Raw genomic sequence first — 53,943 nt, 5'->3', positions numbered from 1 at the left:
TAGAAAAAATAGAGTGAAGAATTATAACATAGTATATTTCTGTCGATAAAAATTTATAGCAAGAGGGGATGCAATGCCTTGGGAATCAGCGTTGAACTGGGGCTAAAACAAATAGCCGCCACCCCGAGCTGTCACACGAAGGAACGGCTGGCGCACTGGGGCTGCGGCTGAGAGGAGGATGAGAGCAGCGGGCCAAAGTAAGGGCTGCAAGCGAATGGTAGAGGAGGCGATGACCCGGCACGGTTCGCCCAATGATAGATCAATACACAAGCGGAAGGAGAGCCTTTGCAAGCGTCCTTCCGGCATGGGTAGTAAATCCATATTTTACGAACTATGGAGGAATTACTTATGCGAGCATACCACAAAGCTGTAGCGGCCTATCTTGGCAAACGGATGAAAGAGAAACGAGATAATTTGGGGTATACCCAAGAGAAGATGGCGGAGATATTAGAGGTAACTGCCCGTATGTATGGGAACTATGAGCGCGGTAAGTCTGCGTGTTACGTCGATGTTTTTTTCGTATTTGCGGCGATGCTTTCCACAGAGGAATGGCTTGCGCTCCACGACAGGATTCGTGAAGGCTTCAAGTGCCAGGAAGAAGAGGGGGCAGGGGCACTGGAAGGAAGAGACCGCCAAGACCCAGCAAAATTGTAACCTATATTTAATATAATTATAATATAGGGTTTCTTGTTTGTCAAGAAAAGATGCTGGACATGACAGTGTGGAAAAAGTGAGTACCTATGTTAGTGGTGGTGACCTGGGCGGGGACTGTCCTGGGACGGTTGACTGTCCGCTCTGCGCTAAACTTTTTGACGGGTACTCTTTTGTGGGCCGTGGCTTGTGTTTTATGTGGTGAATGAACAGAGCCACGGGGCGCTGTGTTGTCAACCTTTCCCTCACGAGCTAGTTGGCATTGGGCAAAAAACTGGCGGCGAGGATATCGTGCCCTCGCCGCCAGTTTGCCCGCTGGGGTGGTTTTATTCTACCGGGTCCAGCGTCACCGCAGCCCGGATTTTGATAAAATTTGCAAAGGTATCTGGATCCCCGAAGGTGAAGCTATCCCTGCGGAGCATGTGGGCCATATTCCCACTGGTGAACAGGAAGAAATGCCCTGCATCCAGGTTGCCGTTTTTCACGCTGATATACCGGAACTCGTTCTTGCCGGAGACCTCGTCCTCCTCCTCAAAGTGGTCGTTGTAGAAGCGATAGGTCAAGACCAGGCCCTTGTTTGGGTAGCGCTGCCAGGACCGCCGCTCCATCCCCCGCCGGTCTGCCCGGCGCAGCAGGAGTACGCCCATAAGGAGACAAAATACCATCAGGCAGAGACTAGCCAGAGAGAGAATCCCAGATAGGGGCATGGCGACCCCGGCGGCGATGAGGAGCACGCCGAAGACAGGGTAGCCAATCCGCCGGGCCATGCGCAGGCCCTTTTCCGGATGCTGGCGGTACTCCAACACCCGGACCAGGGCTGCGACATCGGTCTGGTCATAGACCATTTTGATCTGATATTTCACGGCAAGTCCCTCCCGATCATACCGCTTCCTGTTCCCCGGCTGGGCTGGTTTCCTGGGCCTTGGCGGCCTCGGCCTCCGCCCGGAGCTCCCGCCTGCGCTCCTTTTTCAGTTGGTTCAGGTAGTCTGGAGGGACTACGTTGGAACCGTTGGGGTTGCGGAGAAATTCGATGACCTTTTGGGCGATGTCCTCTGTGGAGGGGTGTACCACCACTAGGTTGTTTTCATAGGCATACCAGTAGCTGCGCTTGACCTCTGGCATATCCTTGGTGAACAGCTGTAGGCAGGCGTGGCGGACGGTAGTGGCAGGGGTATAAACCACTTTGATGATGTCATTGAAGGGGATCACTCTGGATTTCTCCTTCAATTTGGTCCGCCCCAGGGCGTGAAGGACACAGTAGTCCAGATATATGTCTAAGCGGGTGGAGCCTCCGGGGAGCCAGAACAGCAGGCCCTTGCGTACCTCCCGGCGGTAGGCCTCCTTTTTTTCCGCTTTCTTTTCTCGTTTAGATTTTCGACCGAACATGGTGTTTCTCCCTTCTATCGCGTTGTTGGACGCTGGGTTACAGCCGTCCCTTGCACCTGGGGCAGTTGGTGGCGCTGGGGGACAGGCCGATCATAACCTTGCCGCAGTGGGGACAACGGCCCAAAAGCAGGGAAAACAGAGCACCCATGGCCACCATGATCCCACCCAGCAGCACCTTGGTCAACAGGATGAGAATGCAGCCGCAGACCATGATGGTCCGCCCGGTTTTTCTTGCTTGCTTGTTATCCATGGAGAGCCCTCCTTTTCCCCTTTGGAGAAGGGGGAATTCTTGTATCCGAAGGACCCCCGGCCCCTGTGGCCGGGGGTCCTTTCAATGAATGAGTGATCAGGAAATCGTTGGGGATTGTCTTGGGTTTATTCTGCTTCTGCGTCAGTTTCCACCTTGGGGGCAGGTTCCTGGCCGTAGGGGTTGTTGGGGTCGGCGGAGTCGCAGCCGGCCAGAAGGGCAAGGCTCAAAGCCATTGCCAGGCAGAGTGCGATGATCTTTTTCATGGTGGCAAATCTCCTTTATCTGTTGGCTTTTGCCAGCTTCTTGGCGTCGGCAGCAGCGTCCTTGGCGGCAACTTCTTCAAATTCAGCGCGGGTGTTGTGGATGTAGATTTCCAGGCCTTCCTCCACATTGGCCCGGCGCTCGTCCCGCTTCATGTTGAGGATTTCCATGACGATGCACAGGACGATACCCACGAACAGGCCATAGGACGGGTTGGCGCACACGCCGATGGCGCCGGCGGTGATGCCGGCCACGCCGCGCTCTACGTTGGTGCGGCACATGTTGATGCCCACGTAGAAGGAGCCAAAGGCCTGGATCATCAGGGTCTGGGCCATGGCTAGGGGCAGGATGGGCCGGATCAGGGCCATTAAGGGTACGATGAGCTGGCAGATCCACTTGGTGGTGTTAAAGGTGCAGGAGCCGCCGAAGATGGAGTACATGTTCTCCTTGCCAGTCTTGTAGCGCTCAGCCACAGACACAGTCATGGCAGACCACAGGGGGCCGGACATGGTGCAGGTGGGGCTGAAGAAAGCCTCAATCAGGTTACGGAAGCCGCAGCACATGTTGGTACGGTCTGGGTTCACATCAATGTACTCGTCCTCACGATAGCGCTTGGTGTCCTCCATGAAGGCGGTGCCGCCCACGATATCACCGAAGGCGATAACATAGCACATGATAGCCATGGGGAAGTCCTTGGCCAGGATTTCCAGGGGCGGGAGCCCGATGCCCACGATGGAGAAGTTCTGCCAGACCCACATCAAGCCGGGGATGGGGTTGAACCAGAAAGCGTGTACGTCGGAGAAGTCCGGCAGCTCACATTCGCCGATGGCCATGGCGATGATACCGGCCACGATGATGGCGGGGACGAAACCGGCCTTGGTCAGCAATTTGATGGCCCTATTTTTGCTGCTGAACTTCACCTTGCCGAAGCCGTTGGAGAAGAGCAGGAACAGGCCTAGGGCAATGCCGATGGACCAAGAGATGGGATACATGAAAAAGCCCTTACCGCCGTCAGCCAGGGAACGGAAGCCGTAGCTCCCGGCGCAGGCGGCGAAGCCGGAGCCTATCAAAATACCGGCCTTCAAGCTCTGGGGGCACAGGTCCACCAGCTTGGTGGCGATGCCTGTGACGCCGAAAATGACATACATCAGGCCCAGGATCAGCTCCATCCCCACCAAGGCATAGGCCCGGTCGGGGCCCGGCTCATAGTTGAGAAGGAAAGCGGTAATCAAGGGCACGGCGGGGGTAATCCATCCGCCGATCAACGGGTCGCCCAGGGTGTTGTTGACCATGTACAACAGCTCATGGACGAACACGATGGATAGGGCGATCTCAAAGGTGAAACCAAACAGGTCCTGCAAGTAAGCGGTGGCTGCGGAACCGGTCATAAAGACGACGAGGGCCTGGACCATTTCGGGAATTTCCCACTCATAATGCACGAAGGGGATACGCAGGTCAAATTTCCAAATCTTGATACAGGGTTGCTTCTCTCCGTCCTTACGCCGCGCACTGGGCAGCATAAGATTCATTTCTTTTTCCCTCCAAATCTTTTCAAAATACGGAAACGCGGGCTGCTCTTTTTTCGGTCTCGCCTCCTAACGTCTTGCGATGGATTCTCCTGAAGTACGGGCACACGGGTGAACTGCGCAGCAAAAGACGCTGGTAGGACAGGCCTGAACAGGTACAAGGAGTGGCTGCTATATGGTCCAGCTGGGGGATGGGGCCATACAGGATTGTATTTCCTAACCAGCGAAATGGGGAGCCCGTTGCGCTGGGTCAGGGCGAGGGAAGATTACTCTATTTAGAGTAGAAGAGAAGGGGGTGTTAGAGGGCGATTCTACTCTTTATCGGGTAAACACCGGCATTCTCTTCTCGAAGAACGCCTCCACCCCTTCCTTGTAGTCGTCGGTGTTGGAGACCAGGGCTTGGGAGAGGGCCTCCATGTGCAGAGCGGTATGAATGTCCATCTCATTGCAGCGGCTGAGCATCTTCTTCGCTACAGAGAAGGCAAAGGAGGGCCCGGCAGCCAGCTTTTGGGCTGCGGCGTAGGCTGTGGCCAGTACCTGGGCGGGCTCCACCACCTGGTGGACGATGCCCAGGGAGAGGGCCTCTTGGGCGTCCAACTTTCGGTCCATGAAAATGATTTCCTTGGCCTTGGAGACGCCCACGATCCGCGGCAGCAGGTAGGTCCCGCCCACGTCAGGGATCAGGCCCACATGGCCGAAGCTCTGGGAAAAGGTGGCGTCTGTGGCTGCCACAGCCAGGTCCGCAGCCAGCACGATGTTCATACCGGACCCGGCGGCGATGCCGTTTACCGCAACCACCACCGGTTTGTCCAGCTCCGCCAGCAAAACGATGAGCCGGTTGGCTGCCTCGATATGCCGGTAAAATGCCTCCTGCCCGCCATATCCATCTTTCAGTTCCCCCAGGTCCAGCCCGGCGCAGAAGCCACGGCCTTGGCCGGTGAGCAACACGGCGCGGATCTCTTGGGAGGCTTCGATTTCCCGCAACCGCTGGGCCAGTTCCTGGAACATGGGTGCGGTGAGCGCATTGAGTAGTTTCGGCCGGGACAGGGTCAGGATTGCGACCCCTTCTTGGTCTACTGTGATAGACAAGGTTTTTTCCATGGTCGAACCTCCTTTCGTTTTCTGCGTTCAGTATACTAGGGTCAAAACCCGCCCGCATCAGCCGTTTGACGTACTCTAAACCGCCCTTTTTGCGAAAATGGGATGATATTCCGTGTGACCAACTCATCCGTTCGGAGTAGTAAGCTTGTTAGAAAAGAGTTGTTTTCAAGTGGTTTGATTTCATGAGAAATTAGATGGTAGTTAAGATGCTTCTCGACACTCTTTTTTCGTTTTTTCTTCCGCTGCCTTCAACCCAAGGGCAAAGACATACCGGAATACTTCAGAATAGGGCTTGTTGTAAAACTTCTCCCGTTTCAAGCTGTCCAACCCCTGTTCCAGGTCAGGGGGGATGGATACCATAATGCGTCTTGTATTCGCTGCCATGGGATGGCCTCCTTTCGGTGTAGTGAATCACTGAACCGCATACCATTATAGTGGTTCAGTGAATCTCTGTCAAGAAAATTGTCGGGGAATTGCATCTTTACATAACTGGTTCACTGCGGTATAATCATCACTGAGGTGATGGATATGGCGACTGATAAGCCCAGGTACACGGTTTCCGTGACCAACGAGATGTTCGAAGCCATTGAGGACTTCCGCTTCAAAAACCGGTATCAGACCCGTTCGGAAGCTACGGCGGAGCTCATCCGCCTGGGACTGGAACAGCTCAAAAAAGAAGAAGGAAAAACGGACGAAAAAAACACAGCCTCTGACGCAAAGGCTGAGTGAAACGGCTGTTTTTCGGGGAGAGAAAAGACCCTGCGCCATCGGCGCAAGGTCTTTGTTCCAACTGGGGCGGAGGGCTATTTCAATTTGGAAAGTAACTCGTTTCGCCCAGACACACCGCACTTGGCATAGATGTTTTGCAGATGGGTCTTGACGGTAAAGGGGCTGATGTCCATGGCGTCAGCGATTTCAGTGTTGTTTAGGCCGGCGGACAGGTGGTCCAGAACGGCTTTCTCCCGTGAAGTGAGCTGCTTTAGCGCAGCCAACATTTGGGGGGAGTGGACCTTTTCCTGGCGGATTAAAAAGATCAGATAGAGGTATTGGCCTGGATTGATGACGGTCCGGCTCTGGTTGCTGATCTCTTTGCTATAGAACTTGAACTGATGGAGGAGGCATTCCACCTTGATCTCCTCCGGCGCGGAGATTATTTTGGAACCGAAATAATTCAAAAGCTTCTGGCCCCACAGATAATGCTCCGGGGTATCTGCGGTGTCGCGGGTGACGAAGCTGTCCACGATGCTGCCATTCTCATAGATGTATTGAGCATAGTCGTTGAATGTGTGGTTTGCTTTGAGGATCTTGCCGTTGTGGTCCAGCAGGGCTACGCCCAGGGAGAGATGGGAGAAATATTCGTCAAAATGATAGGCCAGGGACATCATCTCCCGGTTTTTCCTGTTCTCCAGGTACTGCTTGGTAATAAAGGGCTCGATCTCGGAAAAGATTTCCAGCTCTTCTGGGGTGAAATCCCCCGCCGCCTCCGGGCGGAAGAGGCTGATCATGGCGTAGAGTTCCCTTTCCTTGCGGAGGAAGATACAACATTGGTAGGCGATTCCCAGGGAGCGGAGATATTGATAATACGGGGTGTGGGCCCGCTCTTCCGGGGAGAGCAGCGCGGTGAGGGAGACGACGCTTTTCTTCTGTTTCCCCTTCAAGCGGCTACGGATATCGAACTTGACAAACTGGTCCATATAGGTGCTCACTTGGTTTGGCGGCAGGTCCCGCACGATGTAATTGTATTGCAGGGCGCTTTCGCTGTCCGGGTCCTTTTGGTAGGTGACAGCCAGGGAGGTGGAAACGTGGAAATGCTGTTCAAACAGTTGCAGGATATCCCGCAGGAGCGTGCCATTTCTGGTGGGCATTTGCCGAAGAAAGCGGAGCACGGATAGATAGGCTTGGCTTGTCAGCATCGTTAAGACCTCCTTCGGATCGACCGCTGCGTTACAAGGCTAGACTTGGCCCTGTAGGTCAAAATTATTATGTCATGTAGTATAATACCAGGGGAAATAATAGTCAATAGTTCGATTTGAGAAGAAAAGAGCCAACTGATCCGAATAGAAGATCAGTTGGCTCTTCTTATAAAACACTTTGTCAAAGTAATAGGAGTGGAGAGGACGGAATACTCCGGTAAAGCTTACTTTGTATTTTTTGCTTATGATACATATTATATAGTATTTATACGTAATATTCCGCGTATTCAAAGGAGCCAATGGCCCCGCAGGTGTCGCAGACGTCGGGGCGGGTTTCAAACAGCGCACCGCAGAACTGACAGCGATAGCCCTCTTTTTTCTCCATGGGTTCCGGAGTGGCAGCGGCTTTTTCTGCCGGCGTACCCAACTTGGTCAACAGGGTCATGAAGCGCTTTTCGTGGCTGCGCTCAATGGCGGCGACCTTTTCAAACATGGCAGCCAAATCCTCCAAGCCATCCTCACGGGCTTGACGGGCGAAGTCTGGGTACATATCGTGCCACTCCATGTACTCACCCTGGGCGGATTGCATGAGGCATTCCTTTGTGTCCGTGGGCTTGCCGAAAATCTGCTCGAACCAGAACTTGGCGTGCATCATTTCGTTTTTTGCCATTTGTTCAAAGGCTACGGCAACGTCTTCGTTCCCATTATCCCGCGCCACTTGGGCAAAAAATGTGTACTTGTTACGGGCGATGGATTCCCCGGCCAGTGCCTTTTGAAGATTTTCAGCTGTTTTTGTATGCTCTAATCCCATGATAACATACCTCCTATAAGTTCAAGTTTCGGAAGGGCCCATCTAAAGGCCCCTCCGCTTTTTGCTATTATAGCATATGGAGGCGGGATTGTCATATCATTTTCCAGCCGGAGGGATGTTTCTCTCCACTGGCCAGTGCCCCGGCCCTCTGCACGTTCTTCCCGCGCCCAGCACACACTGGGCACCCTGTCTTTTGCTTCCGGGCGCGGGAGTAGACCACGGCTTTCCAAACATGCCCTTCTGGACATACCCACCAGACCTTCCGCCGGCTCCCGGTGGTTACATCTTTGGGGGTCAGTGTACCGTTGAGGCTGGGGTGCCACTGGGCTGCCAGGGCTGGATACTGGGAGGCCAGGTCGTTCTCCCCGGGCCATGCCCGTTTCCCAGCACAGTAAGGGCAACCACTGCCGCTGGTGCGGACATACACCGCCGCCGCCCAGTGGTGGCCCTTTTCACAGGTCCACCATACCGTCTGCTTGCTGCCGTAGGAGAGGCCGGTGGGGGTTAGGCGCCCGTTTTTTTCCAGGTCCCACTGCTGAAGCAGGCTTTCCCGCCTGTGCTCTACACAGTAATCATATAGTGTTTTCTTCATCGGCTTCTCCCTGGAACGGTTGTTTCAGCGTGTTAGGTGGGAAGACTCCCGGGAATGTCCCTGTATGATCCCGTTCCTTTTTGCAAAACATAAAAGGGGTAGACCGTCCATTGGTTGGTTGGTTTTAGTCATATATGGCTAGAATGGCATTTTTTTGCATGTTTCATGGTAATGTTAGGTAAAAGTGGGTGATAGCTTGGGAATGTATAGACGTCTGAGAGACCTACGAGAAGACAATGAACTGACACAACAAGACGTTGCGGGGATTTTAGGGACCTCGCCCCAATATTATCAAAAATATGAATCTGGCGTCCGGCCGATCCCTGTGGAACGGTTGGAGATTCTTGCGGATTACTATAAAACGTCTACAGATTATCTATTGGGACGCACACCGGTGCGGGAACCATATCCTAAGCGGTAATAGAAAAGACACAGCGCGAACGGCCTCCGAGAGGAAGTCAGTTCGCGCTGTGTTGATGTGTGCGGTTCTGTACGGAGTATTCCTGAGACAGAATATGACCAAGCATCAAAATAGTGCATATTTTTGGCAGAAGCGTTGGAGGATTGCGGCCATTTCTGCCCGGGTGGTGGAGGCGGTGGGGTCTAAGATTTGGTCAGACTTTCCTGAAATCAGGCCCACAGCATTGGCCCAGGAGAGGGCATCCATAGCATAGTCGCTGATCTGGTTCCGGTCAGCAAACTGTACCAGGTTTCCCCGAGCGGAGACGTCAAAATTTTTATAGGTGGCGTAACGGTACAGGATGGTGGCCAACTGCTGCCGGGAGAGGTTGTCCTCGGGGCCGAAGGACTCTGGGGTGTAGCCGCTGGCAATGCCATACCAGGAGGCCCAGGAGACGGGGGCGGCGTAATATGCGGAGGGAGGCACATCGGCATAGTGGGATTGGTTGCTGGCGGGGGGTTCCCCATCTGTGCGGTAGAGGATGGTGACCATCATCCCTCGGGTGGTGGTGTCGTTGGGGGAAAAGCTGTTTTGGCTGGTGCCCACCATGAGGCCGTTTTGACAGACGAAGGCAACACTGTTTGAGAACCAATCGCTGGCCTGTACATCAGAGAATGTGGGGCCGTCTACCTGATTTGGGGGCTTGGTGGCGAAGGAGGCGGTTATGGTGACAGGGCCGCCTGGCATAGAGAAGACATAGCGGCCGTTCCCCTTGTCAGCGACCACCAGTTGGATGCCTTGATAGTTGACCGTAGGCGTTCCTGGGACAAAGCCCTCCTTGGCGATGGCGGTGAGGGTCACAGTGGCCCCCTCCTGCGCACTTTGATGGCTGGCAGAGAGGGTCCCGTTTGCAGCCTGGTGGATGGTAATGGGGAAATCCTTCACTTCTTGGATGGTCAACCTGCCCACAATGTAGGTGATATCCCCTTGATAGTTCCCCCCGGCCGGGGCTTCCGCCCCCACAGGATGGATGGCGACGGTTCCGGGCTTGCTGGTGTCTGGGGTGGAGGCATAGACCAGGGCAGGGAGGGTGCGGAGCTGGTCATTGCCCACTAGGCCGGAGATTTTGTAGTCCGCATGGGTGAGGCTGGGGGCAGCTTCGCCCACTTTGATGGTTTTGTTGGCTGCTGTGATGGTGAGCTTGGCGGGGTTCACTGTGATAACCTTTGCGTCAGACTGCTGCATTTGATATGTTTTGTCCCCGGCCTTGTAGGCGGTGACCCAGACCGTCCCCACCCGGGCGGCCTGGAGCCTGCCGTTTTGGTCAATGGTCCCGCTGCCCGTGCCGCCAGTGATGGCGTAGGTCACGGCACCGCTGCCAGAACCGCCCACGACGCCTAAGTCGAGGCGCTCCCCGTAAACAATAGCGCTGCTGCCGGTGACAACTAGCGGGTCCTGCCGCTTGGTCCCCGTTTCCGTATTGTCTCCGGGCTCCACGGGCTTTGTGTCGTCAGGGTCTTGCGTGCCGTCCCCGGGAGTGGGAGGGTTGGGTTTATCCGCAGAGTCTGTAGTAATTGTCACAGTGATATAACCATGCCCACTGTTATACTCAGGAGTCCCATCAGAATTTACGTCAAGAGGATCGATATAAACTTCCACTCTTGCTTGCCCAGTTTCCGTGCCGGAGGACAGTATGCCCTGTTTGAGCTGGCACCCGTTTGCTTCGACGGGATCCATCAGGAAGTTAAGCCGCTCGTCTCCTCTATACCCGGATACCAGGGTTTTTAGGTCCAGGCGTTTGCCGCCAGTTTTGAGTTCGGCGTGTGTTTTAATTTGCGGTTCTACTGGGGTGATGGAGCCACAATTTTTCAGAGTAATCGTGTTTTCTGGTAAAAGATAGTTTCCTTTATCTGGCCCGGAGAGCTTCAAGCCATCAATGATAATATCTTTTTCAGTGCCAACATAGCGGCTGTTATACTTGGCGGAGTCATAGGTTATGGTAATACTATCTTCTTTTTCGCTTTCTTGATCGACCAATGGCGAGATGGCTTTTAAGTGTGGATAGGCGCTGGCATTCCCATCATATATTTTATCGCATGAGCTAGTAGCCAGAGTCACGCCGCTTAAGGGATACGGAGTGATTTCGTAACTTATTGTTGCAGTACCGGTATAATTTCCTTTTCCGCTTATGGTGATAGAGTAGGTGCCCACGTTTTTCCCAGCATTGTACGTTGTATCGTAGTCTGATGGGTCCAGGTCCTCCCCATTGAGCATGACAATGAAATCGGGGATCCATTTGCTGCCATCATATACATGGATGTTGCTTCCTAAAAATTGAATATCGGCATTTGAAATAGAATTTTCTTGTGCCTTAACTGATGTAGAAAAGGAGAATAGGATAAAAACGGCAAGGAAGGATACAGAAAAACTAAAGGTTTTCGACAGGTTGGTTTTCATAATGGTGACCTCTCTTTCTGGTAGTCATATTAGGCTTCTGTCGTACTATGTTCATAATTTTACCACAAAAAATTGACATTTTCCAACGAAGTTCGACATATTAAAACAGAAAGAAGAAAGGGTTTGCCAAAGCAGGAAAAAACAGGTATAATCTCTTGGCGGAGGGGAACACCCTCCTTGGATGCTAGGCCCCGAAAGAGAGAGGAACGAGAATGGAGAAATTGACCTTTGTGATCCCAACCTTGTTGGGTGTGGAAGGGCTCACCGCCGACGAGCTGCGGCGTTTGGAGATGGAGGATGTCCGCGTGGAAAATGGCCGGGTATTCTGCCAAGGAACCCCGAAAGATATCCCCCGGCTGAACCTGAACCTGCGGACAGGGGAGCGGGTTCTTTTGCTGTTGGGCAGCTTCCCAGCCCAGAGCTTTGACCAGCTCTTTGAGGGGACAAAGGCCTTGCCCTGGGAAGCGGTGATCCCGGCAGATGGGGCGTTTCCGGTGAAGGGGTTCAGCCTGAATTCCGCACTGCACAGTGTCCCCGCCTGTCAGTCTATTGTGAAAAAGGCGGTGGCGGTCCGCCTGGGGGAGCGCTTCCATCGGGAGACCTTGCCGGAGACAGGGAGCCTTTACCAGATACAGTTCTCTATCATGAAGGATGTTGCTTCTCTGATGTTGGATACCACCGGCCCAGGCCTGTATAAGCGGGGCTACCGGGCCACAGGGGTGGCTGCACCCCTGCGGGAGACCTTGGCCGCGGCCCTGGTGTTACTCTCTGGCTACCGGGGGCGTGACCCCTTCTGTGACCCCTTCTGCGGCTCAGGTACCATTGTGATCGAGGCGGCATTGATCGCCAAGAACCGGGCGCCGGGGCTGAACCGCAGCTTTTCCGCCCAGCGGTGGGCTTGGCTGCCGTCCAGCGTCTGGGTGGACGGGGCAGGGGAGGCCATGGACCGGGAATACGACGGGGTGTACGATATTTGGGGTGGTGATATTGACCCCCAGGCCATTGCCATTGCCCAGGGCAATGCCATCAAGGCGGATGTAGAGGACTTGGTCCGCTTTACCCAGGCGGATGCCCGGAAATTCTCCCGCCAGGAGCCCTATGGCCGCATTGTCTGTAATCCACCCTATGGGGAACGCCTGATGGAACGCCAGGAGGCGGAACAACTCTACCAGGATTTTGGCAAAACAACCTTGGGACTGCCAAAAGGCTGGAAGCTCCATCTGCTTTCTTCCCACACGGAATTTGAACGGAGCTTTGGGCGAAGTGCCGATAAGAAACGGAAACTATACAATGGAATGCTGAAGTGCGACCTGTTTCAATATGGAGTGAAACGGCTTCGTAAGCCTTGAATACAGAGGATTTTGGCCGTATTTCTCTAAAGTGCACAAAAAAAGAATGGAATTTTCTCCCCATTTCAGAAGTTTCCATGTTGCAGAATCCCAGCGGGAAGGGTATTATAATACTTGACTTAGCACTCAGGATAAAAGAGTGCTAAACCGGAACTTGTGAAAGATTTTTTGAATGATATAAGGAGGAGCGCAAAATGACTCTGAAACCTCTGGCTGACCGTGTTGTCATCAAACGCCTGGAAGCGGAAGAAACCACCAAGGGGGGCATCATCCTCACCGCAGCATCCAAGGAGAAGCCCGACATGTCCATCGTGGTTGCAGTAGGCCCCGGTGGCCTGGTGGATGGCAAGGAAGTGAAGATGATTCTCAAGCCCGGTGATAAGGTGATCACCAGCAAGTACATGGGCACCGACGTGAAGGTGGACGGCGAAGAGCTGACCATCGTGAAGCAGAGCGACATCGTCGCTGTTGTGGAAGACTGATCCTCTAAAATCGAAAGGAGTTACTATACTATGGCAAAGCTGCTGAGTTATGGAGAAGAGGCCCGCCAGGCATTGGAGCGCGGCGTGGACCAACTGGCCAATACCGTGAAAGTTACCCTTGGCCCCAAGGGCCGCAACGTGGTTCTGTGGAGAGCCTATGGCACCCCCCTGGTTACCAACGATGGTGTGACCATCGCCAAGGAGATCGAGCTGGAAGACCCCTTTGAGAACATGGGCGCCCAGATGGTGAAGGAAGTCTCCACTAAGACCAACGATGTGGCCGGCGACGGCACCACCACCGCCACCCTGCTGGCCCAGGCCATCATCCACGAGGGCCTGAAGAACCTGGTGGCCGGTGCCAACCCTGTGGTGATGAACAAGGGCATGGCCAAGGCTACCCGCGCCGCTGTGGAGGCCATCAAGAAGAACTCCCAGCCTGTGAACGGCAGCGAAGATATCGCCCGTGTGGGCACTGTCTCCTCCAGCGATGAGCGCATCGGCACCCTGATTGCCGAGGCCATGGAGAAGGTGGGCACCGACGGGGTTATCACTGTGGAAGAGTCCAAAACCGCCGAGACCTACAGCGAAGTGGTGGAGGGTATGCAGATTGACCGCGGCTTCCTCTCTCCCTATATGGTGACAGATACCGAGAAGATGGAGGCTGTCCTGGACGATCCCCTCATCCTTCTCACTGATAAGAAGATCAGCAACATCCAGGAGATCATCCCCGTGTTGGAGCAGGTTATCCAGTCCGGCAAGAAGCTCTTGATTATGGCTGAGGACGTGGAGGGCGAGGCCCTGTCCACCCTGTTGGTCAACAAGCTCCGTGGCACCCTGAATGTCCTGTGTGTCAAGGCCCCTGGCTTTGGTGACCGCCGCAAGGAGATGCTTCAGGATATCGCTATCCTCACCGGTGCCCAGGTGATTTCCTCTGACTACGGCCAGGAACTCCACGACGCCGACATCAGCATGCTGGGTACTGCCCGCCAGGTGAAGGCCGGGAAGGAGACCACCATCATCGTAGACGGCGGCGGCAGCAGCGATGCCATCAAGGAGCGCACTGCCATGATCCGCAACGAGTATGACCGCTCCACCTCTGAGTTCGACCGGGAGAAGCTCCAGGAGCGCCTGGCCCGTCTCTCCGGCGGTGTGGCTGTCCTCCGCGTGGGTGCTACCACTGAGACCGAGATGAAGGAAAAGAAGCTGCGCATTGAGGACGCCCTGAATGCCACCCGCGCTGCTGTGGAAGAGGGCATCGTCGCTGGCGGCGGCACGGCCTATGTCAACGCCATCACCGAGGTGGAGAAGCTCATCGACCAGGTGGAGGGCGATGAAAAGACCGGCGTACAGATCATTTGCCGCGCCCTCACTGCCCCCCTGCGTCAGATTGCCACCAACGCTGGTCTGGATGCCTCCGTTATCCTGGAGAAGGTCCGCAGCAGCAACGAGACCGGTTATGGCTTCGACGCCTATAAGGAAGTGTATTGCGACATGATTGCCAACGGTATCGTGGACCCCACCAAGGTGACCCGCTCTGCCTTGGAGAACGCCGCTTCCATCTCCGCTATGCTCCTGACCACGGAAGCCCTGGTGGGCGACCGTCTGGCACCTCCCTCCGCCACCGGTGCGGGAATGCCTGCGGCTGATATGAGTGGTGCAATGTACTAAGAAGCGCGGAGCCGTCGCGAGCAGCGGGCTAAGACCGGAGCGCAGGCAGAAGCCCAAGGAAGGGCCAAAGGCCCTGGATGGGTTCTGCCGGAGTCGGAGGTCTTAGAGCCGCGTCAGCGAGCAGGCGCAGCGTGACATCAGGAAGCGCGGAGCCGTCGCGAGCAGCGGGCTAAGACCGGAGCGCAGGCGAAGCCCAAGGAGGTGCCGCAGGCCCTGGATGGGTTCTGCCGGAGTCGGAGGTCTTAGAGCCGCGTCAGCGAGCAGGCGCAGCGTGACATCAGGAAGCGCGGAGCCGTCGCGAGCAGACAAAGCGTAAACACCCCCACGAAATAAAGATCATATAGCCCCCCGTTCCCCAATATACTGAGGGGACGGGGGCTTTTTGCGCCCTGAGAACTGAGGGAGTGATTGCATGATCTATGTGGTAAAATCGGGAGACAGTTTAAGCGCCATTGCCCGGCAATACGGCACCTCCGTCTCCCGCCTGCGCAGTGACAATGGCCTGCTGCCTGACCAGCCCCTGGTTCCAGGTCAAGCCCTAGAGGTGTTGCAACCTATGTCTACCTACACCGTGAAGCCAGGGGACACCCTGTACAGTATCGCCGCCCAAGGGGGCCTTTCCGTCCTGGAATTGCTGCAATATAACCCTGTCTTAGCCCAGGGGCAGCCACTGTTCCCAGGGGAAACCCTGGCACTGGGCCTGGAAGGGGAGCGGAAGGGCCCGTATACCATCAATGGCTATGCCTACCCCCATGTCCGCCCCCATGTGCTTCGACGGGCTATGCCGTTCCTCACAGACCTCTCTGTTTTTTCCTATGGCTTTCGGGAGGATGGCAGCCTGATTGCCCCCCAGGACCGGATGTTGTTGGCGGAGGCAGAGCGCTTTGGCGCAGGGACTATGCTGGTCCTGACATCCACGGACGAAAATGGCAGCTTTTCCACCCAACATGCCAGCCGGCTCTTTCGGGATCAACGCTTGCAGGACAAGGTCTTGGACAACCTCTTAGAGGTGATGTTGGAAAAAGGATACCGGGGGTTGGATGCTGACTTTGAATACATTGCCAAGGAGGATGCCAGTGCCTACCATGCCTTCTTAGGCAATGCCAAGGAACGGCTCCATAGGGAGGGTATGGTCCTCCATGTGGATTTGGCCCCAAAGGCCTATGCAGGCCAACCCGGCCTACTATATGAGGGCCACGACTACGGTATCATTGGTTCCCTTGCCGATTCGGTACTACTGATGACCTATGAATGGGGATATGCTTACGGAGGGCCCATGGCAGTGGCGCCATTGCCACAGGTGGAGGAGGTGCTCCGCTATGCCCTGACCGAAATCCCAGCCTGGAAGATTCAGATGGGAGTGCCCAATTATGGCTATGACTGGATGCTGCCTTACATGGAGGGGCAGCGGGCAACCACAGTGGGAAATCAGGAGGCTGTGCTCCTAGCTTCCCAAGTGGGGACAGAGATTCAGTTCGATGAATCGGCCCAGGCCCCGTTCTTTCATTATTCTCGAAACGGGAGAAGGCATGTGGTTTGGTTTGAGGATGCCAGAAGTATTGCAGCAAAGCTCAGTCTAGCCCGGGAGCTGTCCCTGTCGGGTTGGGCCTATTGGAATCTCCTGCGGCCCTTCCCTCAAAACTGGGCACTGGTGAGCAACAACATCCTGGTGCGGCGGCGAAATATGTCGCTTATTTAGGGGTGGCCTCCTGGGGATGGATAATCGTTTGTTAGAGCAAAATGCAGGAAATGTTTCAAAAATTTCAAAAGCATATCATATTTCACAAAGAGGGCTTTGGGAATCTATGTGAATTGTATTCAGAAGAACCTTGCAATTTTGCCATAAATTGTGTATAATGAAACAGTCAACACGCGAAACGGGGCGCGATCTCCGGGTCGGCCCCCAAAACATTCTAAGGAGGAAATCTTAAGATGAAAAGAATTCTTGCACTGATTCTTGCCGGCGTGCTGGTCCTGGGTCTTGCTGCCTGCGGCAACAGCGATCCCGCGCCTGCAACAGATGGTGAGGGCAGCGGCGATTCCGCTGGCGTTACCAAGCTGAGCATGGCCACCGGCGGCACGTCCGGCACCTACTATGGCTTCTGCGGCGTTGTATCTCAGGTCCTGAACGAGAAGTTGAGCGACACCCTGAACATCAGCGTGCAGTCCACTGGCGCTTCCAGCGCAAACATTGACCTGGTGGATACCAATGGTAACCAGCTGGCCATCGTGCAGAACGACGTTATGTACTATGCAAATTCTGGCACCGATATGTACGACGGCAAGGAGCCCATCACCAGCTTCTCCGCTGTGATGTCCTGCTATCCTGAGCACGTGCAGATCATTGCCAACAAGAACATCACTTCCATTGCCGACCTGAAGGGTAAGAAGGTCAGCGTGGGCGATGCCGGTTCCGGCGTGGAGTTCAACGCCCGCCAGATCCTGGCTGCCTATGATATCGACATTGAGAACGATATCTCCAAGAACAACCAGAGCTTTGCTGACTCCGCTGACTCCCTGAAGAACGGCACCATCGACGCCGCTTTCGTGGTGGCTGGCTATCCCACCACCGCTGTCACAGAACTGGCAACCACCTATGACTTCAACCTCCTGTCCCTGGACGAGGAGCACGCCAACAAGCTGATGGAAGAGTATGGGTTCTACACCTATGACAAGATCCCCGCTGGCACCTATAGCTGCGTCACCGAGGATGTCCCTGCTATGGCTGTCATGGCCACCATCATTGCCAGAAATGACGTGCCTGAGGATGCCATCTATGCGCTGATCAAGGGCATCTTTGACAACAAGGAGCAGATCGCTGCTGGCAACACCAAGGGCAATGAGCTGGATATGGAAAAGGCCGTCTCCGGTATCAGCATTCCCTTCCATCCCGGCGCTATGAAGTTCTTCAAGGAGAACAACATTGCGATGCCTGATGCCGATGGCGAAGCTGACACAGCTGGCGACGCCGCTACCCCCGATGCTGACGAAGCTGCTGAATAAGTGAAGGCATCCGTAAAACTTACTACGGTCACAGCCGCCGTAATGATTTTCATTACGGCGGCTGTTTTCCTCTTTGGCTGTACCCAGGACAGTCCACAGCTGCTCCTTTCCAACGCAGAGGATGGTGAGGTCTATGCCTCTTATCCCTTGGGGGAGGGGGACAGCTTCGCCGTGGAATTCATCCACTCGGTGAACAAAAGCCCAGTGCGGGATGTCTATACCATCCAAGATGGGGCCATTTGGAACGAGGAATGTATTTATTACGGGTTCGGTGCCGGGGTAGAGACAGAGCTGGGAGAGGGGGAGACCCTTTCCTATGGCGAACATGGAGAGATGGTCATCTCTGGTATCCATAAGCCCATGGATGATATGGTCCTGGTGGTGGGGACAGTCTCCGACCACACCCTTTATCTGGGGGAGGAGACCATCAGCCTGCGGGACCTGTGCGGTCGGAACAGTAAGGTTCTGTTTCAATACAAAGAGGGATAACAAATGAGAGAGAAAAGGAGGTAGGTATCGTGCCGTTGTTTGGAAAGAAATCATTCAAGAAGGACCCGGAAGTGGAGTTTGCTTTCACGGAGATCGGAGAGGAATCCACGGTTGAGGCGGATGTACAAGCCGTCATGGAAAAATATGACCGGGAATCCAATGTCCGTATATGGGATGGCATTCCGAAATACGTTGTACGGTATATGCTGGTAGGCTTTGCCATTTACAGTGTGCTTTTGAACTTTGGAATTGACTGGGAGACCAGAATTGAGCGCGCTTCCTTCACGGGCCTGTTGGTCTTTTTGACCTTCATCGTGTTCCCTGCCCAAAAGGGTGCGCGCAAGAAGCTGAACTATATTCCCTGGTATGATGTGATCTTGGCAGTGTTAGGCGGCGGGAGCTACTTCTATTTTGTCTTTAATCTCCAGGACATCATTTCCAAGACCATCCGTCTGGATACCATGGATATCGTCATTGGTATCATCGGTGTGGTGGTCACGTTGGAGGCCTGCCGCAGGTCGGTGGGTATCCCCATTGTGCTTGTCTCCTCCGCGTTTATCATCTATATGATCGGCTTTGCGGGAAAACCCCTGGCCATCAACATTTATAACCTGTTTTACACCACTGAGGGCGTCATTGGTACGCCCATCCGCGCCTGTTCCACCTTCATCGTGCTCTTCGTAATTTTTGGCGCATTTTTGGAGCGGACAGGCATCTCACAGTTCTTCATAGAGCTGTCAAACTCCATCGCTGGCAGCTCCAGCGGCGGTCCGGCGAAGGTGGCGGTCATCTCCTCCGCCCTGTGTGGCATGGTCTCCGGTTCCTCTGTGGGCAACACGGTGACCACTGGTTCCGTCACCATCCCGATGATGAAGAAAAACGGCTACCGCCCGGAATTTGCCGGGGCCGTGGAAGCGGCCTCCTCCACCGGCGGGCAGATCATGCCCCCGATTATGGGTGCGGCGGCGTTCTTGATGGTGGAGTATGTGGGGGTGGATTATGGTGCCATCGCTGCGAGGGCTATCATTCCGGCAGTGCTGTACTTTGCTGGCATCTTCATCTCTGTCCACTTGGAAGCCAAGCGCATGGGCCTGAAAGGCATGTCCAGGGAAGAGCTGCCCAAGTTCGGCAAGCTGTTCCTGCGCAAGGGCTACCTCCTGCTGCCCCTGGTGGTGCTGGTCATTTTGATTATGAAGACCACCATGAGCCAGGCCGCTGTGGTGGCGACCGTCTTGGCCATCGTGGTGAGCATGTTCTCCAAGGACACCCGGATCAATATCCATAAGTTCTTTGACGCCCTGGAAAATGGCGCCCGGTCTACCCTTACCGTGGGTATCGCCTGTGCGGTGGCTGGTACCATTGCCTGCGTCATTACCACCACAGGCATCGGCAATAAGCTCATCTCTGCTATCGTAAACCTCTCCGGTGGGAATATGTTTATTGCCATGTTCCTGACCATGGTGACCTGCATCATCCTGGGTATGGGTGTGCCCACCACAGCAAATTACGTGATTATGGCCACCACCTGTGCCCCCATCCTCATCCAGATGGGTATGGCGAAACTGGCGGCGCACATGTTCGTGTTCTACTTCGGCATCGTGGCCGATATCACCCCTCCGGTGGCCCTGGCCGCTTATGCAGGCAGCGCCATCGCCAAGTCGAAGCCCATGAAAACGGCTGTGACTGCAACGACCTTGGCCATCGCGGCCTTTATCGTCCCATACTGTTTCGGTATGAACCCGGCGCTGCTGTTTGTGGACAGCACGATCCCGTCCTCCATCCAAGCGGTTGTTTCTGCCTTGGTGGGTGTGTTTGGGGTTGCCGCTGGCCTGCGGGGCTACGTGTTCTCCGACTTGAAGCTCTGGCAACGGCTCGTCATCATCGCTGGCGGACTGTGCCTGGTGTATCCGGGTACACCCACTGATATTGCGGGGATCGCAGTTGTGGCTGTGATCTGTGTACTCAGTAAGATGGCGGGGAAGCATCACAATGACAACACTCCAGTGGCAGATGCCTAAGGAAAGAAGTATAAAACAGCTAGATCAACAGAAAACGTGCGCTGCCGAAAAAACGGCAGCGCACGTTTTGTAACTTTATCAGGGTGGGTTTACACGAAGAGGCCCTTGGAGAGGACGATCTTTTGAATTTCGCTGGTGCCCTCATAGATCTGGGTGATCTTGGCGTCGCGCATCAGGCGCTCCACGTGATATTCTTTCATGTAGCCGTTTCCACCCATCATCTGCACAGCGTCGGTGGTCACGCGCATAGCGGTCTCAGCGGCGATGAGCTTGGCCTTGGCGGCGGACTCAGAGAAGGGCTTGTGGTTGTCCTTGTCGCAGGCGGCTTTATAGACCATGTACTTAGCCATCTCGATCTGGTTGGCCAAATCCACCATGCGGAATGCCAGGTGCTGGTTCTTATAAAGAGGCTTCTTGAACTGCTCACGGAGCATCATATACTTCCGGGCGATTTCAAAGGCTCCTTCTGCGATGCCCAGAGCCTGGGAGGCGATGCCGATACGGCCACCGTCCAGGGTCTTGAGGGCGGCGGGGAAGCCCTTGCCCGGCGGGGTAATCATGTTGGCGGCGGGGATATGTACATCCTGGAAGTGGAGCTCGCTGACCATGGCGCTGCGGATGCCCATGGTGTTGTGGCGCTCACCGATGGTGAAGCCGGGGGTGTTGCGCTCCACCACGAAGGTGGCCATGCTCTTGGCACCAGCCTCCCGGTCGGTGATGGCATACACGGCGAAGTAGTCAGACAGGGGGCCGTTGGTGATGAAGCACTTATCACCATTGATGATGTACTCATCACCCACCCGCTCGGCAAATGTTTTCATGCCGCTGACATCGGAACCGGCGCCAGGCTCTGTGAGGCCGAAGGAGCCAAAGTGGCCGTCGCGGATGACAGGGGGCATGAAGCGCTTAAGCTGCTCGTCTGTGGCCTCGGAGAAGTACAGGCTGCCGCCATACAGGGAGGTGGAGACAGAGTAGGAGACGGAGAGAGAGGGGTCGACCTTAGAGATTTCCTCTACGGCCAAGGCATATTCCATGTAGCCAAGGCCCTGTCCGCCGTATTCCTTGGCATAAGGTAGGCCAATGAAGCCCAGCTCGGACATCTCCTTGTAGAGGGAGAGGTCATAAACACGGGACTCATCCCGCTCCAAAACGCCAGGAGTGACGCGCTTCTCGGTGAAATCCCGCGCCAATTTCTGAATGGATAGCTGCTGTTCGTTCAGTTCAAAATTCATAACTTTTTTCTCCTCTTTCAGCATTGGTAAGAAGTAACCTGCTTGAACGGGAAAGCCGTCATTGGGGAATTTGTGCGGCAGCCAGTTCCGATCAAGAACAAATTTTGTATGCAATGCATACAATCTGACCTTATTCTACCACGGTAAAACGCGAAAATCAACGCGTTTTTTTTAATAGTCGATGTGAATAAATAAGAAAGAAAGGATGGAGGGAATGGAAATCCATGGACATATCACTGGCAAAGAGGTTCGGAAAATTGCGCATAAAGAAACGGCAGCGATATGGGTTCGCTGCCGTTCCTTTTGAAAAGAGAGAAAAGAGAGAGAAAAGAGAGTGTGTAAGTAGAGTCAGAAGTGATTTTTGTTTTCTGCTGCTTACAGGTGATATATTACCTTGGAATTATGACCAGAATATTGGAATCATGTTTCTAAATTATGAATTTGATTTCAAAATTGTAAACATTCCCTGGATTTTAACCACCCACGAGCCCTTGCTCCACAGCCTGACGGTAGTTGTGGTAAGCGGTAAACAGATCCAACTGGGCGGCGGCAACGTCCCGTTGGGCGCTGTCCACGGTGGCCTTGGCCTCTAGGAGCTTGCTCTGGGAGAGGTTGCCTTGCTGGAATTTCAACTCCTCGGCGGCGTAGCTCTGCTGGGCGTAGAGCAGGTCATTTTCCTTCACCGCCAAGGCAGTCTGGGCAGGGGGGATGGCCTGATAGAGCTTTTGGAAAGATAGCTCAAAGTCGGCAATGGTGGCCTGGTCCTTGTAGATAGCGGCCTGGTAGCTATGTTCCGCCATTTTGAACTGGTAGCTGTTCTTCCCATGGTCAGAGCGGGCGTCATTCATCTCGTCCTCCGCTTTCTCCACAGAGCGGGTGGAGGCGTAGAGGGTGTAGCTGTTGCTCTTGGCCTTGACTAGGTCAGCGCTGTAAGAGAGGATGAGTTGGCTGGGGGTGACGGAGGGGGTATCCGTGAGGGCGAGCACGCCGTTGGGGGTGTCCCCCAGCAGGGATTGGAGGGAGGATTTTAGGGTGGCAATGCTGTTGTCCAGGCTTTCCAAGGAGCTCTCCAAGGTGACAAGCCCATTTTTTACCTGGGTAAGGGTCAGTTGGGAGATTTGCCCCAGGTTGTACCGCAGTTCCATTTCTTCCGCTGTGCGCTTGGTGCTTTCCAGGGTATCCACCAGGGACTCCCGCTGCAATTGGGTGGAGAGGATGGTAATGTAAAGGGTCTCAGCACCTGTAACCGTTTGATCGATGGCAAAATCAATTTGCCGGGAGGTATCCTCAAGGGTTTTGGTATAGTCCTTTTTTTGTTGCTTTAGGTCATCAATTTGATCGTCTAAGGCTTCCACGTTGGCTTTCATACTGGCAGTTTGCATCTCTATGTAGACAGCCATTGTTTTTGCTGTACTGACACCGGTAATGGCCTCGGTCAATGGGCCAAGCATTTTAATGAGCGAATCAGCGTCTGTGATATTGGCTTTGATACTCTCAAGGGCTTTGGTTGCATTGGCGACACTGGCTTGCGCAGAGCTTGACATGGTAAGGATGCTAAATTCCAATTCGTCTTTCATATCCTCCACTTCACGAATGGCAGCATTCCAGTCCATGGCCTTGGCGGACTCCAAGCTCTCCTTGGCGGATTTGATGTTGAGGTTGTTCCCTTCTATCCGTGCGCCGATCTGGGAGAAGGTCAGGGAACCGGTGTCGGAGGGCGTGGAGGCATTGGTGGAGTTGCTGGAAGGCTTTGGACCGGGGGCAGTGTTCACCCGAAGGGCCAGGGCGGGGGTGCTCATGGAGAGGGCCAGGGCACAGGAGAGGCAAAGAGCCAGGGCTTGTTTTTTCATAGGGGAACCTCCGAAGTTACAGGGAATTGTTAGAATACGTACAAACAGTGTAGCGTATAACTGTGAATAAAATATGAACAAAAAGAAAAAACCGAAGGTCCTTAGACCTTCGGCGGAATTTAATAAGGAAGTGCCTGGGCGGGTTCCTGTTCTTCTGTTTCTTCCAAGGTGGTGATGGAGATCTCAAAGGCCGTCCGCTCCTGGGTGATGTCCCCGATGGACTTGAGATACGTCCGGCTTTGGAGCCGTCCGTCCAGCCACAGGGGGTCTCCCACGCTCAGCTTTCCGCAGTGGATGGCCAGGCCGCCCCAGGCGATACAGGGTAAGTAGTCCGCCCGGTGATAGCGGCGGTTTACTGCCAGCAGCAGGTCGCAGATATCCCGCCCCAGAGGGGTGCGGCGTAGGGTGGGGGGTTTACACAGCACCCCTCGAAGCTGGACTAGGTTACAGGGGGGCTCCCGGCTCTCGCTGAGGGAGCGGGCCAACACCGTGATGACCAGACGGCTGCCCACGCCGCTGCGGTTGTTGAAAGACCGGACCTCTCCCTCTACCTGTACGTAAGTCCCCTCTGGGGGGATGGGGGCCTCCTCTGGGGTGCGGGAGAGCAAGATGTTCAAACGGTCCTCCCGTCCAGACAAACGGGGGACGGAGAGGGGGAACCGGTAGAAATCAATGCCATGTACCCGGTGGGAAAATTCCGCTGTGCCGGCGATGGTCCCCCGCAGGACCACCCGGTTTTCCTTTTGTTCCATGTCAGACCGCCTCCTATGTGAGTGACTGTCTGACTATATGAATTTTGGATATCAAAAATGCAAGGATTTTATTATCCCAGGGCCACATCCATGACCATCATGATGGAGAAACCCACCAGGGTGAAGAGGGCCATCCAGTCTTTGTTTTCGTTGGTTTGACTCTCTGGGATCAATTCTTCTACGACGACGTAAATCATGGCTCCGGCGGCAAAGGCCAGGAGGAAGGGAAGGCAGGTGCGCACCTTCAAGACCAGCAAAGCCCCCAATACGGCTGCGATGGGTTCCACCACCCCGCTGAGCTGCCCATAGAAGAAGGATTTCCCTCGGGAGAAGCCCTCCCGGCGCAGAGGGACGCTCACGGCCATCCCCTCGGGGAGGTTTTGCAGGCCGATCCCCAGGGCCAGCAGCCAGGCACCGCCAGGAGTGCTGCCTTCCAGGCCGTAGGCCAGGGAGCCAAAGGCCACGCCGATGGCCATGCCTTCGGGGATGTTATGGAGGGTGATGGAGAAGATGAGCATAGCGCAGCGCTTCAAGCCGTGGTTTTCAGTCTGTTGGCCTAAGCTCCCCCGCTGGCTCAGATGGGTAAAGACCCGGTCTCCCACGAAGAGCAGGATACCACCGCTGATAAATCCTGCCAGGGCCATCATCCAGGCATTCATGCCTAAGGTCTCTGACATCTCAATGGAGGGGGCCAGCAGGGACCAGAAGGAGGCGGCGATCATCACGCCGCCAGCCATGCCCAACATGGCGTCCATGACATTGCGGTTGGGGGATTTAAGCAAAAAGACCACACAGGCACCCAGGGCGGTGATGCTCCAAGTAAACAAGGTGGCGATGAGCGCTTGGAGCGGAAACGCCAGGCAGAAAAAACCGTCAAGCATACGAGTCCTCCTTATGAAAGATCTGTCCCCGATGAGACGAGGTTGTAGACCTTGCCTTACCGGGGACAGTACATCTTATGAAGGAAGATGGGAGATGGTGTATTTTCTGTCGGAAGAAGTGGTTTAGCCTGCCTGGGATGTGATGTGCTTAGTACTCCAAAACACCCTCATAGACCATGACGGCATCGCCAGTGAGGATAACCTCATGGTCGGTGTAGTTGACGATCAGGTCGCCGCCCATCAGCTTGACCGTGATGTCACGTCCTTTTTCCACATAGCCGTTTTCTGTGGCGGCGATAACGGCAGCGCAGGCGCCGGTGCCGCTGGCTACGGTCTCGCCGTTGCCCCGCTCATAGATACGCATACGCAGGGTGTCCTCATTGACGATGCGGACAAACTCTGTGTTGATGCGCTCAGGGAAGTATTCGGCGTGTTCAAACTTGGGTCCGATGGATTCCAGGTCCAGGGAGGAGGGATTGTCGCAGAACACCACACAGTGGGGGTTGCCGATGCTGGCGCAGGTAATGTGGTAGGTGCCGTCGGCGATTTCCACAGGACGGTTGATGATGGTGTTGCCGGGGAGGGTAGTGGGCAGGCTGCTGGTGAGCAGGTCTGCCTTACCCATGCCCACGCTGACGGTGTTGGCCACACCATTGCGGGTGTAGAGCAGCAGGCTCTTGATACCTCCGGCGGTTTCAATGGTCATGTATTCTTTCTTGACGATGCCTTTGTCGTAGAGGTACTTGCCCACGCAGCGGATGGCGTTGCCGGCCATCTTGCCCTCGCTGCCGTCCCGGTTGAACATCCGCATTTTGGCGTCGGCGACAGCAGAGTCCTCAATGAGCACGATGCCATAACCGCCGATGCCGTAATGACGGTCACAGACGCTGATGCAAAGGGAACCGGGACTGGAAATTTTACCGTCGCGGTTGTCGAAGAAGATATAGTCGTTGCCGCAGCCCTGCATCTTGGCGAAGGGGATCAATTGCCGCCCCTGGCGCATGTTATTCAGATCCACCAGTTCTGTGTTGCTCAGGTGGAAGCGGCTGGCCATCATGTCTGCCATGGCGTTGGCAGTGTCCAAGGCTGTAATGCAGGCCACGTTGTGGCGGATGGCCTCCCGGTGGAGCTCAATATAGGCCTGAATGGTATCATCATAGAGGGCACCGGTGTAGATGATGAGGCCGATCTTGCCTGCTTCCATGAGCTGGTAAGCTTCGGAACCGGGGACGATGGGGCCCAGCGCATGGGCTTCGATGCCCAGACTGCCGATGGCCTTGGCGGTGTCGGCGGTGGCATAGAGGGGCATACGCAGGTCGTCGAATTTCTTAGCCAGACCAACTACTTCGGGCAGCTCGTGATTCTCCACACTGATGAGTACACCTTTCCCGGCGTAATGGCGGTAACCGGCGGCGGCCAAACCCTTGAACATGGCTTCGCTGAAGGTACGGCCCAGGCCCAGGACTTCGCCGGTGGATTTCATCTCGGGGCCCAGGAGGGAGTTGGCGTCGGTGAGCTTCTCGAAGGAGAACACAGGGACTTTGACAGCGTAGTAGGGCGGAATCTTCCACAGCCCGGGGGCATACCCCAGCTCCTTCAAGGTGGCGCCCATCATGATACGGGTAGCCAGGTCTACCATGGGGATGCCGGTGACCTTGCTCAGATAGGGGACGGTACGGGAGGCTCTGGGGTTGACCTCGATTACGAAGAGCTGGCCCCGGTAGATCAGGTACTGGATGTTCACCAGGCCCTTGGTGCCCAAAGCCAATGCCAGCTTTTCCGAGCAATCCACCACCACCTGCATCATCTTATCTGTCAGGCTGTAGGGGGGGTACACGGCGATGGAGTCGCCGCTGTGGACCCCGGCCCGCTCAATGTGCTCCATGATACCGGGCATGAGTACGTCCACACCGTCGGAGATTACGTCCACTTCCAATTCGGTGCCGGGCATGTACTTGTCTACCAGAACGTCGTTTTTCATGCCGCCGGAGAGGATCACGGTCATATACTTTTTCACGTCGTCCCGGTCGTGGGCAATGACCATGTTCTGGCCGCCAATGACGTAGGAAGGGCGCAGGAGCACAGGATAGCCCAGTTCTTCGGAGGACTCCAAAGCCTCGGGGAGGGAGGTGACACTGCGGCCCTTGGGGCGGCTGATGTTCAGGGTTTCCAGCAAGGCGTCGAAACGGCCCCGGTCCTCGGCGGTGTCGATGCCGTCGGCGGAGGTGCCCAGGATGGGGATGCCCTGCTGGTCCAGATATTCTGTCAGGGAGATGGCGGTCTGTCCACCAAAGGCGACCACCACGCCCACTGGCTTCTCCACTTCAATGACCCCCATAACATCCTCTGGGGAAAGGGGCTCGAAGTACAAGCGGTCGGCGGTGTCGTAGTCGGTGGAGACGGTCTCCGGGTTGTTGTTGATAATGACCACATCGTAGCCCATATTCTTCAAGGTCTGGACACAGTGGACGGAGCTATAGTCGAATTCGATGCCCTGGCCGATACGGATGGGGCCGGAGCCCAGGACGATTACCGTCTCCCGGCCGCTGCGGGGGAAGCTGCGGGCATCGCACAGGCTGTCGTAGGTGGCATAGAAATAGGGGGTCCGGGCCTGGAACTCGGCAGCACAGGTATCCACCATCTTATAGCTGGGGGCACGGTGGGGGAGTGCGGAGACCTCCACCTTGGCCAGCTTTGCCAGGACCTTGTCGGGGTAGCCGTATTTCTTGCCTTGGAGATAGGAGGACTCGTCAATACCCTGGGAAAGGGAGGCCTCGTAACGCACCAGGTTTTGAATCTTATGAATGAACCACTTGTCTACTCTGGTAATGGAATGGATTTCGTCCACGGAGACGCCCTGCTCCAAAGCCTCAAAGATGGTGAAGAGCCGCAGGTCATCCATGGAGGCCAGGCGTTCTGCCAGGGGACGGCCAGACTTGTCCTCCCGGCGCAGGGAGTCCTGCTTGATCTCAGCCCCCCGGACGGCTTTCATCAGGGCGGCTTCAAAGCTGTGTTCAATGGACATGACCTCGCCAGTGGCTTTCATCTGGGAGCCCAGCTTCCGGCTGGCCCCGTGGAACTTGTCAAAGGGCCATTTGGGGAATTTCACCACCACATAGTCCAAGGCGGGCTCGAAGCAGGCGTAGGTCTCGCCGGTGACGTCGTTTTTGATCTCGTCCAAGGAGTACCCCAGGGCGATTTTTGCTGTGACCTTGGCGATGGGATAACCCGATGCCTTAGAGGCCAAGGCGGAGGAACGGGAGACCCGGGGATTGACTTCAATGACGGCGTATTCAAAGCTGTCGGGGTTCAGGGCAAACTGACAGTTGCAGCCGCCCTCAATGCCCAGCTCTTCGATGATTTTCAGGGCGGCGGAGCGGAGCATTTGATACTCCCGGTCGGCCAGGGTCAGGGCGGGGGCTACCACGATGCTGTCGCCGGTATGGATGCCTACAGGGTCGAAGTTTTCCATGGAGCAGATGGTGATAGCGGTGCCTTTGTGGTCCCGCATGACCTCAAACTCGATCTCTTTCCAGCCGAAAATGTATTTTTCAATGAGGACTTGGGTGATGGGGGAGTAGTCCAGGCCCACAGCTCCCACTTCCCGCAGCTCGGCCTCGTTATAGGCAACGCCGCCGCCGCCGCCGCCCAGGGTAAATGCAGGCCGGACGATGACAGGATAGCCAATCCGGTTGGCTATGGACACGGCAGTTTCAATGTCGTTGGCGGTATCGGAGGGGATAGTGGGTTGGCCGATGCGCTCCATGGTGTCCTTGAACATCTGCCGGTCCTCGGCCTTGTCGATGGCGCTGGCGTTGGTGCCGATGAGGCGGACATTGTTGGCCTCTAGGAAGCCCTCGTGGGCTAGTTCCATGGCGATGGTCAGGCCGGTCTGTCCCCCCAAGCCGGCCAAAAGGCTGTCGGGCTTGGTCTCCTGGATGATGCGCTTAACGGTTTGAGTGGTGAGGGGTTCCAGATAGACGGAACTGGCCATGGTGCTGTCGGTCATGATGGTGGCGGGGTTGGAGTTGATGAGGATGGTCTCCACGCCCTCCTGTTGGAGCACCCGGCAGGCCTGGGTCCCAGCGTAATCGAACTCAGCTGCCTGGCCAATGACGATGGGGCCGGAGCCGATGACCAGTACTTTTTTGATGGAAGTATCTTTTGGCATTTAGCGTCCCTCCTTCATCATATCGGTAAAACGGTCGAAGGCGTTCAGACAGTCCAAGGGGCCGCCGTGGGCCTCGGGATGGAACTGAAGAGAGAACGCACGGTAGGTGGGGTAGTCCACCCCTTCGCAGCTTCCGTCGTTGACGTTGACAAAGCGAAGTACCCCTTCTGTGCCGGGGAGGCTATCTTGATCTACCGCGTATCCGTGGTTCTGGCTGGTGATGGATACTTCGCCGGTGACCAAGTCCTTCACCGGCTGGTTGGCCCCCCGGTGGCCGAACTTCATCTTTTTGGTTTTTGCGCCGGCGGCCAAGGCCATCATCTGGTGTCCCAGACAGATGCCGAACATGGGGAGCTTGCCAAAGAGGGCTTGGATCTGTTGGATGCTGTAGCGGTTGTCCGCAGGATCCCCAGGGCCGTTGGAGAGCATGATCCCCTGGTGGTTCCCCGCCAGGATATCCTCCGCAGGGGTATTGTAGGGATATACCGTGACCTGGCAGCCCCGGGCCAGCAGGGAGGCGGCGATGCTCTCCTTGGCGCCGTAATCCAGCAGGGCCACAGAAAAGCGGGTCTCACCGTTGGGGGAGAGGACTTCGGGGGCCTTTACGCTGGTGTTCTCAACGGACTGGCGCACCCGGTAGGCTTTCAGGGCTTCCAGGTCGGGCTTGTCCTCCTCCGTGGTGATGACGGCATTGACGACGCCCTTGTCCCGGAGCTGTTGGGTGAGCATCCGGGTATCCACCCCGGCAATGCCTACCACGTTTTGGGACTTCAAAAAGCTGTCCACGGACTCATCACAGCGGAAGTTGGAGGGTTCTTCGCAGTATTCCCGGACCACTACGCCGCCCAGTTGGACATGGGAGCTCTCCTTGTCCTGATGGCAGATGCCGTAGTTTCCAAACTGGGGGAAGGTGTAGACCACCAGTTGGCCATAATAGCTGGGGTCCGTCAAGCTCTCCACGCAGCCGGTCATACCTGTGGTAAAGACCAGTTCCCCCATGGCGGTGCCTGAGGCGCCAAAGCTCTGCCCCTCTAGGACCTGGCCGTTTTCCAAATAGAGATATGCTTTCTTCATCGTGTTCCTCCATCCGTCAAAATATCAGGAATCGAACGCTTTCTCCTATCAAAACCGTACAATTTCTAACTCTTAAGTATAGCGGAAAATCAAGAGTTCGTCAATGCACTTTCTGGGAAAAGAACAGAAAATAGGATGGGTATTTTTTCGCCTTTATTACAAAATATGACGATACCTGATGAATAAATGAATAAAATGCAGTATATTTATTCACATTTCGACAAAGACCCGGAGAAAGCCAGGGCGGCTTTCTCCGGGTCTGATGTGCTCAGTAGAGTACCATGTATTTTGCGATTTCCCAGCTAGAGACACGAGTGCAGTATTCTTCCCACTCTTTTTTCTTCCCGGCGATGTACTGGGTGTAGATGTGGTCGCCCAGGACAATGTGCATCAGTTCATCGCTTTGGAGGTCCTCCAAGGCGTGTTCCAGGGAGTTGGGCAGGTCTTCGATGCCGTGGGCGGCACGGGTAGCAGAGTCCATGTCGAAGATGTTCTCCGTGATCTCCCCCGGAGGGGTCAGGCCCTTTTCAATACCGTCCAGGCCAGCGGCCAGGCAGACAGCCAACGCCAGATAGGGGTTGCAGGAGGGGTCTGGATTGCGCAGTTCCACCCGGGTGCTGTTGCCCCGAGCGGCGGGGATGCGGATGAGGGCGGAACGGTTGGAGGCAGACCAAGCCAAGTAGCAGGGGGCTTCATATCCCGGCACCAGGCGCTTATAGGAGTTGACCAGAGGGTTGGTGATAGCGGTCATGGCCTTCACATGGGTCAAGAGGCCGGCGATGAAGTTATAGGCCTCCTTGGAAAGGCCCCGGGGGCCGTCAGGGTCAAAAAATGCGTTCTTACCATCCTTGAACAGGGACATATTGATGTGCATCCCGTTGCCAGCGGTGCCATAAATGGGCTTTGGCATAAAGGTGGCGTGGAGTTCATTGGCATAGGCAATTTTCTTCACCGTCTGCTTGAAGGTGATGATATTGTCCGCAGCGTGGAGGGCGTCGGCATATTTGAAGTCGATCTCATGCTGACCGGCGGCGCACTCATGGTGGGAAGCCTCGATCTCAAAGCCCAGCTTTTCCAGGGCTAGGCAGATCTCCCGGCGGGTATGGTCTCCGTGATCGATGGGGCCCAGGTCGAAATAGCCAGCTTCGTCACCGGTTTTCGTGGTGGGGCGGCCATCCTGGTCCAGCTCAAAGAGGAAAAATTCACACTCAGGCCCTACGTTAAAGGTGTAGCCCATCTCGGCGGCCCGTGCCAGCACCCGTTTCAAAGCACCTCTGGGGTCACCAATGAAGGGGGTCCCGTCGGGGTTGCACACGTCGCAGATCATCCGGGCCACCTTGCCCTGCTGCTCATACCAGGAGAGCACGGTGAAGGTGTCCAGATCGGGATAGAGGTACTGATCGGACTCGTGAATGCGGGTAAAGCCCTCGATGGAGCTGCCGTCGATGGAGATCTGGTTGTTCACGGCTTTCACGATCTGAGAGGGGGTGATGGCCACGTTCTTGGCCTGACCAAAGATATCGGTGAACTGCATGCGGATGAAGTCTACGCCTTCCTCCTCTACCATGCGGATGATGTCCTCTTTCGTGTATTTGCTCATGAAAATACTCCTTTCAAACAACAAAGGACAAGTACACTTCGTTCCTCGAAGCACTCGCCCCCTTCAGGTGAATTATAAAGGCTGGGGCGGGCGCTGTCAAGAAAAAGCGTGAAAAACTGGTGTTTTTTCCCGGCTTTGTGCCCTTTGCACAGGGGCTTTTTTGAAATCCTGGCAACAAAGATGAAGGGACCCATTGAAAAATTCCCAGTTTTGTGGGAGAATAGGAGCACATACAATGGTGGGGGACAGAAACATTGCCCGCCCCACAAGCACGACAGATGATGAAGAAAGGGAATGATCACCATGAAAAAGCTGGAGCAGATGTATGAGGGAAAAGCCAAGAAGGTATTCCGCACCGATGATCCGGAGCGCTTTATTGTAGAATATAAGGACGACGCCACCGCTTTCAACGGCCAGAAGAAGGGCACCATCCTGGGCAAAGGCGCCATCAACAACCGCATGACCAACATGCTCATGCAGATGTTAGAGAAGCAGGGCGTACCCACCCACTTTGTGGAGGAGCTCAGCGAGCGGGAAACGGTGGTAAAGAAGGTGACCATCGTACCTTTGGAGGTCATCGTGCGCAATATCTCTGCCGGGAGTTTTGCCCAGCGCTACGGCGTGGAGGAGGGCATCGTGTTTGACGAGCCCACCATCGAGTTCTCTTATAAGAACGACGACCTGGGAGACCCCCTCATGAACCAGTATCATGCCCTGGCCTTGAAGTTGGCCACCAAGGAGGAGATCGACACCATCAAGTCCATGGCTCTGAAGGTGAATGCTGCCCTGAAGGAGTTTTTCCTGGGCGTTGGCATCAAGCTGGTGGACTTCAAGCTGGAGTTTGGCCGCACCACCGATGGGACGGTGATTTTGGCCGACGAGATCTCTCCCGACACCTGCCGCCTGTGGGACAAAGAGACCAATGAGAAGCTGGATAAGGACCGCTTCCGCCGGGACCTGGGCAATGTGGAAGGGGCCTATCAGGAGGTCATGCGCCGGCTGATGGGAGAGTGAGCCCCACTGCGTGCATCCGCGCGCGCCAACGAAAAAGGAGGAAACACGAATGTGCGGTATCGTCGGCTTCACCGGAAGCCAGAGCGCAGCACCCCTGCTGCTGGACGGCCTGAAAAAGCTGGAATATAGAGGATATGACTCCGCCGGGATCGCGGTATTGAGCGATAAGGACATCCATTTGGAAAAGGCCGCCGGCAAGATCAAAAATCTGGATGGAAAGATCCAGGGTGGGGCCACCATGACTGGGAGCTCTGGCATCGGCCACACCCGCTGGGCCACCCACGGGGCCCCCACGGATGAGAACGCCCACCCCCACATGAGCAACGGTGGCCGCTTTGCCTTGGTCCACAATGGCATTGTCGAGAACTATGTGGAGCTCCGGGAGGAGTTGATGGCCCAGGGGATCCAATTCAAAAGCGAAACAGACACCGAAGTGGTGGTCAACCTGCTGGACCTATACTATGAGGGCGACCTGAAAGCGGCGGTCCTCAAGACTGTGGCCCGGTTGGAGGGAGCTTACGCCCTGGGTATCCTCTGCAAGGAGGAGCCCGGACGGCTTGTGACAGCCCGCCACGCGGCCCCCATTATCCTGGGAGTAGGGGCGGGGGAGAACTATTTTGCTTCCGACGTCACTGCCCTGGTGGCCCACACCAAGGATGTCATTTACTTAGAGGACGGGGAAATCGCGGACATGACCCCGGCGGGAATCACCATTTATAACACTGCCGGTGAGGTTTTGGAAAAATCCATCGAGCACGTCACCTGGGATGTGGCTGCGGCGGAAAAGGGCGGCTATGAGCACTTCATGCTCAAGGAGATCATGGAGCAGCCGGAGGCCCTGCGGGCCACCATCGAGCCCCGGATCAAAAACGGGGAGATTGTTTTGGACGACTTTTCCCTGAGCGACAACGAGCTGAAAAAGATCAACAAGATCATGATCACGGCCTGTGGGTCTGCGTACTACGCCGGGAGTGTGGGCAAATACGTTATCGAGCAGCTCTGCCGGATTTCCGTGGAGGCCGACTTGGCCTCTGAGCTGCGCTATCGCAATCCCCTGGTGGATGAGAACACCCTTTTGGTGGTGGTCTCCCAGTCCGGGGAGACGGCGGACACCATCGCCGCCATGAAGGAGTGCAAGGCCCGCGGGGCCCGGATTCTGGCCATCGTCAACGTGGTAGGTTCCACCATCGCCCGCCTGGCGGACGACGTGATTTATACCTGGGCTGGGCCTGAGATCGCCGTGGCCACCACCAAGGGGTATACCACCCAGGTGGCGGTAGTGGATATGCTGGCGGTTTATCTGGCCCGTCGCCTGGGCAGACTGGAAGATGGGGAGTACAAGGCCCTGGTGGAGGCCATCCGCAGCTTCCCAGAGTTGGTGCAGCGCTCCATTGACCAGAATCCCAAACTGCCGGAGCTGGCGGAAAAGTACCACGGCCACAACAACCTGTTTTTCATCGGCCGGAACCTGGATTTTGCCGCCTGCTTGGAGGGTTCCCTAAAACTCAAGGAGATTTCCTATCTCCACTCGGAGGCCTACGCCGCCGGGGAATTGAAGCACGGGACCATTGCCCTCATTGAGAAAGATCGGCCGGTGATTGCCCTAGCCTGCTATGAGGAGCTTTTGGACAAAATGCTCAGCAATATCCGTGAAGTCAAGGCCCGGGGTGCAGAGGTTTTGGCTGTAGTGTTGGAGGGGAACCGGGAGATTTTCGACGAGGCGGATGATGTGATCTTGATTCCCAGGACCCATCAGCTCTTGAATACCCTGCCGGAGATTGTCCCCCTGCAACTGTTTGCCTACTATATGGCAAAGGCCAACGGCTGCGACATCGACAAGCCCAAGAACCTGGCAAAATCCGTCACCGTGGAATAACGGCGGTATAGGCGATAGATTAGGAGGAAATAGCCCATGCGTGACTATGCAAAAGAAACCGAGAAGCGGATCGCCTTTATCCGCCAGTCCTTGGAGGAGGCCCACGCCGATGGCATCCTCTTTGGCAACAGCGGGGGGAAGGACTCCGCCCTGGTGGGCATCCTGTGCAAGATGGCCTGCGAGAATACCGAGGGGATCATCTTGCCCTGCAGCTCCAAGCGTAACTTTACCATTGACAAGGACGATGGAATGGAAGTGGCAGATCAGTTTGGCATCAAGACCCGTCTCATCGACCTGACGGCCCAGAAGGAACTGCTGATGCAAACTGTCTCGGAGGTGGCCACCCTCAATGACGCTGCCATCGCCAACATCGCCCCCCGTCTGCGGATGATTACCCTTTACACCGTGGCAGCCAGCGAAAACCGCCTGGTGGCTGGCACCGGCAATGCCAGCGAGTACTATATGGGCTACTTCACCAAATGGGGGGACGGCGCTTACGACCTGAACCCCATTGCGGACCTGACAGCTACGGAGGTCTTTGAGTTCCTGCGTTACCTGAAAGCGCCGGAGGCGGTGATCACCAAGGCCCCCTCTGCCGGCCTCTTTGAGGGGCAGACGGACGAGGAGGATATGGGGGTCACCTATGCGGCCATCGACCGCTATATCCAGACGGGAGAGGCGGAAGAAAAGGATAAGGCCATCATCGACCGATACCACAGCCGGAGCGAACACAAGCGCCGGGGATTCAACCGCTATCAGGGTTGAACACAGTAAAAAACGAAAATGCTTCCAGGTGCTTTGCCGCCTGGAAGCATTTTTTATATAGGACTTACCAATTATGGAAGGCTCACACCCACGACCTGTTTGCTGCGGGCTTTCCGTGGCCGAAATAGACCTGGCGAGGGCCAAGGGCGCTGAGGGTTTGGGCACTTTGCAGCAGGGCCTGCTTGTCATGGTAGAGTAGGGATATCGTAGGGGAGAGGAAGTTCATCAGCGCGTCGCCCACAATAACGCCTGCCTCACCCGCATCCACGCCGATGGAGCCCTTGGTGTGGCCTGGGAGGCTGAGGATGGTTGCGTCGATACCATAGTCTTGGAGGGAAGCACCATCCTTTAGAAGTACAGCAGGGGTAAAGGACTCAATCAGGTCTCGTTCCATGCTGCGCAGAGAGATGGACAGGAGCAGCTTGCCGAACAGTCCACGGGACTTCAAGGGCTGCACTAGGTTGTCTGTGAGCAGTTCCACGTCCTCTTCGGCCATTGCCACCGGGCAATGGAGGGCTTGGGAAAGGAATGCGGCATTTTGCGCGTGGTCCATATGGCCGTGGGTGAGGACAATCAAGGAGATATGGTAGGGCTTGCAGGCGGCTAGGATGGTGCCCCGGTGGGCGCTGCGCCCTGTGTCCACTAGGATGCCGGCCTCTCCTTTGGTGAGCAAAAAGCAGTTCACATTGCCGCAACGGATTTGGTGTATTTGTTCCATACTGTTTTCCTTTCTCTCATCGGGGGGCGACGGGAATCTCCCTTATTTTAGCACAATGCACAAGAAAAGGCTATCTTTTTCTGGGAGGGCATGTGAACAAGCAGGAACAGGGGACAATAAAGGAGAACGGGAGGAACGGAGGGGGTGGGGGCTGGCAGTTTTGTTTCCGCTTTTCAAAGACTCTGGATAAAAGCGATTGACAAGGGGCGCGGGATTCGGTAAAATAAAAAGGCAAGCAAGCTGGACAGCCGCGTGGCCAGGCCGAAAGGCCGTCCATGAGGAAAGTCCGGGCTCCATAGGGCAAGAATAACGGGTAACGCCCGCCGAAGGCGACTTCAGGACAAGTGCAACAGAGAGATACCGCCTGGTGGTTCATCCCCAGGTAAGGGTGGAAAGGTGAGGTAAGAGCTCACCCGCCGGCTCGGAAGTGTCCGGTGCTGTAAACTCTATTCGGAGCAACACCGTGGAGGGGAATGTGACCGGCCCGGTCTCCCCAGGGAGGTGGCTGGAGCGCGTTGGCAACAGCGCGCCTAGATAGATGGCTGTCGAAACAGAACCCGGCTTATAGGCTTACTTGCGCCAAAGGAACGAAAAGCCCACGCAAGCCCTTCGTGCAGAACGGCCCAGTGGGCTTTTCCAGATGAGTTTGGGAAGAAGGAGAGATGATATGGCTATTCCGGTAATCACCATTTCCAGAGAATACGGCTCCGGTGGCCGCGCCATTGGGGAGCGTCTGGCCAAAGAGCTGGACATACCCTTTTACAACAAGGAACTCATCCTCATGTCCGCAAAGGAAAGCGGACTTTCTGAGGAATACATCAAAAAGACCGAGCAAATGAAGTCCACCAGCTTCCTCTATGGCCTCTATATGGGAGCCCAGCAGCTGCCCATGAATGACCAGATTTTCCTGATCCAGAGCAAGATCATCCGCCGGGTGGCGGAGGAGGGGCCCTGTGTCATTGTGGGCCGCTGTGCCGACTATGTGCTCCGGGAGCGCAAAGACCTGCTCAGTGTGTTTATCCACGCCCCCATAGAGTACCGCGCCCAGCGGGCTAAGGAGAAATATGAGAAGAGCGCCAACAACATGGTGGACTTTGTGAAGAAGAAGGATAAACAGCGGGCATCCTTCTACAATTATTTCTCTCAGAATAAGTGGGGCGATGCCCGGCACTATCACTTGGCCATCAGCAGCACCTATGGTGTGGACTATGCCGTAGAGGTGCTCAAGCACGCGGCGGAAGCCTTCCCCAGTGGGGCCCAGTGAGATGGGGGGAACTGTAGGGGAGAATAAGATGGGCGTTATGCCCATCCATCGCTTGCTCCTGACCATGTCAGGTCCCATGATGCTATCCATGCTGATCCAGGCGTTGTATAACGTGGTAGACAGCATGTTTGTTTCCTACATCAGCGAATCGGCCTTGACGGCGGTTTCCCTGGCCTATCCGGTGCAGAACCTGATGATTGCTGTAGCCACGGGCACTGGGGTGGGGGTCAACGCCCTGCTCTCCCGGAGCCTGGGGGAGAAGAACTACGAGGCTGCCAACCGCGCCGCTGGGAATGCTTTGTTTCTCAGCGGCCTGAGTTGTGTCCTTTTTTCTGTTTTTGGGACGATTTTTGCCAGGGCGTATTTTGCCCTACAAGTCACCGACCCGGAGATCATTTCCTTGGGAAAGGATTACCTCTTTTATATTATGCTCTTCTCCGTAGGCGGCTTTGGACAGGTTATGTTCTCCCGCCTGCTGCAATCCACGGGCAAGACCTTCTACAGTATGGTCATTCAGCTTGCAGGTGCAGTGCTGAACATCATCCTGGACCCCTTATTGATTTTTGGCCTAGGTGGCTTCCCTGCTCTGGGGGTGGCCGGTGCGGCCATCGCTACGGTGGTCAGCCAGATGGTGGGGATGGCCTTAGGGGTCTATTTCAACTTAAAAAAGAACCCGGAAATCCAGTTTTCACTGTCTGATCTTCGCCCCAGCCTGCCCATCATCGCCCGGATTTATAGCGTAGGTGTGCCGTCGATCCTCTTACAGACGGTGGCGTCCCTGCTGACCTTTGGCCTGAACCAGATCCTGGTGTCCTTCTCTGAGACAGCCACGGCGGTGTATGGCGTCTATTTCAAGCTCCAAGGCTTTGCGTTCCTGCCTATCATCGGGATGAACAATGGCATGGTGCCCATTGTGGCCTATAACTACGGGGCCAGGAAGCCGGAACGCATCGTGCAGACCATCCGCCTGGCCATCTGCTATGCGGTGGGGATCATGGTGGTGGCAGTGGTTATCTTCCAGCTCTGGCCGGACAAGCTGCTGGGCATTTTCCGGGCCTCTGAGGCCATGTTGGCCATCGGCGTTCCTGCGCTGAAAACCTTGAGCCTTTGCTTCCTGGTGGGGGGCTTCACCATTGTGTCATCCTCGGTGTTCCAGGCCCTTGGGATGGGGCTGCTGAGCATGACCATCTCTGTGGTGCGCCAGCTTTTGTTGGTGCTCCCCCTGGCCTATATGTTCTCTCTCAGCGGCAAGCTGGACCTGGTGTGGTGGTCCTTCCCAGTGGCGGAGGTGCTGGCGGGGGCCTTGGCAGCAGTGTTCCTGCGGCGGGCCTATTTGCGGGTGATCCGCCCATTGCGGGAGCTGGATTATCAATTCTAAATGGACGCCAAGGGGTAAACCTTGGAAGTACTAGATGAATCTAGTACAAAAACTGAGAATTTAGTTAATTGAGCCGATTTATTTTGCGGGGCTTAGGAAGTATGATGAGTATGTAAGTTAGCAGGGTCATAGCGAGGAAAAACGCTGTCTCCCTTGGAATTTGGGAACAATTGTCTGGTGTTCGGGCATCCTGTCCGGCGTAGACAATGTTTTAGTCTGTCTGGAAACAGGCAGGCGATATCAGTCACTACGACGAATTTATTATGGAGGTAGATTACTATGCGGGTACTGAACGAAGAACAGAAGAAGTGGGTAGAAGTTATCGGCGATTTCTGCAAGAAGGAGATCGAGCCCATCATGCTGGAGTGGGACAAGGTCGTTGATCCTTCCAAGGCCATCCCCTTTGAGCCCTATGCTAAGGCTTTCAAGCTGGGCCTGAACTCCTTCGAGATCCCCAAGGAATACGGCGGCAACAAGGTCGAGCTGGCCACTGCCGAGGTTATGTACGAAGAGATGGGCTACTATGACGGCAACTTCGCTTCCGTCATGCAGACCACCAACCTGGCTCTGAAGCCCATCCTCATTGGCGGCACTCCCGAGCAGGTCCAGTATTTCTCCAAGCACATCCTGGAGGGCAAGGGCTACGCTGCTTTCGCTCTGACCGAGCCCCAGTCCGGTTCCGACGCTTCCAACGTGAAGACCACTGCTGTCAAGGACGGCGACGAGTGGGTCATCAACGGTGAGAAGTGCTTCATCACCAACGGCGGCGAGGCTGACATCGTCTGCGTGTTCGCTTCTACCGATCCCAGCAAGGGCACCAAGGGCATTTCTGCTTTCATGGTTCCCACCAACACTCCCGGCTACTCCGTCACCAAGTATGAGGACAAGAGCGGCTTCCGTACCATCTCCACCTGCTCCCTGAAGTTCGAGAACGTCCGCGTTCCCGCTTTCAACCTGGTCGGCGGTGAGGCTGGTCTGGGCAAGGGCTTCGGCTTCGCTATGAAGACCCTGGACAAGTCCCGTGCTTGCGTTGGTGCTCTGGCTGTCGGTATTGCTCGCCGCGCTCTGGACGAAGCTATTGCTTTCGTGAAGGAGAGAGTCACCTTCGGTGCTCCTGTTTCTAAGCGCCAGGGCATCCAGTGGATGATCGCTGACATGGCCACCAAGATCGAGGCTTCCCGTCAGCTGGTTTCCCACGCCAACTACCTGCAGAGCCAGGGCCTGCCCTTCTCCACCGAGGCTGCTATGGCTAAGATGTTTGCTACCAACGCCGCTATGGAAGTCTGCACCGACGCCATCCAGCTGATGGGCGGTAAGGGCTACATGAAGGAAGACTGCGTTGAGAAGCTGTTCCGCGACATCAAGGCTTACTGCATCTTCGAAGGCACCAACCAGATCCAGAAGATCGTCATCTCCGGCGCTGTTCTGTCCGGTAAGGGCCACTAATCCCCATTCTGTTCTTCACTGTCGAATGACAGCCAAGGAGCCGGTCGGATCAACCGACCGGCTCTTTTGTGTACAAAACATCCCGGCCATGCTCTGGCCGGGATGTTTGCCATTTTATTAAGTGTTGGGGGCCAACTGCTGGATGGCAACTTGGATGCGGCGAAGGGTTTCCTCTTTGCCTAAGATGTGGCACAGTTCCACGGCCCCGCCAGGGGTGGTGGGCTTGCCGGAGACTGCCACCCGGACAGGCCACATAATCCGCCCGTTTTTCAGGCCGTTGTCCTCAGCCAGTTTGATGAGGGTATCGTGGATGTGGTCAAAGGTCCAGTTGTCCAGGGCTTCTAGGACGGGGAGGGTCAACTCCAAGGCTTCCAAGGAGTTCTCCGGATTGGTCTTCATCTTTTTGTGGGTGTAAAGCTCGTTGGAGTAGTCTGGGAGGGTGTCGAAGAAGTCCACCATGGGGGGGATTTCTGTCAGGGTATCCAGGCGGGTCTGAAGCAGAGGGGCCACCAGGGAAAGGTCAATGCTGGGGGTGTGGATGCCTTCCTTGAGATAGGGCTCCGCCACAGCCAGGAATGCTTCGGGGGAGAGGTTCTTGATATAGCTGCTGTTGAAATACTTCAACTTTTCCAAGTCGAAGATGGCGGGGGACTTGGAAATGCCGGTGATATCAAAGGCGGCTACCAGTTCATCCAGGGAGAAAAACTCCTGTTCTGCCAGCTCTCCCCGGGGGGACCAGCCCAAGAGGGCCACATAGTTGAGGATTGCGTCGGTGAGATAGCCCTGGCTGCGCAAGTCCTCGTAGGAGGGGTCGCCGTGGCGCTTGGACATTTTATTCTGGGCGTCCCGCATCACAGGGGAACAGTGGATATAGGTGGGGATCTCCCAGCCGAAGGCCTCATACAACAGGTTGTACTTCGGGGAGGAGGCCAGGTATTCGCTGCCACGGACCACGTGGGTGATGCCCATGAGATGGTCGTCCACCACGTTGGCGAAGTTATAGGTGGGCAAGCCGTCCCGCTTCAGCAGGACTTGGTCGTCCAGGGTGCTGTTCTCCACGGTGATCTCGCCGAAGCACACGTCCTGGAAGCTGGTGTTTCCCTCCAGGGGGATTTTTTGACGGATGACATAGGGCATACCAGCGGAAAGCTTGGCCGTTACCTCCTGGGGAGTCAGGGAACGGCAGGGGTCCTCTGTCCGCTGGAAAGCGTCGCCGTCCTCCTCCGTTTTCTCACAAAAACAGTGGTAGGCATGGCCTTTTTCCACCAGAAGCTGTGCATACTTGCCATAAAAGCCCCGGCGCTCAGTTTGGATGTAAGGGCCCACAGGGCCGCCTACATCGGGGCCCTCATCGTGGGTGAGGCCACACTCGTTCATGGTGCGGTAGATGAGCTCTGTTGCGCCCTCCACTTGACGGGATTGGTCGGTATCTTCCAGGCGGAAGATAAAGACGCCCTTGTTTTTCCGGGCGATGAGCCAGGTGTAGAGTGCGGTGCGTAGATTGCCCACATGCATGTAGCCGGTGGGCGAAGGTGCGAAGCGGGTGCGGACGGTCCCGGTGGGGATGCGTGCCTCCATTTCGTCAAACCAGGTCATATCCATAGGGAATGCCCTCCATTTCAACTTGTCGTTTTCTTTCCTACACATTCTAAAATTTACAGCTGGAAATGTCAAGGCTTATCCCTGATTCATGGGGAAGGGGGGAGAAAAGTTTCCGCGCTGCGGGCAAAAGCCAACAGCGCGGAAGTGCGTTACGAAGGGAATCCATTGGAGGGGTCTGCCAGTTTGACCACTACAACATTGTCAATCATCTGGATAGCGCCCTCGTTGGGGAAGTTGGGCATGGCCTGTACCTCTGGCATGTCCTCAAATCGGTCGGAGTCTGTCAGCAACAAGGGGTAGTTGAGGTATTGGGTCAGATAATGGCTCAGGCTATAGGTGGCGGCGTAATTTTTCCATAGGCCTGTAGAATTTTGCAGCTCTGGGAAGAGGGCAGAACCGTGGTTGAGATAGCTGTTGTCACAGAGCATCCCGACAAAGGTAACAGAGGTTTCGCCGGGTATATAACCTTCTGTGCGCTCAATGCGGTCGATCACGCGGGAGGCCAAGGCGATGGTGGCACTTTTCTCCAAGTCCTTTTTTAGATATGCCTGGTTGGCAAAGACAAAATGCTGCCACAGAACCAGGCAAAGGGAGAGGGCCGCCGCACTGCGCAGTACCGTTCCCCAGGGCAAGTGGAAGCGGGGCTCCCGGAAAACCACCAGAAGGACATACAGCAGTTCAAAGCCGTAGCCTGTCAGCCGTGTGGAACCTGAGGGGAAGAGGATACGGTCCAGTTGAAAAACAGTGGGAAGGAGCAGGACCATTACCACCATTAAAACTTTCCCACCAATAGAGCAAGTAGGATCCCGCAGCAGTCCAATCAACCGCCAAGCCAGCAGGAGCAGGACCGCAGCGTGGACGACAACCATCAGGGTAGATAGGATATAGTTACTAAAAAATAGATCATGGAAATAGTCGCGGTTTGCGTCCCAAACCATTTGGAACAACATGCCCAGTCCCTGGCCAAGGACGGACTCTTCCAGGCGTGCCATTGTCACCTGAAAGGCGATGCAGAAGATATGCCAAATGATATAGTATAAAACAAAGGCTGCCGCCAGCAAGGCTATCTGGATTAGCCCCCAGCGGATCACAGTGGGGACAGGTTCCTTCTCCAAAAGGCGCTGGAATACGGACAGAAAACACAGGGCTACCGCTACGGTGAAATAGGACTGGTAGATAGACAGGGAAACCACCAAGGGGATTAGGCCAAGCAAGGCCTGCTTCCCGCCCCGGTCGAAGAGATACGCTGCCAGTACAGCGGTAAACAGGGCGAAAGCGTAGGTGTCCATGCAATAGATATAACTGGCGCCGGTTAACGTGAGAGACAGGTTTGCACATTGAAGCGCACTGATGAGCACCGCGCCAGAGATCGTGCGGACCCGGAACAGGCGAACTAGGAGCAGGGAGGTCAAGCACATCCAGAAAATGTAGAGTACGCCCACCACCCAGGGAACGCATACGCCTCCTTTGATGATATCATACAGCGGGATAGCAAAGCGGCCTCGTTCGGCATAGTAACTGAGAAGCTCACGGCTAAAAACCATCTCAATGTTGAGAGAATCGTGAGAAAACATCTCGTTCATAAATAAAAAGCCGTGGAACAACAACGAAAAGCCGATGGATGCACATAGGGTTGCCAAGGCGGTCCTCTTTTCGTTGTGATTCCACTGGGATATGAGGGAGAAATTCATGGAAATCCCTACTTTCACCAATTTTAATAGAGTAAGATTAACATATATTGATGAAAAATTCAACAGATTTTAGGGGACAGCTTTTCTTTTCCCGGCGATTGGCTATAATCATTGCATAGAGGTGTAACTTGTGGTAAAATACGAGAAATACAATGTTTGCCTGAACTTTTATACTTACATGGTTATCGGCGCAGGGCCCTGCGCCTGGAGGGTTTTATGGAACAGAACAAAAAGACCATTTTCAGTGGAATTCAGCCCAGCGGAAAAATCACCTTGGGCAACTACTTAGGGGCGCTGCGCAACTGGCCCACGTTTCAAGATGCCTACAATGCGATCTATAGCGTGGTGGATGAGCACTCCATCACCGTGCGGCAAAACCCCGCTGAGCTGCGGCGGCAGACCTTGGAGCTCTATGCCCAGCTCATTGCCTGCGGCCTGGACCCGGAGAAGAGCACCATCTTCATCCAGTCCCATGTGACCCAGCATGCGGAGCTCGCCTGGGTGCTGAACTGTTATACCATGTTCGGGGAATTGAGCCGGATGACCCAATTTAAGGATAAATCTGCCACCCATGCGGACAATATCAATGGGGGGCTCTTTACCTATCCCGTCCTGATGGCGGCGGATATCCTGCTCTATCAGGCGAATCTTGTGCCGGTGGGGGAGGACCAGCGCCAGCATGTGGAACTGGCCCGGAACATCGCCCAGCGTTTCAACGGTGTGTATGGGGATGTGTTCGCTATGCCAGAGGCCTACATCCCGCCGGTGGGGGCCCGGGTCATGTCTTTGAGTGAACCGGAAAAGAAGATGAGCAAGTCCAGTGAGAATGAGAACTCTTACATCTTGGTGATGGACAAGCCGGAAGATATCATGCGTAAGTTCAAACGGGCCGTGACCGACAGCGAGGGCGGCGTCTACCGTTCCCCGGAAAAGCCTGGCGTTTCCAACCTCATTGAGATTTACGCTGCGGTGACAGGGGAGAGCCCGGAAAAGGTGGAGGAGAGCTTCTCCGGCCAAGGCTATGGCGCTTTCAAGCCCGCTGTGGGCGAGGCTGTGGTAGAGGCCCTGCGCCCCATCCGGGAGGAGACGGAGCGACTGCTCAAGGATAAGGCTTATCTGGAAAGCCTCTACCGTCAGGGTGCGGAGAAGGCGGCAGCCATGGCGGCCCGGACACTCCGTAAGGTCCACAAGAAGGTGGGTTTTGTCTCCCGATGACTCCGGGAGAGAGCATAGCGCAAAGGAGTTTCAATCATGTTAATCGAACTGCCGGTGATTACGCGGATCGCAGCGGCCCTTGGGGTTGCGCTGCTGATCTCTTTTATCGCCACGCCTGTTGTAAAAGCCCTGGCCCAAAAGATGGGGGCTGTGGATGTCCCCAAAGATGGCCGCAGGATGCACGACCATCCCATCCCCCGGATGGGCGGCTTGGCCATCTTCTTTGGATTCCTTCTCAGTACCTTACTGTTTGTGCCCATGTCCCAATCCCTGCGGGGGATGCTGCTGGGGGGTATCATCATCGTGATCTTGGGGATGCTGGATGATATCTATGCCCTCCCGGCGCTGCCCAAGCTGTTGGTGCAGATCTTCGCGGCGCTGGTGGCGGTGCTTCATGGGAACGTGATCCAGGTGCTTTCCAACCCCAATATTTTTAGCAGCAACCCCTATTGGACCCTTGGAATTTGGGCCATCCCGGTGACAGTGATTTGGATCGTGGCCATCACCAACGCCGTCAATCTCATTGATGGGCTGGACGGCTTGGCGGTGGGGGTGGCTACCATCAGTTCCCTGACCATGCTGGTGATAGCGATGCTGGTCAGTGACGGCCTGGTGGCCCTGATGATGGCGGCACTGGCTGGGGGATGCATTGGGTTCATGCCCTATAACTTAAACCCCGCCAAGATATTCATGGGGGATACGGGCTCGACTTTCTTGGGTTTTATCCTGGCTACGGCTTCCATTCAAGGCCTGTTTAAGTTTTACACTATCGTGTCCTTTGCGGTGCCCTTCCTCATGCTGGGCCTGCCGTTGTTTGACACCTGTTTTGCCATCCTGCGCCGGGTGGCCAAGGGGCAGAACCCCATGTCCCCGGATAGAAGCCACGTCCACCACCGGCTCATTGATGTGGGCTTTAATCAAAAGCAAGCGGTGGCGATTCTATATATCATCAGTGCGATCCTAGGCTTATCTGCTGTGGTACTCACCACCAGCGGGGCCTTAAAGGCCATGGCGTTGCTGTGTGCCCTGTGCTTTGCCGGGGCTATTGCTGCCAAAATATCCATCGGCCATGCAGAAAAAGAGGAAGAAAAGGAGGTGCAGGCAGTTGAAAGTCATGACGATCTTCGGGACACGCCCGGAGGCAGTGAAGATGGCGCCCCTGGTGAAGGAGCTGGAGAGCAGGACGGAGATTGAGAGCCGCTGCTGCATCACTGCCCAACACCGGGAGATGCTGGACGATGTGCTGCACCTGTTTTCCATCACACCAGACCACGACCTGAACATTATGGAAGCCCGCCAGAGCTTGTACACCATTACCAGCAAATGCCTGTTGGGGTTAGAGACGGTGTTTTCCCAAGAGAAACCGGATTTGGTGCTGGTCCATGGGGATACCTCTACCACCTTTTCCGGAGCCTTGGCGGCCTTTTATCAAAAAATCCCTGTGGGTCATGTGGAGGCTGGCCTGCGTACCTGGGACCGCTACTCGCCCTTTCCGGAGGAGATGAACCGTACCCTGGTGGGGGACTTGGCAAAGTTCCACTTTTGTCCCACAGTCTCCAACCGGAAAAATCTGGCGGTAGAGGGAATCCGAGACGGAGTGTTCGTCACAGGGAATACTGTCATCGACGCCCTGAAAACCACCGTCCAGGAAACATATCGTTTCCGCACAGAGCTATTGAATACCCTGGATTACAAGGGGAAACAGATCATCCTGGTGACCTGCCACCGCAGGGAAAACTATGGCCAACCCATGACCAACATCATGCAGGCCTTGCGCCGGGTGGCGGAGGACTTTCCCCAGGTGGAACTGGTCTATCCGGTGCATTTGTCCCCGGTGGTGAGCCAGGCGGCCCAGACCTATCTGGGAGGACACGAGCGCATCCACCTTATTGATCCCCTTACCCCAGACGAGATGCACAATTTAATGGCCCGGGCCAGTTTTGTGATGACGGATTCCGGCGGGCTCCAGGAGGAGGCCCCCGCTTTGGGCCGTCCTGTGCTGGTCCTGCGCCGGGAGACAGAGCGCCCGGAGGCTGTGGATGCCGGGACCGTTTTACTGGCCGGGACTGAGGAGGCAGCGGTTTATCAACACGCAGCCCGTTTGCTCACTGACCAAGAGGCGTACAAGCAAATGGCCCAGGCAGTGAACCCCTACGGGGATGGCCATGCCTGCCGCCGGATTGTAGACGCAATCTTGTGGTCTGCTGGACTGCGGGAGGAAAAACCAGAGGAATTTTCAGTGTAAAGTCTAAAGTATTGCATGGGCAGAGCACGGTGGGAGGGTGTAGATGGAAAAGAAATATCAAACGGTTCTGATTACCGCCATCGCCCTTACGGTGTTTGCCGCAGTCTTTGTGAGCTTTGGCTTGCCTGCCCTGGGGGGAACCCCGAAAGTGACCCTGCCAGATATCAACCAGGATGCCGCAGGGGAGACGGAATTTCTTCCGGTGGAGGTCACTCCAGAGACGGTACAGAGCGTGATCGGGACTCTCTCACGCCCAGAGGCTTACCACCGGGAGACCCAGATCAACTATTATTGGCATTCTGGCAACCAGAGTGGCAGTACCACCTGCGCTGTGGAGATTTGGGCAGATGGCAGCTATGTCAAGACAGAGCTACGCCCCACCAACGGCAGTGTGGAGCACCGGCTGGTGGGGAATGGGAAGCTCTGCATCTGGTATGCAGGGGACAACAACTGGAAGGAGATGGCCGCGCCAGAGGGCGGCGGTGACCTTGCCCAGCGCTTGCCCACCTACGAAGATGTCTTGCAGTTGGACCCCACGGAGATTACTGCGGCGGGGTATGAAACCAAGGACAATATAGATTGTATTTATGTACAGGTCTGTCCGGCGGGGCTGGATACGTTGGACTGCTATTGGATCGAAACGGCCACAGGCTTGCTCTACCGGGCAGAGACCTGGGAGGGGGGGGCCTTGGCCTACGAGATGGTGCAGACAAGCCTTCAGCCATTGGAAGAGGGCGTGCGCTTTGCGTTACCCGATGGGACCGTCCTCCACACCAGCGCTGCCGTCGGGCAATAGGAAGATGGCGGCCAGGGCCAAGAGGAGAACGGAGTCGAACTTGTCTCCCTCCCGCAGCAAAAGAAAGAGGATCAGCAGAAGCAGCAGGTCCCCGGATTCCAGCTTGCCCAACCCCAGCTTTTGCAACAAACCGCTCAAGCCCCCCAGCACGCCCGTTTCCTTAGGGGGTGGCTTTTGGACTTGTTCTGATCCCGGGGTTGTTTCCTCCGGGATCTTTTCATAGGGTTCGCAACCGGGGATGTAGGCGTTATACATGGAGTTCCCCCTCCTTCCAAAGCAGGTAGGCCTGCCGGGCGGCGGTGGACATCCCAGCCAGACGGATGGCCCGGTCTAGCTTGCGCTGCTGTGCGCTCCGCAGGAAGGGCCGCAGTGCAGTGAGTAGGGCAATCGCCTCCTGCTTGCTCTGCCCACTGGACTGGAACAGCTCCAACAGTGTGCCCAGATGGCCCAGCAATTCCATGTTCATCAGAGGGGGGAGGACTTCGGGCTCTGTTGCTTCCTCCGAACCTTCAGAAGGGGGAGAGGGGGCGAGATCGCCCCCAAGCTTACCCGCCAGGGCCATGATCTGGCCCATGGCGTCGGGATCAGCCAATAGGCTGTTCAATGCTTCTTCAAAGTCGGCCATGGGAACGTTCCCTCCTTTCCCCCAAAGTTGTGGAAACTTACTGTCTGTTCATGATATGGTTCAGCCGGTCCATGGCCTTTCCTGCGTCAGCATTTTGGGACAGCTCCGCCAGGATCCCACTGAGGGCACTGGGGTCACCCTTGAGCGCAGATTGGGCCGCGGCCTGGAGCCGGTTGGCGTCCTTGGACTGCAAGACCTTTAAGATCTGCTGGGCATCTGGACTGTTCAACGCCTGGCGAAGGGACGCGTTGCTGTTGATGAGCTTTTGGGCCTCTTTGGCCGCATCATGGGGGGTAGATGGTTGGCGCATAGTCGCTTTCCTCCTATTTGGGTTACCACAGTATATGTGTGCCGCCGCCGCTGTGTGACAAGAGAAACTACCCTGGATTTGTAATGGATGGAAAAATCCAGGCATAAAAAGGAGGGGCTTCCATGCCATTTGACTTTAAAAAGGAATATAAGGAATTTTACCTGCCCAAACGCAGGCCGGAAATTGTAGAGGTGCCACCCATGAACTACATTGCGGTGAGGGGCAGCGGCGATCCCAACCAGGAGGACGGTGCCTACAAGCAGGCGGTAGGCGTGCTCTATGGGGTGGCGTATACCTTGAAAATGAGTAAAAAGAGCGGTTACCAAATTGAGGGCTTTTTTGAATATGTGGTCCCGCCCCTGGAGGGCTTTTGGTGGCAGGAGGGCAAAACGGGGGTGGACTATGCCGACAAGTCTGGCTTCCAATGGATTGCCATGATCCGTTTGCCGGATTTTGTGACCCGTGAGAATTTCGCATGGGCTGTGTCAGAAGCGGAACGAAAGAAGAAGCTGGACTGCTCTTCCGCAGAGTTTTTGACAGTGGAAGAAGGCCTGTGCGTCCAGATCATGCACCTGGGGCCCTACGACAGCGAGCCAGAGACGGTGGCCCAGATGGATGCATACCTGGCAGAGCAAGGGTATGAGAACGATTTGTCTGAGACGCGCCGGCACCATGAGATTTACCTCTCTGACCCCCGAAGGGCCGCACCAGAGAAGTGGAAGACGGTGATCCGCCATCCCATCAAAAAGAGATAAGCCAGGGGGAGAATCCGTCGAAAAAATTGGGCTGGAAAAACCCCTTGGAATATGCTATGATAAACAGGCTTTCGGCTTGCCTAAAAGCCGGAATTGATTTGGGGACGGGGAGGAAACGGCTGTGCTGCTGGCGATTGACGTGGGAAACACCAACATGGTGTTTGGACTTTTGGAAGGGGACAAGCTGCTGGGCAGCTTCCGGCTGATGACGGATGCCAACAAGACCTCTGACGAGATCGGGTTGACGGTATGCGAATATTTCCGGCGCTTCGACCTGGACATGGACCAGGTCTGTGACATCATCGTTGCCTCTGTGGTACCCCAGGTGATGTACACCCTGACCAACGCCATTGCGAAATATTTTGGCAAGCGGCCTATCATCGTAGATGAGGACGTTTCCTCGGATATCCACTATGAGGGGGATGAACGCTTGGGCTCTGACCGGGCCGTGGCCTGTGTGGCGGCCATTGCCAAGTATGGCAAACCCTTGGTGGTGCTGGACTTCGGCACCGCCACCACTGTGGATGCTGTGAATCACCAGGGGACTTACCTGGGGGGATGTATCCTGGCGGGGCTGCGGGTCTCCACCGACGCTCTATTCCAGCGGGCAGCCATGCTTCCCAGGATCGAGCTGGACCACCCAGGCACCGTTTTGGGACAGAACACAGTCAGCCAGATTCAGGCGGGCTCTGTGGTGGGCTATATCGGGGCCATTGAGTATCTCATCCGCCAGACCAAAGAGGAGATGGGCTACGGGCCGGACATTAAGGTGGTGGCCACTGGGGGGCTGGCAAGGCTCATTGCCGATAATACGGACCTCATCGACGTAGTAGACAGCCAGCTCATTTTGGATGGCCTGCGGATTATCTATGAACGGTATAAAAATCAGGAACAAGAATAAAAGGAATGCGCCGGAAGAGAGCTTCTCTTGCCGGCGCATTTAGGGTTTTAGGACGTTGCAATCAATCTTCTCCACTGGTGGAGAAGTGGTCGCACCAAGGCCGCAGGGTACAGCTGGGGCAATCTGGGCGACGGGCCCGGCAGACGGCACGGCCGTGGAGCACCATCCGGTGGCAGAAGTCGTTGGACTCCTCAGGAGGCAGGCAGGCGCGCAGTTGCTTCTCCGTTTTGCCTGGATCCTTGGTGCCGTCAGTGAGCCCCAAGAGGCCCGTGATGCGGATGCAGTGGGTGTCCGCCACCACCACACCGGGCGTGTTGTGTACATCCCCCAGGATCAGATTGGCTGTTTTACGGCCCACGCCAGGCAGGCGCAGCAGTTCTTCCATGGTGGCGGGGACCTTCCCGCCATACTCTGCAATCAGCATCCGGGAGGCCAGAACGATGTCCTTGGCTTTGGCCCGGAAAAAGCCGCAGGAGTGGATGTAGGGTTCCACGTCGGTTGGCTCCGCCTGGGCTAGGGCCTCTAAGGTGGGGAACGCGGCGAAAAGGGCAGGGGTGACCTGATTGACCCGCTCGTCGGTGCATTGGGCAGAGAGGCGGGTAGCAAAGAGCAGCTCGTAATCCTTTTCGTACTCCAGGGAGCAGATCCCCAGGGGATAGAGGGCTTTCAATTCTTCAATGATGGCACAGATCTCTTCCGATGTTTTCATAGGATAGCTTCCTTCTGGATAGATTCAGCAAATTTGCTGTGTTTACAACACGATTATACCATAAACCTGGAAATTCGTCATTTGATTTTTCAGAGATTTAGAGTATAATATATCCAGGAAAAACAAGGAACGCCCCGCTTTCACTGCTCCGGTGGGGAGGCGGCAACCAAACAAAAGGAGAGAATATCGTGGTCAAAAATGTCATTGATTTCCTAATCCAGCAGGACCCCGAGGTGGGCAACGCCGTCAAGGCGGAGTACGACCGCCAGCGGCGGAATATTGAGCTCATCGCCTCGGAGAACTTCGTCAGCGAAGCAGTCCTGGCGGCGGCTTCCACCGTCCTGACCAACAAGTATGCCGAGGGCTATCCCGGCAAGCGCTACTATGGCGGCTGCGAGTGTGTGGACGTGGTGGAGGAGTTGGCCCGGGAGCGGGCCAAGAAGCTCTTCGGTGCGGACCATGCCAACGTCCAGCCCCACAGCGGTGCTTCCGCCAACTTCGCAGTGTATCAGGCCCTGTGCAAGATCGGCGACACTGTGATGGGCATGAACCTGGACAACGGTGGACACCTGACCCATGGCAGCCCCGTGAACTACTCTGGCCTCAACTATAACATCGTCCCCTACGGTGTGGACCCCAAGACCCACCGCATCGACTACGACCAGGTTCGGGACCTGGCTAAGAAGAACAAGCCCAAGATGATTGTGGCCGGTGCCTCCGCTTATCCCCGCATCATTGACTTTAAGGCATTCCGGGAGATTGCCGACGAGGTGGGGGCTTACCTCTTCGTGGATATGGCCCATATTGCTGGCTTGGTGGCTGCGGGCCTGCATCCCTCACCTGTGCCCTATGCACACGTGGTCACCACTACCACCCATAAGACGCTCCGGGGTCCCAGAGGCGGCGTGATTCTCTGCACCGAGGATTTGGCAAAGCAGATTGACAAGGCCATCTTCCCCGGCTCCCAGGGTGGTCCTCTGATGCACATCATCACTGCCAAGGCCGTGGCCTTCGGAGAAGCGCTGAAGCCGGAGTTCAAGACTTACCAGGAGCAGGTAATCAAGAATGCTTCTGCCTTGGCCCAGAGCCTGATGGATGCTGGGTTCCAGCTGGTGTCCGGTGGTACTGACAACCATCTGATGCTGGTAGACCTGCGCCCGGCCAACATCACCGGCAAGGAGATGGAAAAGCGCCTGGATCAGGTGAACATCACCGTCAACAAGAACACCATCCCCGACGACCCCCAGTCTCCCTTCGTCACCAGCGGAATTCGCGTGGGTGTCCCCGCCGCCACCAGCCGTGGCCTGCGGGAGGAGGATATGGAGGCTTTGGGCAAGCTGATTTGGCAGACTGCCACAGAATTTGATACCAAGCAGGACGAGATCCGCGCTGGTGTGGCGGCCATCACTTCCAAGTATCCTATGTATGAGTAATCTTTGTTGAATAGACAGCAAGCATCCCCCGGCCTTGCCGGGGGATGTGCATTAAAATGTACCCCAGAACAAGGACACGATATTTTGAGCTCTTCCCAATAAAACGGACACAAAAACCGAGGAAAAAACGGAATGATTCGTAGAGTATTCGCAACAGCGGTTAAGCAGCTGAGCTGCACAGCTTATCCTCGAAACGAGAGGGGGAAATCCAACCCAGGGCAGAGTGCGGGCGGAAAGTATTATAGAACGTTTCCAAATAGGCGAACACATCGCACTGCGCCGCAGCTCTGGTCGGATAGTGCCTTAGGTGGATCAGCTCACACTTGAGGCAGCTGAAGAAACTCTCAGCAGCGGCGTTGTCATAGGGGTCCCCTCTGCGGGACATGCTCTGGCGGATGCCATAGGTTTCCAAGCGTTCCCGGTAGGCCTTGGAGGCATACTGCACGCCCCGGTCACTATGAAAGATCAGACCTTTTGGCGGCTTGCGGCGGCGGTAAGCCATGTCCAGGGCGGCCAGCGTGAGCTGAGTGTCAATCCGATCTGAGAATGCGTAGCCCACGATTTTTCTGGTACATAGATCTTTCACGATGGCTAGGTAAAGCCAGCCTTCCCCGGTGGGAATGTACGTGATATCACCCACCCAAGCCTGGTCGGGACGCGGGAAGGCAAAGTTACGCATCAATAGATTGGGTGCAATGGGGTGGTCGTGATTGGACTTTGTGGTAGACTTGTAGGCCCGACGCCTGGCCGAAGAGATGCCGATCAGTCGCATTTGCCGGTGTACCCGCTTGCGGGAGCAGCCAAATTCCGGCTTCAGAAGGTGGTACAAGCTGTCCAGCCCCATGGTGGGGTATTTTTCGTGTAATTCCACCAGCTGCCGTCTGAAAGCTTGGTTGCGCCGGATGCGCTGCTGCTCCCGGTTGAGACGGCTTGCCTGTCCCATCTGAATCCCTGAAGCCTTCAGCCAGTTGCGCAGTGTGTCGATGCAGATCCCCAATTCTTTGGCTGCTTCTTTGGGCTGCCGCCCCTGCTCTGTCACCATGCGCACCGCGCCTGCGTTGAAGTCCTCATCGTACCGTGGTGGTGTTCCCTTTTTTCTCTTTTTCTCTTCCATACTTTTCTGCTCCCTTCCTTTCCAGTTTACGACTGATTCCTCTGCCCGTCAATACGGGTATGGGGGCAATGGACATATGCTCTCTTGTTCAGCTCACTGATGGTTGCCGGTGATACCTTGCTCCCCCACAACGCCTCCGTGATGTCTTCCACTCGGCGGACGGACACTC

At 55.6% G+C, this 53,943-nt stretch carries 49 protein-coding genes, 1 other RNA gene and 2 pseudogenes; 24 read left to right on the top strand and 28 right to left on the bottom strand.

Annotation, left to right across the window (positions count from 1 at the left end; translation table 11 throughout):
- Positions 1–333 precede the first annotated feature (333 nt).
- Complete coding sequence (locus ACTOZL_RS03545; RefSeq protein ID WP_482476705.1) at positions 334–654, top strand: helix-turn-helix domain-containing protein; 321 nt, start codon at positions 334–336, stop codon at positions 652–654.
- A 323-nt stretch (positions 655–977) separates the two neighbouring features.
- Here the strand turns inward: ACTOZL_RS03545 and ACTOZL_RS03540 are convergent, their stop codons facing one another.
- The 7 genes from ACTOZL_RS03540 to ACTOZL_RS03510 all read right to left on the bottom strand — a co-directional run bounded on the left by ACTOZL_RS03540 (position 978) and on the right by ACTOZL_RS03510 (position 5,559).
- On the bottom strand, positions 978–1,514 hold the full coding sequence (locus tag ACTOZL_RS03540) for a hypothetical protein (RefSeq protein WP_482476704.1): 537 nt from the start codon (positions 1,512–1,514) through the stop codon (positions 978–980).
- Positions 1,515–1,530: 16 nt separating this feature from the next.
- The gene (locus ACTOZL_RS03535) at positions 1,531–2,037 is read right to left on the bottom strand and encodes a hypothetical protein (protein WP_482476703.1); all 507 of its coding nucleotides are present in this window, start codon (positions 2,035–2,037) and stop codon (positions 1,531–1,533) included.
- 37 nt (positions 2,038–2,074) lie between these two features.
- Entirely contained in the window at positions 2,075–2,287 is a 213-nt protein-coding gene (locus ACTOZL_RS03530; RefSeq protein ID WP_482476702.1) for a hypothetical protein, read from the bottom strand.
- Between the two features lie 125 nt (positions 2,288–2,412).
- The gene (locus ACTOZL_RS03525; RefSeq protein WP_482476701.1) at positions 2,413–2,550 is read right to left on the bottom strand and encodes a hypothetical protein; all 138 of its coding nucleotides are present in this window, start codon (positions 2,548–2,550) and stop codon (positions 2,413–2,415) included.
- 15 nt (positions 2,551–2,565) lie between these two features.
- Positions 2,566–4,077 (bottom strand): hypothetical protein, encoded by a 1,512-nt coding sequence (locus tag ACTOZL_RS03520; protein ID WP_482476700.1) that lies wholly within the window; start codon positions 4,075–4,077, stop codon positions 2,566–2,568.
- Between the two features lie 315 nt (positions 4,078–4,392).
- Entirely contained in the window at positions 4,393–5,175 is a 783-nt protein-coding gene (locus ACTOZL_RS03515; RefSeq protein WP_482476699.1) for an enoyl-CoA hydratase/isomerase family protein, read from the bottom strand.
- Between the two features lie 201 nt (positions 5,176–5,376).
- Positions 5,377–5,559: a hypothetical protein gene (locus ACTOZL_RS03510; RefSeq protein ID WP_482476698.1), complete on the bottom strand. Its 183-nt coding sequence runs from the start codon at positions 5,557–5,559 to the stop codon at positions 5,377–5,379.
- 144 nt (positions 5,560–5,703) lie between these two features.
- Here ACTOZL_RS03510 and ACTOZL_RS03505 point away from each other — a divergent pair, with 144 nt between their 5' ends.
- Entirely contained in the window at positions 5,704–5,904 is a 201-nt protein-coding gene (locus ACTOZL_RS03505) for a ribbon-helix-helix domain-containing protein (RefSeq protein ID WP_482476697.1), read from the top strand.
- Between the two features lie 74 nt (positions 5,905–5,978).
- Here the strand turns inward: ACTOZL_RS03505 and ACTOZL_RS03500 are convergent, their stop codons facing one another.
- The 3 genes from ACTOZL_RS03500 to ACTOZL_RS03490 all read right to left on the bottom strand — a co-directional run bounded on the left by ACTOZL_RS03500 (position 5,979) and on the right by ACTOZL_RS03490 (position 8,491).
- Complete coding sequence (locus ACTOZL_RS03500; RefSeq protein WP_482476696.1) at positions 5,979–7,088, bottom strand: response regulator transcription factor; 1,110 nt, start codon at positions 7,086–7,088, stop codon at positions 5,979–5,981.
- Positions 7,089–7,353: 265 nt separating this feature from the next.
- On the bottom strand, positions 7,354–7,899 hold the full coding sequence (locus ACTOZL_RS03495) for a rubrerythrin family protein (RefSeq protein WP_482476695.1): 546 nt from the start codon (positions 7,897–7,899) through the stop codon (positions 7,354–7,356).
- A 91-nt stretch (positions 7,900–7,990) separates the two neighbouring features.
- The gene (locus ACTOZL_RS03490; RefSeq protein WP_482476694.1) at positions 7,991–8,491 is read right to left on the bottom strand and encodes a zinc-ribbon domain-containing protein; all 501 of its coding nucleotides are present in this window, start codon (positions 8,489–8,491) and stop codon (positions 7,991–7,993) included.
- A gap of 202 nt (positions 8,492–8,693) precedes the next feature.
- Between ACTOZL_RS03490 and ACTOZL_RS03485 the strand changes: the two genes are divergently transcribed.
- Positions 8,694–8,912 carry a helix-turn-helix domain-containing protein gene (locus ACTOZL_RS03485; protein ID WP_482476693.1) on the top strand — a complete coding sequence of 73 codons (219 nt, stop codon included), beginning with the start codon at positions 8,694–8,696 and terminating at the stop codon, positions 8,910–8,912.
- A gap of 105 nt (positions 8,913–9,017) precedes the next feature.
- On the opposite strand, the gene ACTOZL_RS03480 is transcribed toward ACTOZL_RS03485, so the two are convergent.
- Together ACTOZL_RS03480 and ACTOZL_RS03475 are read right to left on the bottom strand one after the other, a co-directional pair.
- Complete coding sequence (locus ACTOZL_RS03480; RefSeq protein WP_482476707.1) at positions 9,018–10,388, bottom strand: S-layer homology domain-containing protein; 1,371 nt, start codon at positions 10,386–10,388, stop codon at positions 9,018–9,020.
- A 393-nt stretch (positions 10,389–10,781) separates the two neighbouring features.
- Positions 10,782–11,165: pseudogene (locus ACTOZL_RS03475) on the bottom strand (YDG domain-containing protein); the annotation flags it as partial.
- 395 nt (positions 11,166–11,560) lie between these two features.
- On the opposite strand from ACTOZL_RS03475, the gene ACTOZL_RS03470 reads away from it, so the two are divergent.
- From ACTOZL_RS03470 to ACTOZL_RS03440, 7 genes are all read left to right on the top strand, one after another.
- Entirely contained in the window at positions 11,561–12,697 is a 1,137-nt protein-coding gene (locus ACTOZL_RS03470) for a THUMP domain-containing class I SAM-dependent RNA methyltransferase (RefSeq protein WP_482476692.1), read from the top strand.
- A 194-nt stretch (positions 12,698–12,891) separates the two neighbouring features.
- On the top strand, positions 12,892–13,179 hold the full coding sequence (locus tag ACTOZL_RS03465; protein ID WP_482476691.1) for a co-chaperone GroES: 288 nt from the start codon (positions 12,892–12,894) through the stop codon (positions 13,177–13,179).
- A 30-nt stretch (positions 13,180–13,209) separates the two neighbouring features.
- The gene (groL, locus tag ACTOZL_RS03460; protein ID WP_482476690.1) at positions 13,210–14,847 is read left to right on the top strand and encodes a chaperonin GroEL; all 1,638 of its coding nucleotides are present in this window, start codon (positions 13,210–13,212) and stop codon (positions 14,845–14,847) included.
- 412 nt (positions 14,848–15,259) lie between these two features.
- Positions 15,260–16,546 (top strand): LysM peptidoglycan-binding domain-containing protein, encoded by a 1,287-nt coding sequence (locus tag ACTOZL_RS03455; protein WP_482476689.1) that lies wholly within the window; start codon positions 15,260–15,262, stop codon positions 16,544–16,546.
- 233 nt (positions 16,547–16,779) lie between these two features.
- Entirely contained in the window at positions 16,780–17,850 is a 1,071-nt protein-coding gene (locus ACTOZL_RS03450) for a TAXI family TRAP transporter solute-binding subunit (RefSeq protein WP_482476688.1), read from the top strand.
- 42 nt (positions 17,851–17,892) lie between these two features.
- The gene (locus ACTOZL_RS03445; protein ID WP_482476687.1) at positions 17,893–18,339 is read left to right on the top strand and encodes a DUF1850 domain-containing protein; all 447 of its coding nucleotides are present in this window, start codon (positions 17,893–17,895) and stop codon (positions 18,337–18,339) included.
- A 29-nt stretch (positions 18,340–18,368) separates the two neighbouring features.
- Complete coding sequence (locus ACTOZL_RS03440) at positions 18,369–20,357, top strand: TRAP transporter permease (RefSeq protein ID WP_482476686.1); 1,989 nt, start codon at positions 18,369–18,371, stop codon at positions 20,355–20,357.
- 89 nt (positions 20,358–20,446) lie between these two features.
- On the opposite strand, the gene ACTOZL_RS03435 is transcribed toward ACTOZL_RS03440, so the two are convergent.
- The 7 genes from ACTOZL_RS03435 to glnA form a co-directional block, all read right to left on the bottom strand.
- Positions 20,447–21,589 (bottom strand): acyl-CoA dehydrogenase family protein, encoded by a 1,143-nt coding sequence (locus tag ACTOZL_RS03435; protein WP_482476685.1) that lies wholly within the window; start codon positions 21,587–21,589, stop codon positions 20,447–20,449.
- A gap of 473 nt (positions 21,590–22,062) precedes the next feature.
- Positions 22,063–23,439, bottom strand: coding sequence for a TolC family protein (locus ACTOZL_RS03430; RefSeq protein WP_482476684.1), 1,377 nt, complete (start codon positions 23,437–23,439; stop codon positions 22,063–22,065).
- Between the two features lie 119 nt (positions 23,440–23,558).
- Positions 23,559–24,191 (bottom strand): single-stranded DNA-binding protein, encoded by a 633-nt coding sequence (locus ACTOZL_RS03425; RefSeq protein WP_482476683.1) that lies wholly within the window; start codon positions 24,189–24,191, stop codon positions 23,559–23,561.
- A 71-nt stretch (positions 24,192–24,262) separates the two neighbouring features.
- Positions 24,263–25,072, bottom strand: coding sequence for a ZIP family metal transporter (locus ACTOZL_RS03420; protein WP_482476682.1), 810 nt, complete (start codon positions 25,070–25,072; stop codon positions 24,263–24,265).
- Positions 25,073–25,220: 148 nt separating this feature from the next.
- Positions 25,221–29,243 (bottom strand): carbamoyl-phosphate synthase large subunit, encoded by a 4,023-nt coding sequence (carB, locus tag ACTOZL_RS03415; RefSeq protein WP_482476681.1) that lies wholly within the window; start codon positions 29,241–29,243, stop codon positions 25,221–25,223.
- The gene (locus ACTOZL_RS03410; protein WP_482476680.1) at positions 29,244–30,317 is read right to left on the bottom strand and encodes a carbamoyl phosphate synthase small subunit; all 1,074 of its coding nucleotides are present in this window, start codon (positions 30,315–30,317) and stop codon (positions 29,244–29,246) included.
- 268 nt (positions 30,318–30,585) lie between these two features.
- Complete coding sequence (gene glnA, locus ACTOZL_RS03405) at positions 30,586–31,917, bottom strand: type I glutamate--ammonia ligase (protein WP_482476679.1); 1,332 nt, start codon at positions 31,915–31,917, stop codon at positions 30,586–30,588.
- Between the two features lie 303 nt (positions 31,918–32,220).
- Between glnA and purC the strand changes: the two genes are divergently transcribed.
- Genes purC through nadE form a run of 3 tightly spaced genes read left to right on the top strand, consistent with a single transcriptional unit; the run spans position 32,221 to position 35,572 of the window.
- The gene (gene purC / locus ACTOZL_RS03400) at positions 32,221–32,931 is read left to right on the top strand and encodes a phosphoribosylaminoimidazolesuccinocarboxamide synthase (protein ID WP_482476678.1); all 711 of its coding nucleotides are present in this window, start codon (positions 32,221–32,223) and stop codon (positions 32,929–32,931) included.
- Positions 32,932–32,980: 49 nt separating this feature from the next.
- Positions 32,981–34,807, top strand: coding sequence for a glutamine--fructose-6-phosphate transaminase (isomerizing) (gene glmS / locus ACTOZL_RS03395; RefSeq protein ID WP_482476677.1), 1,827 nt, complete (start codon positions 32,981–32,983; stop codon positions 34,805–34,807).
- Between the two features lie 36 nt (positions 34,808–34,843).
- The gene (gene nadE, locus ACTOZL_RS03390; protein WP_482476676.1) at positions 34,844–35,572 is read left to right on the top strand and encodes an NAD(+) synthase; all 729 of its coding nucleotides are present in this window, start codon (positions 34,844–34,846) and stop codon (positions 35,570–35,572) included.
- A gap of 82 nt (positions 35,573–35,654) precedes the next feature.
- Here nadE and ACTOZL_RS03385 read toward each other — a convergent pair whose 3' ends face one another.
- A complete protein-coding gene (locus tag ACTOZL_RS03385) occupies positions 35,655–36,290 on the bottom strand; it encodes an MBL fold metallo-hydrolase (RefSeq protein WP_482476675.1) in 636 nt (211 codons plus the stop codon).
- 232 nt (positions 36,291–36,522) lie between these two features.
- On the opposite strand from ACTOZL_RS03385, the gene rnpB reads away from it, so the two are divergent.
- The 4 genes from rnpB (at position 36,523) to ACTOZL_RS03365 (ending at position 40,378) form a co-directional block, all read left to right on the top strand.
- Positions 36,523–36,871: RNase P RNA component class A (gene rnpB, locus ACTOZL_RS03380), an RNA gene on the top strand.
- 86 nt (positions 36,872–36,957) lie between these two features.
- Positions 36,958–37,554, top strand: coding sequence for a cytidylate kinase-like family protein (locus tag ACTOZL_RS03375; protein WP_482476674.1), 597 nt, complete (start codon positions 36,958–36,960; stop codon positions 37,552–37,554).
- Position 37,555: 1 nt separating this feature from the next.
- On the top strand, positions 37,556–38,932 hold the full coding sequence (locus tag ACTOZL_RS03370) for an MATE family efflux transporter (protein WP_482476673.1): 1,377 nt from the start codon (positions 37,556–37,558) through the stop codon (positions 38,930–38,932).
- Positions 38,933–39,211: 279 nt separating this feature from the next.
- Positions 39,212–40,378, top strand: coding sequence for an acyl-CoA dehydrogenase family protein (locus tag ACTOZL_RS03365; RefSeq protein WP_482476672.1), 1,167 nt, complete (start codon positions 39,212–39,214; stop codon positions 40,376–40,378).
- A 117-nt stretch (positions 40,379–40,495) separates the two neighbouring features.
- On the opposite strand, the gene gltX is transcribed toward ACTOZL_RS03365, so the two are convergent.
- Positions 40,496–41,980, bottom strand: coding sequence for a glutamate--tRNA ligase (gene gltX, locus ACTOZL_RS03360; RefSeq protein ID WP_482476671.1), 1,485 nt, complete (start codon positions 41,978–41,980; stop codon positions 40,496–40,498).
- Between the two features lie 149 nt (positions 41,981–42,129).
- Positions 42,130–43,620: a glucosyltransferase domain-containing protein gene (locus ACTOZL_RS03355; RefSeq protein ID WP_482476670.1), complete on the bottom strand. Its 1,491-nt coding sequence runs from the start codon at positions 43,618–43,620 to the stop codon at positions 42,130–42,132.
- Between the two features lie 267 nt (positions 43,621–43,887).
- On the opposite strand from ACTOZL_RS03355, the gene trpS reads away from it, so the two are divergent.
- Genes trpS through ACTOZL_RS03335 form a run of 4 tightly spaced genes read left to right on the top strand, consistent with a single transcriptional unit; the run spans position 43,888 to position 47,927 of the window.
- On the top strand, positions 43,888–44,886 hold the full coding sequence (gene trpS, locus ACTOZL_RS03350) for a tryptophan--tRNA ligase (RefSeq protein ID WP_482476669.1): 999 nt from the start codon (positions 43,888–43,890) through the stop codon (positions 44,884–44,886).
- A gap of 36 nt (positions 44,887–44,922) precedes the next feature.
- On the top strand, positions 44,923–46,080 hold the full coding sequence (locus ACTOZL_RS03345; RefSeq protein ID WP_482476668.1) for an MraY family glycosyltransferase: 1,158 nt from the start codon (positions 44,923–44,925) through the stop codon (positions 46,078–46,080).
- Positions 46,001–47,131, top strand: a complete 1,131-nt coding sequence (gene wecB, locus ACTOZL_RS03340; protein WP_482476706.1) for a non-hydrolyzing UDP-N-acetylglucosamine 2-epimerase — start codon at positions 46,001–46,003, stop codon at positions 47,129–47,131. The genes ACTOZL_RS03345 and wecB overlap by 80 nt, the downstream gene beginning before the upstream one ends.
- Positions 47,132–47,174: 43 nt before the next feature.
- On the top strand, positions 47,175–47,927 hold the full coding sequence (locus ACTOZL_RS03335; protein ID WP_482476667.1) for a hypothetical protein: 753 nt from the start codon (positions 47,175–47,177) through the stop codon (positions 47,925–47,927).
- Here ACTOZL_RS03335 and ACTOZL_RS03330 read toward each other — a convergent pair.
- The 3 genes from ACTOZL_RS03330 to ACTOZL_RS03320 are packed head-to-tail and all read right to left on the bottom strand — an operon-like array spanning position 47,880 to position 48,862.
- The gene (locus ACTOZL_RS03330; protein ID WP_482476666.1) at positions 47,880–48,182 is read right to left on the bottom strand and encodes a hypothetical protein; all 303 of its coding nucleotides are present in this window, start codon (positions 48,180–48,182) and stop codon (positions 47,880–47,882) included. The two genes, ACTOZL_RS03335 and ACTOZL_RS03330, sit on opposite strands and share 48 nt — an antisense overlap.
- Positions 48,175–48,552: a hypothetical protein gene (locus ACTOZL_RS03325; protein WP_482476665.1), complete on the bottom strand. Its 378-nt coding sequence runs from the start codon at positions 48,550–48,552 to the stop codon at positions 48,175–48,177. Before ACTOZL_RS03325 ends, ACTOZL_RS03330 begins: the two co-directional genes overlap by 8 nt.
- A 37-nt stretch (positions 48,553–48,589) precedes the next feature.
- Positions 48,590–48,862 (bottom strand): hypothetical protein, encoded by a 273-nt coding sequence (locus ACTOZL_RS03320; RefSeq protein WP_482476664.1) that lies wholly within the window; start codon positions 48,860–48,862, stop codon positions 48,590–48,592.
- 122 nt (positions 48,863–48,984) lie between these two features.
- Here ACTOZL_RS03320 and ACTOZL_RS03315 point away from each other — a divergent pair, with 122 nt between their 5' ends.
- Both ACTOZL_RS03315 and ACTOZL_RS03310 read left to right on the top strand, forming a co-directional pair.
- Positions 48,985–49,617 (top strand): GyrI-like domain-containing protein, encoded by a 633-nt coding sequence (locus ACTOZL_RS03315; RefSeq protein WP_482476663.1) that lies wholly within the window; start codon positions 48,985–48,987, stop codon positions 49,615–49,617.
- A 121-nt stretch (positions 49,618–49,738) separates the two neighbouring features.
- A complete protein-coding gene (locus tag ACTOZL_RS03310; protein WP_482476662.1) occupies positions 49,739–50,518 on the top strand; it encodes a type III pantothenate kinase in 780 nt (259 codons plus the stop codon).
- A 61-nt stretch (positions 50,519–50,579) separates the two neighbouring features.
- Here the strand turns inward: ACTOZL_RS03310 and ACTOZL_RS03305 are convergent, their stop codons facing one another.
- A complete protein-coding gene (locus ACTOZL_RS03305; protein WP_482476661.1) occupies positions 50,580–51,227 on the bottom strand; it encodes an endonuclease III domain-containing protein in 648 nt (215 codons plus the stop codon).
- Positions 51,228–51,415: 188 nt separating this feature from the next.
- Between ACTOZL_RS03305 and glyA the strand changes: the two genes are divergently transcribed.
- Entirely contained in the window at positions 51,416–52,660 is a 1,245-nt protein-coding gene (gene glyA, locus ACTOZL_RS03300) for a serine hydroxymethyltransferase (protein WP_482476660.1), read from the top strand.
- Positions 52,661–52,820: 160 nt separating this feature from the next.
- Here the strand turns inward: glyA and ACTOZL_RS03295 are convergent, their stop codons facing one another.
- Both ACTOZL_RS03295 and ACTOZL_RS03290 read right to left on the bottom strand, forming a co-directional pair.
- On the bottom strand, positions 52,821–53,774 hold the full coding sequence (locus ACTOZL_RS03295; protein ID WP_482476659.1) for an IS3 family transposase: 954 nt from the start codon (positions 53,772–53,774) through the stop codon (positions 52,821–52,823).
- Positions 53,775–53,827: 53 nt separating this feature from the next.
- Positions 53,828–53,943, bottom strand: a pseudogene (locus tag ACTOZL_RS03290) (transposase); the annotation flags it as partial.

This window comes from Evtepia sp. (assembly GCF_056797215.1).
The sequence above is the reverse complement of the archived record's forward strand: the minus strand, read 5'-3'. Positions and strand labels throughout refer to the sequence as shown.

What these genes read in the sequence shown, in the direction of transcription:
- ACTOZL_RS03545 (WP_482476705.1), top strand. Translation starts at nt 334, where the DNA reads ATGGAGGAATTACTTATGCGAGCATACCACAAAGCTGTAGCGGCCTAT.
- ACTOZL_RS03535 (WP_482476703.1), bottom strand. Translation starts at nt 2,037, where the DNA reads ATGTTCGGTCGAAAATCTAAACGAGAAAAGAAAGCGGAAAAAAAGGAG.
- ACTOZL_RS03530 (WP_482476702.1), bottom strand. Translation starts at nt 2,287, where the DNA reads ATGGATAACAAGCAAGCAAGAAAAACCGGGCGGACCATCATGGTCTGC.
- ACTOZL_RS03525 (WP_482476701.1), bottom strand. Translation starts at nt 2,550, where the DNA reads ATGAAAAAGATCATCGCACTCTGCCTGGCAATGGCTTTGAGCCTTGCC.
- ACTOZL_RS03520 (WP_482476700.1), bottom strand. Translation starts at nt 4,077, where the DNA reads ATGAATCTTATGCTGCCCAGTGCGCGGCGTAAGGACGGAGAGAAGCAA.
- ACTOZL_RS03515 (WP_482476699.1), bottom strand. Translation starts at nt 5,175, where the DNA reads ATGGAAAAAACCTTGTCTATCACAGTAGACCAAGAAGGGGTCGCAATC.
- ACTOZL_RS03510 (WP_482476698.1), bottom strand. Translation starts at nt 5,559, where the DNA reads ATGGCAGCGAATACAAGACGCATTATGGTATCCATCCCCCCTGACCTG.
- ACTOZL_RS03505 (WP_482476697.1), top strand. Translation starts at nt 5,704, where the DNA reads ATGGCGACTGATAAGCCCAGGTACACGGTTTCCGTGACCAACGAGATG.
- ACTOZL_RS03500 (WP_482476696.1), bottom strand. Translation starts at nt 7,088, where the DNA reads ATGCTGACAAGCCAAGCCTATCTATCCGTGCTCCGCTTTCTTCGGCAA.
- ACTOZL_RS03495 (WP_482476695.1), bottom strand. Translation starts at nt 7,899, where the DNA reads ATGGGATTAGAGCATACAAAAACAGCTGAAAATCTTCAAAAGGCACTG.
- ACTOZL_RS03490 (WP_482476694.1), bottom strand. Translation starts at nt 8,491, where the DNA reads ATGAAGAAAACACTATATGATTACTGTGTAGAGCACAGGCGGGAAAGC.
- ACTOZL_RS03485 (WP_482476693.1), top strand. Translation starts at nt 8,694, where the DNA reads ATGTATAGACGTCTGAGAGACCTACGAGAAGACAATGAACTGACACAA.
- ACTOZL_RS03470 (WP_482476692.1), top strand. Translation starts at nt 11,561, where the DNA reads ATGGAGAAATTGACCTTTGTGATCCCAACCTTGTTGGGTGTGGAAGGG.
- ACTOZL_RS03465 (WP_482476691.1), top strand. Translation starts at nt 12,892, where the DNA reads ATGACTCTGAAACCTCTGGCTGACCGTGTTGTCATCAAACGCCTGGAA.
- groL (WP_482476690.1), top strand. Translation starts at nt 13,210, where the DNA reads ATGGCAAAGCTGCTGAGTTATGGAGAAGAGGCCCGCCAGGCATTGGAG.
- ACTOZL_RS03455 (WP_482476689.1), top strand. Translation starts at nt 15,260, where the DNA reads ATGATCTATGTGGTAAAATCGGGAGACAGTTTAAGCGCCATTGCCCGG.
- ACTOZL_RS03450 (WP_482476688.1), top strand. Translation starts at nt 16,780, where the DNA reads ATGAAAAGAATTCTTGCACTGATTCTTGCCGGCGTGCTGGTCCTGGGT.
- ACTOZL_RS03445 (WP_482476687.1), top strand. Translation starts at nt 17,893, where the DNA reads ATGATTTTCATTACGGCGGCTGTTTTCCTCTTTGGCTGTACCCAGGAC.
- ACTOZL_RS03435 (WP_482476685.1), bottom strand. Translation starts at nt 21,589, where the DNA reads ATGAATTTTGAACTGAACGAACAGCAGCTATCCATTCAGAAATTGGCG.
- ACTOZL_RS03430 (WP_482476684.1), bottom strand. Translation starts at nt 23,439, where the DNA reads ATGAAAAAACAAGCCCTGGCTCTTTGCCTCTCCTGTGCCCTGGCCCTC.
- ACTOZL_RS03425 (WP_482476683.1), bottom strand. Translation starts at nt 24,191, where the DNA reads ATGGAACAAAAGGAAAACCGGGTGGTCCTGCGGGGGACCATCGCCGGC.
- ACTOZL_RS03420 (WP_482476682.1), bottom strand. Translation starts at nt 25,072, where the DNA reads ATGCTTGACGGTTTTTTCTGCCTGGCGTTTCCGCTCCAAGCGCTCATC.
- carB (WP_482476681.1), bottom strand. Translation starts at nt 29,243, where the DNA reads ATGCCAAAAGATACTTCCATCAAAAAAGTACTGGTCATCGGCTCCGGC.
- ACTOZL_RS03410 (WP_482476680.1), bottom strand. Translation starts at nt 30,317, where the DNA reads ATGAAGAAAGCATATCTCTATTTGGAAAACGGCCAGGTCCTAGAGGGG.
- glnA (WP_482476679.1), bottom strand. Translation starts at nt 31,917, where the DNA reads ATGAGCAAATACACGAAAGAGGACATCATCCGCATGGTAGAGGAGGAA.
- purC (WP_482476678.1), top strand. Translation starts at nt 32,221, where the DNA reads ATGAAAAAGCTGGAGCAGATGTATGAGGGAAAAGCCAAGAAGGTATTC.
- glmS (WP_482476677.1), top strand. Translation starts at nt 32,981, where the DNA reads ATGTGCGGTATCGTCGGCTTCACCGGAAGCCAGAGCGCAGCACCCCTG.
- nadE (WP_482476676.1), top strand. Translation starts at nt 34,844, where the DNA reads ATGCGTGACTATGCAAAAGAAACCGAGAAGCGGATCGCCTTTATCCGC.
- ACTOZL_RS03385 (WP_482476675.1), bottom strand. Translation starts at nt 36,290, where the DNA reads ATGGAACAAATACACCAAATCCGTTGCGGCAATGTGAACTGCTTTTTG.
- ACTOZL_RS03375 (WP_482476674.1), top strand. Translation starts at nt 36,958, where the DNA reads ATGGCTATTCCGGTAATCACCATTTCCAGAGAATACGGCTCCGGTGGC.
- ACTOZL_RS03370 (WP_482476673.1), top strand. Translation starts at nt 37,556, where the DNA reads ATGGGGGGAACTGTAGGGGAGAATAAGATGGGCGTTATGCCCATCCAT.
- ACTOZL_RS03365 (WP_482476672.1), top strand. Translation starts at nt 39,212, where the DNA reads ATGCGGGTACTGAACGAAGAACAGAAGAAGTGGGTAGAAGTTATCGGC.
- gltX (WP_482476671.1), bottom strand. Translation starts at nt 41,980, where the DNA reads ATGGATATGACCTGGTTTGACGAAATGGAGGCACGCATCCCCACCGGG.
- trpS (WP_482476669.1), top strand. Translation starts at nt 43,888, where the DNA reads ATGGAACAGAACAAAAAGACCATTTTCAGTGGAATTCAGCCCAGCGGA.
- ACTOZL_RS03345 (WP_482476668.1), top strand. Translation starts at nt 44,923, where the DNA reads ATGTTAATCGAACTGCCGGTGATTACGCGGATCGCAGCGGCCCTTGGG.
- wecB (WP_482476706.1), top strand. Translation starts at nt 46,001, where the DNA reads ATGACGATCTTCGGGACACGCCCGGAGGCAGTGAAGATGGCGCCCCTG.
- ACTOZL_RS03335 (WP_482476667.1), top strand. Translation starts at nt 47,175, where the DNA reads ATGGAAAAGAAATATCAAACGGTTCTGATTACCGCCATCGCCCTTACG.
- ACTOZL_RS03330 (WP_482476666.1), bottom strand. Translation starts at nt 48,182, where the DNA reads ATGTATAACGCCTACATCCCCGGTTGCGAACCCTATGAAAAGATCCCG.
- ACTOZL_RS03325 (WP_482476665.1), bottom strand. Translation starts at nt 48,552, where the DNA reads ATGGCCGACTTTGAAGAAGCATTGAACAGCCTATTGGCTGATCCCGAC.
- ACTOZL_RS03320 (WP_482476664.1), bottom strand. Translation starts at nt 48,862, where the DNA reads ATGCGCCAACCATCTACCCCCCATGATGCGGCCAAAGAGGCCCAAAAG.
- ACTOZL_RS03315 (WP_482476663.1), top strand. Translation starts at nt 48,985, where the DNA reads ATGCCATTTGACTTTAAAAAGGAATATAAGGAATTTTACCTGCCCAAA.
- ACTOZL_RS03305 (WP_482476661.1), bottom strand. Translation starts at nt 51,227, where the DNA reads ATGAAAACATCGGAAGAGATCTGTGCCATCATTGAAGAATTGAAAGCC.
- ACTOZL_RS03295 (WP_482476659.1), bottom strand. Translation starts at nt 53,774, where the DNA reads ATGGAAGAGAAAAAGAGAAAAAAGGGAACACCACCACGGTACGATGAG.